The 46,932-nt window shown below is 35.8% G+C and carries 37 protein-coding genes and 1 tRNA gene; 23 read left to right on the forward strand and 15 right to left on the reverse strand.

Going from position 1 to position 46,932, the window contains the following annotated elements; all coding sequences use genetic code 11:
• Positions 1 to 174: 174 nt before the first annotated feature.
• The gene (locus PWP26_RS04550; protein ID WP_301399047.1) at positions 175 to 1,413 is read right to left on the reverse strand and encodes a putative DNA modification/repair radical SAM protein; all 1,239 of its coding nucleotides are present in this window, start codon (positions 1,411 to 1,413) and stop codon (positions 175 to 177) included.
• A 170-nt stretch (positions 1,414 to 1,583) separates the two neighbouring features.
• Here PWP26_RS04550 and phoU point away from each other — a divergent pair, with 170 nt between their 5' ends.
• Positions 1,584 to 2,927, forward strand: a complete 1,344-nt coding sequence (gene phoU, locus PWP26_RS04555) for a phosphate signaling complex protein PhoU (RefSeq protein ID WP_028841754.1) — start codon at positions 1,584 to 1,586, stop codon at positions 2,925 to 2,927.
• 15 nt (positions 2,928 to 2,942) lie between these two features.
• Here phoU and lepB read toward each other — a convergent pair whose 3' ends face one another.
• The 5 genes from lepB to PWP26_RS04580 form a co-directional block, all read right to left on the reverse strand.
• Complete coding sequence (lepB, locus tag PWP26_RS04560; RefSeq protein ID WP_273012159.1) at positions 2,943 to 3,554, reverse strand: signal peptidase I; 612 nt, start codon at positions 3,552 to 3,554, stop codon at positions 2,943 to 2,945.
• A gap of 26 nt (positions 3,555 to 3,580) precedes the next feature.
• Entirely contained in the window at positions 3,581 to 5,371 is a 1,791-nt protein-coding gene (gene lepA, locus PWP26_RS04565) for a translation elongation factor 4 (protein ID WP_353735827.1), read from the reverse strand.
• Positions 5,372 to 5,434: 63 nt separating this feature from the next.
• Complete coding sequence (locus tag PWP26_RS04570) at positions 5,435 to 6,238, reverse strand: ABC transporter permease (protein WP_273012162.1); 804 nt, start codon at positions 6,236 to 6,238, stop codon at positions 5,435 to 5,437.
• Complete coding sequence (locus PWP26_RS04575; RefSeq protein ID WP_273012165.1) at positions 6,222 to 6,953, reverse strand: ABC transporter ATP-binding protein; 732 nt, start codon at positions 6,951 to 6,953, stop codon at positions 6,222 to 6,224. The genes PWP26_RS04570 and PWP26_RS04575 overlap by 17 nt, the downstream gene beginning before the upstream one ends.
• A gap of 81 nt (positions 6,954 to 7,034) precedes the next feature.
• Entirely contained in the window at positions 7,035 to 7,247 is a 213-nt protein-coding gene (locus PWP26_RS04580) for a hypothetical protein (protein WP_273012168.1), read from the reverse strand.
• Between the two features lie 508 nt (positions 7,248 to 7,755).
• On the opposite strand from PWP26_RS04580, the gene PWP26_RS04585 reads away from it, so the two are divergent.
• From PWP26_RS04585 to PWP26_RS04610, 6 genes are all read left to right on the forward strand, one after another.
• On the forward strand, positions 7,756 to 8,082 hold the full coding sequence (locus PWP26_RS04585) for a hypothetical protein (protein ID WP_273012171.1): 327 nt from the start codon (positions 7,756 to 7,758) through the stop codon (positions 8,080 to 8,082).
• A gap of 258 nt (positions 8,083 to 8,340) precedes the next feature.
• A complete protein-coding gene (locus PWP26_RS04590; RefSeq protein ID WP_287568468.1) occupies positions 8,341 to 9,633 on the forward strand; it encodes an adenylosuccinate synthase in 1,293 nt (430 codons plus the stop codon).
• 9 nt (positions 9,634 to 9,642) lie between these two features.
• Complete coding sequence (locus PWP26_RS04595; RefSeq protein WP_301399048.1) at positions 9,643 to 11,034, forward strand: biotin carboxylase N-terminal domain-containing protein; 1,392 nt, start codon at positions 9,643 to 9,645, stop codon at positions 11,032 to 11,034.
• Between the two features lie 5 nt (positions 11,035 to 11,039).
• On the forward strand, positions 11,040 to 13,259 hold the full coding sequence (locus PWP26_RS04600) for an acetyl-CoA carboxylase carboxyl transferase subunit alpha/beta (protein WP_301399049.1): 2,220 nt from the start codon (positions 11,040 to 11,042) through the stop codon (positions 13,257 to 13,259).
• A gap of 10 nt (positions 13,260 to 13,269) precedes the next feature.
• Positions 13,270 to 13,929, forward strand: a complete 660-nt coding sequence (locus PWP26_RS04605) for a hypothetical protein (protein WP_301399050.1) — start codon at positions 13,270 to 13,272, stop codon at positions 13,927 to 13,929.
• The gene (locus tag PWP26_RS04610; RefSeq protein ID WP_301399051.1) at positions 13,917 to 14,717 is read left to right on the forward strand and encodes a biotin--[acetyl-CoA-carboxylase] ligase; all 801 of its coding nucleotides are present in this window, start codon (positions 13,917 to 13,919) and stop codon (positions 14,715 to 14,717) included. The genes PWP26_RS04605 and PWP26_RS04610 overlap by 13 nt, the downstream gene beginning before the upstream one ends.
• On the opposite strand, the gene carB is transcribed toward PWP26_RS04610, so the two are convergent.
• From carB to rpsT, 4 genes are all read right to left on the reverse strand, one after another.
• Complete coding sequence (gene carB / locus PWP26_RS04615) at positions 14,705 to 17,959, reverse strand: carbamoyl-phosphate synthase large subunit (RefSeq protein WP_301399053.1); 3,255 nt, start codon at positions 17,957 to 17,959, stop codon at positions 14,705 to 14,707. The genes PWP26_RS04610 and carB overlap by 13 nt on opposite strands.
• A 48-nt stretch (positions 17,960 to 18,007) precedes the next feature.
• On the reverse strand, positions 18,008 to 19,816 hold the full coding sequence (locus PWP26_RS04620) for a SurA N-terminal domain-containing protein (RefSeq protein ID WP_287568479.1): 1,809 nt from the start codon (positions 19,814 to 19,816) through the stop codon (positions 18,008 to 18,010).
• Positions 19,817 to 19,999: 183 nt separating this feature from the next.
• A tRNA-Ala gene (locus tag PWP26_RS04625) sits at positions 20,000 to 20,073 on the reverse strand.
• A 7-nt stretch (positions 20,074 to 20,080) separates the two neighbouring features.
• A complete protein-coding gene (gene rpsT, locus PWP26_RS04630; protein ID WP_038061873.1) occupies positions 20,081 to 20,362 on the reverse strand; it encodes a 30S ribosomal protein S20 in 282 nt (93 codons plus the stop codon).
• A 100-nt stretch (positions 20,363 to 20,462) separates the two neighbouring features.
• Between rpsT and PWP26_RS04635 the strand changes: the two genes are divergently transcribed.
• The gene (locus PWP26_RS04635) at positions 20,463 to 21,587 is read left to right on the forward strand and encodes a DUF3108 domain-containing protein (RefSeq protein ID WP_301399055.1); all 1,125 of its coding nucleotides are present in this window, start codon (positions 20,463 to 20,465) and stop codon (positions 21,585 to 21,587) included.
• 1 nt (position 21,588) lies between these two features.
• Here the strand turns inward: PWP26_RS04635 and gltX are convergent, their stop codons facing one another.
• The 3 genes from gltX to kdsB are packed head-to-tail and all read right to left on the reverse strand — an operon-like array spanning position 21,589 to position 24,569.
• Positions 21,589 to 22,995, reverse strand: coding sequence for a glutamate--tRNA ligase (gltX, locus tag PWP26_RS04640; RefSeq protein WP_301399056.1), 1,407 nt, complete (start codon positions 22,993 to 22,995; stop codon positions 21,589 to 21,591).
• Between the two features lie 27 nt (positions 22,996 to 23,022).
• The gene (amrB, locus tag PWP26_RS04645; RefSeq protein ID WP_038061864.1) at positions 23,023 to 23,829 is read right to left on the reverse strand and encodes an AmmeMemoRadiSam system protein B; all 807 of its coding nucleotides are present in this window, start codon (positions 23,827 to 23,829) and stop codon (positions 23,023 to 23,025) included.
• Entirely contained in the window at positions 23,826 to 24,569 is a 744-nt protein-coding gene (gene kdsB / locus PWP26_RS04650; protein ID WP_273010459.1) for a 3-deoxy-manno-octulosonate cytidylyltransferase, read from the reverse strand. Before kdsB ends, amrB begins: the two co-directional genes overlap by 4 nt.
• Positions 24,570 to 24,721: 152 nt before the next feature.
• Between kdsB and infB the strand changes: the two genes are divergently transcribed.
• The 15 genes from infB (at position 24,722) to PWP26_RS04725 (ending at position 41,682) form a co-directional block, all read left to right on the forward strand.
• The gene (infB, locus tag PWP26_RS04655) at positions 24,722 to 27,388 is read left to right on the forward strand and encodes a translation initiation factor IF-2 (protein WP_287568483.1); all 2,667 of its coding nucleotides are present in this window, start codon (positions 24,722 to 24,724) and stop codon (positions 27,386 to 27,388) included.
• Positions 27,389 to 27,421: 33 nt separating this feature from the next.
• Positions 27,422 to 27,712, forward strand: coding sequence for a DUF503 domain-containing protein (locus PWP26_RS04660; RefSeq protein WP_022855820.1), 291 nt, complete (start codon positions 27,422 to 27,424; stop codon positions 27,710 to 27,712).
• 11 nt (positions 27,713 to 27,723) lie between these two features.
• Complete coding sequence (gene rbfA, locus PWP26_RS04665; RefSeq protein ID WP_051754462.1) at positions 27,724 to 28,077, forward strand: 30S ribosome-binding factor RbfA; 354 nt, start codon at positions 27,724 to 27,726, stop codon at positions 28,075 to 28,077.
• Entirely contained in the window at positions 28,070 to 29,050 is a 981-nt protein-coding gene (locus tag PWP26_RS04670; protein ID WP_038061854.1) for a bifunctional oligoribonuclease/PAP phosphatase NrnA, read from the forward strand. The genes rbfA and PWP26_RS04670 overlap by 8 nt, the downstream gene beginning before the upstream one ends.
• Positions 29,037 to 29,987, forward strand: a complete 951-nt coding sequence (truB, locus tag PWP26_RS04675) for a tRNA pseudouridine(55) synthase TruB (RefSeq protein WP_051754463.1) — start codon at positions 29,037 to 29,039, stop codon at positions 29,985 to 29,987. Before PWP26_RS04670 ends, truB begins: the two co-directional genes overlap by 14 nt.
• Positions 29,988 to 29,992: 5 nt before the next feature.
• On the forward strand, positions 29,993 to 30,880 hold the full coding sequence (locus tag PWP26_RS04680; RefSeq protein WP_287568486.1) for a lysylphosphatidylglycerol synthase transmembrane domain-containing protein: 888 nt from the start codon (positions 29,993 to 29,995) through the stop codon (positions 30,878 to 30,880).
• Positions 30,871 to 31,485 (forward strand): MarC family protein, encoded by a 615-nt coding sequence (locus PWP26_RS04685; RefSeq protein ID WP_038061848.1) that lies wholly within the window; start codon positions 30,871 to 30,873, stop codon positions 31,483 to 31,485. The genes PWP26_RS04680 and PWP26_RS04685 overlap by 10 nt, the downstream gene beginning before the upstream one ends.
• 59 nt (positions 31,486 to 31,544) lie before the next feature.
• The gene (locus PWP26_RS04690) at positions 31,545 to 32,930 is read left to right on the forward strand and encodes an amino acid permease (protein WP_038061845.1); all 1,386 of its coding nucleotides are present in this window, start codon (positions 31,545 to 31,547) and stop codon (positions 32,928 to 32,930) included.
• A gap of 130 nt (positions 32,931 to 33,060) precedes the next feature.
• Positions 33,061 to 34,344 (forward strand): TolC family protein, encoded by a 1,284-nt coding sequence (locus tag PWP26_RS04695; RefSeq protein ID WP_301399060.1) that lies wholly within the window; start codon positions 33,061 to 33,063, stop codon positions 34,342 to 34,344.
• Positions 34,341 to 35,540, forward strand: coding sequence for an efflux RND transporter periplasmic adaptor subunit (locus tag PWP26_RS04700; protein ID WP_022855828.1), 1,200 nt, complete (start codon positions 34,341 to 34,343; stop codon positions 35,538 to 35,540). The genes PWP26_RS04695 and PWP26_RS04700 overlap by 4 nt, the downstream gene beginning before the upstream one ends.
• On the forward strand, positions 35,525 to 36,214 hold the full coding sequence (locus tag PWP26_RS04705; RefSeq protein WP_235181310.1) for an ABC transporter ATP-binding protein: 690 nt from the start codon (positions 35,525 to 35,527) through the stop codon (positions 36,212 to 36,214). Before PWP26_RS04700 ends, PWP26_RS04705 begins: the two co-directional genes overlap by 16 nt.
• Positions 36,198 to 37,415: an ABC transporter permease gene (locus PWP26_RS04710; protein WP_038061839.1), complete on the forward strand. Its 1,218-nt coding sequence runs from the start codon at positions 36,198 to 36,200 to the stop codon at positions 37,413 to 37,415. The genes PWP26_RS04705 and PWP26_RS04710 overlap by 17 nt, the downstream gene beginning before the upstream one ends.
• Positions 37,415 to 38,620: an ABC transporter permease gene (locus PWP26_RS04715; RefSeq protein ID WP_287568491.1), complete on the forward strand. Its 1,206-nt coding sequence runs from the start codon at positions 37,415 to 37,417 to the stop codon at positions 38,618 to 38,620. The genes PWP26_RS04710 and PWP26_RS04715 overlap by 1 nt, the downstream gene beginning before the upstream one ends.
• 41 nt (positions 38,621 to 38,661) lie before the next feature.
• Positions 38,662 to 40,824, forward strand: a complete 2,163-nt coding sequence (locus PWP26_RS04720; protein WP_038061833.1) for an ATP-dependent helicase — start codon at positions 38,662 to 38,664, stop codon at positions 40,822 to 40,824.
• A gap of 6 nt (positions 40,825 to 40,830) precedes the next feature.
• Positions 40,831 to 41,682, forward strand: coding sequence for a PilZ domain-containing protein (locus tag PWP26_RS04725; RefSeq protein WP_038061831.1), 852 nt, complete (start codon positions 40,831 to 40,833; stop codon positions 41,680 to 41,682).
• Here the strand turns inward: PWP26_RS04725 and mfd are convergent.
• Together mfd and PWP26_RS04735 are read right to left on the reverse strand one after the other, a co-directional pair.
• Positions 41,659 to 45,078, reverse strand: a complete 3,420-nt coding sequence (gene mfd, locus PWP26_RS04730) for a transcription-repair coupling factor (RefSeq protein ID WP_301399063.1) — start codon at positions 45,076 to 45,078, stop codon at positions 41,659 to 41,661. The two genes, PWP26_RS04725 and mfd, sit on opposite strands and share 24 nt — an antisense overlap.
• Positions 45,079 to 45,150: 72 nt before the next feature.
• Positions 45,151 to 46,932: EAL domain-containing protein (locus PWP26_RS04735; RefSeq protein WP_301399065.1), on the reverse strand; the 1,782-nt coding region annotated here is incomplete at its 5' end.

Consider the following 46,932-nt stretch of genomic DNA (forward strand, 5'->3'; position numbering starts at 1 on the left):
TCTAAAAGTCATGATTTTACCTCCAGTGGTAGTTTTACTTTATGATACCACTGGAGGTTTTTTATTTCATCTTTTTTTCGAATTGGAAATTAGGGTTGTTTTTTTAGGTTTTGGTCAACCCTATATACAAGCTCTTTTATCCAAACTTGGTTCTCTTTTCTCAAGCTAAAAACCTCAAAAGAAAAGTTCAAGCTGAGTCATCTTAGGTTGAGGTTTAAAGACAAAACTCTGAAGAGAATCTACCTTAGCCTTTTGGTCTATCATTTTACCGTTAATTGTTATAAAATATTTAGCCCTTTTTATTACCACGCCAAGTTTTTTTAAACTTTCTGGACTAAGGGAGGTATGTTTACGGTAATTAAGGATCCTTTTGGCAGAGGTTGGTCCTATACCTGGGACTCGAAGGAGTTCGTGGTAAGAGGCCTTCATGATATCTACCGGGAAGTAGTGTAAGTTTCTTAAAGCCCAGGCTAATTTCGGGTCATAACCTTCTTCAAGGTTGGGACTGTCAGGTGAAAGAAGCTCGTCAACAGTAAAACCATAAAACCTTATCAACCAGTCAGCCTGATAGAGCCTGTGCTCTCTAAGAAGTGGAGGGTTTGAGATCACTGGAAGACGACTATCTTGATTAACTGGAACATAGGCAGAATAGTAAACCCTTTTCAACTTGTATTTTTTATACAGCTGTTGACTTAAGGTGAGGATGATAAGGTCTGGTTCTGGGGAGGCACCGACAATAAGTTGAGTGCTTTGACCTCCCTTTGCATTATAACCAAAAGGCTCCTCTCTAAACTCATCAATTTTTTTAGATATTAATTCGATAGTCGATAATAACTCTTTCATGTTTTTTTCAGGGGCAAGCTTAACTAAAGACTTAGGGGTAGGTAGCTCTAAGTTAACACTAACTCTATCTGCCCATCTTATAGCTTCTAAAATCGTTGCCTCTGAAGCTCCTGGTAAAATCTTAAGGTGAATATACCCATCAAAACCATATTTACGGCGCAATATTTTAACGGTGTCTATCATTTTTTCTAAAGTATAGTCTGCACTTCTTATGATGCCAGAGCTTAAAAATAGACCTTCGATGTAGTTTCGACGATAGAATTGATAGGTGATATAAGCAAGTTCCTCAGGCGATAAAAACGTCCTTGGGTGATCATTGGACCTTCTGTTAACACAATAGGCACAATCGTTATGGCAATGGTTGGTTAGAAGTACTTTAAGTAAACTTATACAACGTCCGTCTGAGGTAAAGGTATGACAGATGCCAAACCTTGAGGCATTCCCTAAGAATGAAGCTTTGTTGTTTCTTGTAACTCCACTTGAGGCACAAGATACATCAAACTTTGCTCCTTGAGCAAGAAGTTCAAGACGCTCCCATACTTCCTTTTTTTTCTTAACCAAAGGTCCCATCATTTAATTATTTTGTCCTAATTTTTATTCTTGACAAGACCCAGTGTTGAAACATTAAATTTTTGGGGAATTTGATTGTATGATTTAAGCTCAGTTTTTTTTTGACTGATTTTAAAAGTTATATTATAATAAATAATAATTAAAGACTATTTTATGCTGAAGGGGGATTCATGACAAGGATAGCTCTTGGCAAAGAGTTGCAAATTTTAAAAAATTTAATAACTGATATGGCAAAAAACGTAGACGAAATGGTAAATGGCACAATTTTAGCTTTAAATAAATTAGACCCTACGTTAGCTGAAAGGGTAATTAAGGCAGATGACCAGATAGATTATTATGAACATATGGTATGTCAAACAGCTCTTGAGATTATAGCCTTACAACAGCCGGTAGCAAAAGACCTAAGGTTTGTTATCACTGCCATAGACATAGCTAAAAACTTAGAAAGGACTGCAGATCAATCGGTTAACATAGCCTACAGCGCCCAAAGTTTAGCCAAACAAGAAAATAAATCTTTCCCTGAGTGTAAAGTAGCTATAGAGGAAATGGCCAATGAAGCCTTAACGATGCTCCATTCAGCGATCAATGCCTTTGTCACTGAAAACACCCACAAAGCAAGGTCTGTAATAGAGTATGATGCTATAATAGACCGTTTACAACAAGATTTGATAGAGGATGTTAAAAACTGCATGAAGAAAAATCCTCAAAACATAGACCAAGGTGTGGAGTACATCAAGATAATAGAAAACATAGAAAGAATAGCTGATTTAGCAACTAACATAGCAGAAGGAGTAATCTTTGTTGTCGAAGGGAGGATAGTAAAACTTGAAAAAGAAAGTGTTTCTCTAATAACTCTTAAAAAAGAGATTTTAAAAGAGCTTCCGGTGTTTGAGCTCTTAAGAAAACATGCTCGGTTAGTTATAGAATGCGTTGAAAGACTTTCTCTTTCCTTAGAGGCTTATTTTCACCGTAATCAGCAAAGGCTTGAAGAAACAGCTCAGCATATCTTTGAAATAGAAAAAGAAGCTGATAAGCTTAAAATGAACATCAGAGGACATCTACCAAAAGGAATTATACTACCTGTAGAGAGATTTGAGCTTTTTCTATATCTAAAGGAACAGGACGCTATTGCTGATGTAGCTGAGGAGATATTAAACTGGCTTTCTTTTAAACATATTCCCTTATCTTTTGAGCTTTTTAAGCAAATAGAAGAATTACTTAACCAAAGTATTAAGCCTCTTGAGTTTTTAGAAGATATGATTTTATATTCCGCAGACTTTATTTTAACCAGAAATGAAGAAAGTAGAAATAGAGCAAAGGAGTTAATCAGAGAAATCAGATATGCTCAATATTTATCTGAAGAATATGGAAATAAGGTTAAAAAAGCTATTTTTAATCAAATAGAGGACCCTCTACATCTTTTCTATTTCTTAAAGCTCATAGATCTGATTTTAGGAATTTCGCATCATGCTGAAAACACCGCAGACCTTATGAGGGCAATGATAGCCAAATAGACCCACAAATAACCCTTATTTTATCAACCTTCCTATCCTGTCTAACCTTATTTTAAAATGCTCCGAATCCCAAGAAAAGTATATGATTAAAGCTCTACCCTTTAGATATTCTATCGGAACAAACCCCCAGAAACGACTATCATAACTTTGATCCCTGTTATCTCCTAATACAAAAATTTTCCCTGGCGGAACTTTTATTGGTCCTAAGTTGTCCCGAGGGCTAACCTCCCGAGGATAGACCTCAGGGTCGGTAAACTGAACATAAGGTTCATAAAGCAATTGCCCGTTAACATAAACTTTTTTATTTACTATCTGCACTGTATCCCCAGGAAGCCCTATAACTCTCTTTATAAAATCTAACTTTTTATCAAGAGGATAGGTAAAAACTACTACCTCTTGTCTTTTGGGTAACTCTCTAAAATACAAAAACCCATCTTTAATAGGATGTTTTATTCCAAAAGAAAGTTTGTTTACCAAAAGGTAATCTCCTATTAAAAGGGTTGGGATCATCGACCCTGAAGGGATTTTGTAAGCCTGAACCACAAAAGTTCTGATAAAGAGAGCTAAGATCAAAGCTATAACTAAACTTTTTATCCAGTCTAAAACCTTATTTTTGTTAGGTTCCATTATTTGACCCCTATGAAAATTTACATTTAGATTTTAAGTATAGCCAAAAATGCCTCTTGAGGAATTTCTACCTGACCTATAGATTTAAGTCTTTTTTTACCTTCTTTCTGTTTTTCTAAAAGTTTTTTCTTTCTGGTTACGTCTCCTCCATAACATTTAGCAAGCACATCTTTTCTAAGAGGTGGAATCCTTTCTCTGGCTATGATTTTACTGCCAATAGCAGCTTGAATTATTACCTCGAAAAGCTGTCTCGGGATGACCTCTTTTAACTTAGCAGCCAGTTCTCTTCCTCGATAATAAGCTTTATCCTTGTGGACTATCAAAGATAGGGCATCTACCGGTTGTTTGTTGATCAGAATATCCATCTTGACCAGATCTCCTGGTTTATAACCGATAAACTGGTAGTCTAAAGAGGCATAACCCTTAGAATAACTCTTAAGTTTATCATAAAAATCAAGTACTACCTCACTAAAAGGAATTTCGTAAACAAGTACACACCTTTCTGGTGTAATAAACTTAAGCTCTTTTTGAATACCTCTTTTTTCCTCACAAAGCTTTATCAGTTGCCCCAAAAATTCTTTGGGAGTATAGATTTCTGCCCTAATGTAAGGTTCAAGTACCTCCTCTATCAACACTGGATCAGGCCATTTAGCAGGGTTTTCAACTTCAACTTCTGTACCGTTTTTAAGTTTAATTTTATATTTAACTGAAGGAGAGGTAGAGATAAGGTTTAAGTTATATTCTCTTTCTAAACGTTCTTGGACGATTTCCATGTGTAAAAGACCCTGAAAACCACACCTAAAACCAAATCCTAAAGCTGCAGAGGTCTCCATCTCATAAGAAAAAGCTGGGTCGTTTAACCATAGTTTTTCTATAGCTTCTTTGAGGTCTTCAAAATCATCGCTATCAACCGGGAAAATACCTGCAAAAACCACAGGCTTTTGTTCTTTAAACCCTGGGAGGGGTTCGACCTGAGCCTGAGCCTCGGTAATGGTATCACCGATCTTAGCCTCTCTTACCTCTTTTATAGAGGCAGCAATAAACCCAACCTCTCCGGCTACCAGCATGTCTATTGACGTTGCCTCTGGAGCAAAAACCCCTACTTTGGTAACTTCATACACCTTACCAGTAGAGTAAAACCTTATTTTTTGCCCTGGATAGATTTTACCATCGACTACTTTGATTAAAACTACCACCCCAAGATATGGATCATACCAAGAATCAAAAACTAAAGCCCTAAGAGGTTTTTCTCTAAATCCCTTAGGAGGTGGTATTTTTTTAACTATTGCCTCTAGGACTTCCTTAATCCCTATTCCAAGTTTCGCACTAACTAGGATGGCCTCCTCTGCTGAAAGCCCTATCACCTCTTCTATTTCTTTTTTAGTTTTTTCTACGTCTGCTTGAGGAAGGTCTATTTTATTGATAACCGGTATAATTTCTAAATTATTTTCTAATGCTAAGTAAACATTAGCTAAAGTTTGAGCTTCTACTCCTTGAGAAGCATCTACCACAAGTAATGCTCCTTCACAAGCAGCAAGAGCTCTTGAAACCTCATAAGTAAAGTCTACATGCCCTGGGGTATCTATCAAGTTAAACTGGTAAACCTCTCCGTCTTCAGCCTGGTAGTATAGACGCACTGCTTGAGCTTTAATAGTAATTCCTCTTTCTCGTTCTAACTCCAGACGGTCTAAATACTGATCTCTCATTTCTCTAGATGAAACTGCACCTGTAAGTTCTAAGATCCTGTCAGCAAGCGTAGATTTACCGTGGTCGATATGAGCAATAATACTAAAATTCCTAATTTTTTCTTGGGGAATAATCTTTTGTTCTCTTTTCATAGCATTAAAAAAATAACAAAATTGTTAGAAAAAACAAGGTACCTATTCTCCTATTTTAGGAAGTTTACCTGCCTTTTTTGCAAGTTTAAAGGCATAATCAAAAATCCCTAAACTAAAACCTAAGTATCCCAAGTTAAGAAGATAAGATTTAACCACCCAGTCTACCCTCCACTTTCCTGCAATTAAAATTTCTCTCATGGTTTCAAATATATAAGAGGCAGGAACCAATTTAGCTAAATTTTGTAAAGGCCCTGGTAAAACTTCTACTGGATAAAATACCGCAGAAAACGGGAGAAACAATAAAGCTAAAGCCCAAGCAAGAATCTCTGCCTCTTGGCCAAAAAATAAAATAAAAGACATCGTAAGTAACCCTATACTCCAGGCAAACAGTAACAAGCCATACACCAAAAGAAAAAATTGTACCCCTGTTAACCAAAACTTAAAATGAAAAACCATCCCTGCTATAGCTACCATAAGAAAAGAAGCAATAGCTGCCTTAAAGATGCTGTAAACAATAAGCCCGGCTAAATATTCATAAACCTTTAAAGGAGAAACAAAAATGTATACTAAATTTCTCGACCATATGTCCTCTAAAAAACCTACAGCTAGTCCCTGCTGGGCCCGTATTAAAATATTCCAAAAAATCAAAGCCCCTATAAACTGAAAAGTCCAAAAATTATGAGAATAAGTCTCTTTTTGGAGATAGAGGGTGATGAAACCCCAAAGTAACAAATCTACTGTTGGCCAATATAAAAGATCTATCCATCGGCTTGGACTATGTTTTAAAAGAAAAAAATGTCTTAAAATTACTCCGTAAACCCTACGAACGTTAAAAACTTGTTTCATCGAACACCTTAAAATATAGCTCCTCCAAAGATTTAACCTGAAAAGATTCAAATAAAGATTTTAACTCACCAAAACCAATTACCTTTCCCTGTTTTAGAAGAAGAATTTTGTTAGCTATCCTTTCTAACTCCCCTAACTGATGAGAAGTAAGAACGATGGTAGTTTTTCTTGAATTTACCTCTTCTTTTAATATGTTAGAAACATATTTTACATACTCAGGATCAAGACCAGCAGTAGGTTCATCTAAAAACACTATCTCTGGGCGATGCAGAAAAGCCCTAACCAAGTTTAAACGCATCATTTCTCCTGAGGATAGATAACGAGTTAATACTTTCTTTTTATGATAAAGTTGAAATAATTCCAACAATTCATCTATTCTCTGATTCAAAGAAGGGACTTCATAGAAATGACCAAAAACTTTCAAATTTTCTTCTACGGTAAGAGAATAAGGCAAATTAAGATATTGGGAAGCAAAACCAAGCTTACTAAGTATTTCTGTTTTGTACTTTCTAAAATCTTTACCAAAATAAAACACCTGACCAGAAGTAGGAAGGACTATATCTAACAAAAGATAAAGCAATGTAGTTTTACCCGCTCCGTTAGGACCTATTATCCCTAAAATATCTCCCCTTTCAAGTTCAAAAGATACATCTTCAAGCACCTTTTTAGAACCATAAACCTTAGAAAGAGAGATTGTCTTGATAACTTGAATCATAATAAAAAAATCCCCTAATCACAAGGTTGATTAGGGGTTATTTGAATATCTTAAAGATTTTAAGATGGTTTAATTGGGAGGTTAAGATATTTTAGCCTTTTCTAGTCTTGCTAAGGCTTCATCTAAAGTCATAATACCCTTAGCCACAGCATAAGCTACGTAAGAATAAACTCTAGGATCATATCCCTCTGGACGAGGAAAAAGACCTTTTGCACGAAGTTTAGCTAACTTTTCTCTTCTCCTTCTCCTTCTTTCGATTTCTCTCTGTCTTTCTATTTTTTTATGTCTTGCCATTAGCCCCTCCAATCAACGTATTAAAGGTTTGTAAAAATATATAATTTTTTATCTTTTTGTCAAGTCTGATATTTAAATGTAAGTTCAAAATTAAAATGTCACATATTATTCTAGCTAGAGTTTAAATCAGTCAGAAAGAGGAGAAGTTGTAAACAAAAACACTACCCTTAAGGATGCTGCCAAAATACTCGGCATCTCATCCTGTCAGGCTATTCGTCTAAAGAAAAATTTCTCTACCCAAGGCTTAAAAGGTCTCTTGAGAAAAAAAACTCTACCCATCCTCCTAACCTCAAACTCTCCCCAGACCTGAAACAAAAAAATCATTCATCTAAGAACTACTATCTGCTCTGAACTTAACATCTTTCATTTTTAAGACTTCCTTGTCAGAAATCCACCTAAGCCATGAAACCATCAGACAACTACTCATCAAAGAAGGCCTTCACATCTCCCAAAAACAAAAAACACTATCTACAAAGAAAGAATATCTAAAGCAGGATTGCTTGTTCAGGTGGATTTTTCTATCCTTCGATGGATAGAAAATATCGAACAACCCTGGTGTTTAATAGCTATGATAGATGATGGGAATGGTAAAATCTATGCAGAGTTTCATCCCAGAGACACCACTAAGTCTAATATGAAGGTTATAAAGAGTAAAAAGGTCTCTTTTTTGCCCTTTATACAGACAAAGCGTCCCACTTTAAGACCGTCCGACATGGAGGGGTTTCATTATGATGTTAGATTAGAACACAGAGAGACACAGATTCAGATGGCATTAAAAGAGCTTAATATAGAAATTATTCATGCTAACAGTCCTAAAGCAAAGAGGAGGATTTAGAGGCTTTTTAGGTTTTGTTAGGATAGGTTGATAAAAAGGAAAAAGAAGTGGAAACCTGCTTCAGATCACTCTCAGCGTTGGTATCCAAAAATAAAAAGTGAGATGGCATTTGAAACTTGAAATAATATGTGACATCCTTCCTTGGAGCAACAGTCTGATATTTAAAATTCATAGAAAAAATGAGGGGTTGAATAGATTTGCTTTAAAAGTTTTTATGGTATAATTCAATTTTTGGGAGACTTTTTTAGGAGGGAAAGTATGCCCACCTTGGTTGTGGTTGGCACACAATGGGGAGATGAAGGTAAAGGAAAGGTAGTTGATGTCCTTACTGAGCAAGCAGATTTTGTGGTTAGGTTTCAGGGAGGAAATAACGCGGGACATACTTTAGTTATCAATAAAAAAAAACATATACTTCATCTTATCCCTTCTGGAATTTTCAGACCTAATACGGTTTGTGTTATCGGAAATGGAGTGGTTGTGGACCCAGAGGTTTTGATAAACGAGATAGAAAAGTTAAAAAAAGAAGGTTTAGACCTTTCTCCTAAGAAACTTATAATAAGTGAAAAAGCTCAAACTATCATGCCTTATCATAAAGCCTTAGATATAGCAAGAGAAGCAAAAGCTGGTGAAAATAAAATAGGGACTACCTGTAGGGGAATAGGCCCTTGTTATGAGGATAAAGTAGCGAGAAAAGGGTTCAGGTTAATAGACCTTACGTATCCTGAAACCTTTAAAGAAAAACTGAAAAAAATTTTAGAAGAAAAAAATTTTCTGTTAAGTTATTTAAACGCAGAACCTTTAAAGTTTGAAGAAATATATGAAAAATATTTAGCCTTTGGAGAATATTTAAAACCTTATCTTGCAGATGTTTCTCAACTGTTATGGAATGCTCAGAAAGCTGGTAAAAATATACTTTTTGAGGGAGCTCAAGGAACTTTTCTAGACATAGACCATGGCACCTACCCTTATGTGACCTCTTCCAATACCGTAGCAGGAAACGCCTGTTGTGGAAGTGGTTTAGGACCTACAGAGATCAACTCAGTTTTAGGAATAGTCAAAGCTTACACTACTCGAGTAGGAGAAGGGCCTTTTCCTACTGAACTCCACGATGAAATAGGAGAACTTTTAAGAGAAAGAGGTGGAGAATACGGGGCCACCACCGGTAGACCAAGAAGGTGTGGATGGTTAGATTTGGTGATGGTAAAAACCGCAGTACGACTAAACGGTCTTACTTACTTAGCTATTACCAAGCTTGACGTGTTGTCTGGACTTAAAACTTTAAAACTCTGTGTAGGATATAAATATGAAGGTCAAATTATAGATTTCTTTCCTTCAGAGCTCGAAAAACTCAAAAAAGTGGAACCTATCTACCAAGAACTTCCTGGATGGGAAGAAGACATTAGCCAGATAAAAAATTTCGATGCGCTTCCGGAAGCGACTAAAAACTACATTAAATTTATAGAACAGTATCTTGAGGTTCCTATAGCCTTTTTATCCCTTGGTCCTGAGAGAGAGAGTTGTTTTTTATTAAAAAATCCCTTTAATAAATAGGTCTGATTTATGAAAGATAAAATATTGATTGCTAATAGAGGAGAGATTGCTTTACGTATAATGGAAGCTTGTAAAGATTTAGGTATTGATTATGTAGTGGTTTACACCAAGGAAGATGAAGAGTCTCTACATGTAAGATATGCCAAAGAAAAATACCGTATCTGTGATTATCGTGACATGAACGACCTTTTGGCTGTAGCAGACGAGTCTGGGTGTACGGCTATACATCCAGGATATGGGTTTCTTTCAGAAAACTTTCGTTTTGCAAGAAGGGTGGTCAAAAGGTCAAGACCTTTGATTTTTGTAGGACCTTCCTGGGAGGCAATCAGGGATTTGGGAAATAAACTTTTTATGAAGAAACTTGCGAAAGACCTTGGTATTCCTGTTATTCCAGGGACCACAGAGCCTGTATATAACGAAATTGAAGCTGAGCTTAAAGCTGAAGAGCTTTTGGAAGAACTTGCTTCCTTAGGGATTCAAAAACCTTCCCTTCTGGTAAAGGCTGTAGCTGGTGGCGGAGGAATGGGGATCGAAGAGGTTAAAAGTTTGGAAGAACTTAGACCTACTTTTAGAAAAATCAGAGCTTATGCCAAGAGACTTTTTGGGGACGAAGGAGTTATCATAGAAGGGAAAATACCTGTTTTTCAACATTTAGAGGTACAGCTTTTAGGAAGTAAACATGGAGAATATGTACACTTTGGAACCAGAAACTGTACCATTCAAAGTCCTCATAAACAAAAAAGGATCGAAATAGCCCCAGGTTTTTCCTTTCAAGAACCCTACAGTTTTGACCCTAAAAAGGTAGAAGAAGCAATCATTAATTACTCCATAAAACTTGCTAAAGCCTTTAATTATGATAGCGTAGGAACCTGGGAATGGCTGATTACTCCCGATGGTAAGTACTACCTGATGGAGGTTAATACCAGGATTCAGGTGGAAAATGAAATTTCTGCCAAGATATCCTTTATTAGGAATAAACAGGTAAACCTTATAAAGGAACAGATAAGGGTAGCTTTTGGAGAAAAATTAGGATATTCACAAAAAGACATCGAGTTTAAAGGAACAAGTATAGAATACCGTTTGATTGCAGAAGATACTAAAAGAGGTTTTATTCCTCTAAGTGGAACTATAACCAAGTTTAGCTGGCCGGAAGTGCCTTGGCTTACGATGAGAACCCATGTACCTCAAGATAAACCTTACACCATTCCTACTCAGTTTGACCCAAACCTTGCTTTAGCTATCGTTTACGGAGAAAACTTTGAAGAAGCCAAAAAAAGAGGTTTAACCCTTTTAGACCAAGTTATCATAGAAGGGGTTACCCCTGATGGAAAAAAGTTAAAAACCAACATTTCTTTTTTAAAGGAAAAAACAGAATTTCTTTATAAATTTCTCGAGGCTTAAGGCCTATGAAGATAGAACTCTATAAAACTTTAAAAAATCTTTTAGAAACAGCTACTTACATAAGGGACATCAAAGGAGAAGACTTTTTTGAGATAACCTCTCTGATAAATAAAATTTCTGAGGTTTATGATAATTTTTATCAATACGAGCCTTCTTATTTAGAAGATTTTGTTAAAAAAACTAAAGAACAGCTTGATATTCTTTTAGAGCAAGGAGAAAAAACTCTTACTCCTTATGAGATAGTAAAAATCACCAGACATCATCAAAGGTTTACCTTGCAGGACATTCTAGAAAACGTTTATGACTCCTATATGGAACTTGGAGGGGAAGGAGAAATCAACATAGATCCTGCGGTAGTATGTGCTAAGGCTATGCTTGTTAGAAAAGTAGAAGACGAGATTTTCTTCCATCAGGTAATGGTAATCGGGCATGAAAAAGGACATGGAGAGGAGTTTAGAGAAGGAGGTAGTGCTAAACCCTGGGGTAATGAAAAAGCCTTACGTTATATGAAAATGGCGGAAACAGAAGGGATCCCTATTCATTTCTTTATTTTTACTCCTGGTGCTTATCCCATCGAGGATTATCCAGGTGCTGCTCAGCAGATTGCCAAAAACCTTTATTATATGGCAAAACTAAGAGTGCCAACCATAGCTTTTATTTCAGAAGGAGGTTCGGGAGGAGCCGAAGCTATAGGTCTTGCAGATATGAGATTGATGGCTGAAAAAGGATACTATTCGGTCATAAGTCCAGAAGGTGCCGCTGCGATAGAAGCAAAAATAAAAGATGGACGTCCTCCTAGGGAGTTGGTAGAAAAATGTGCAAGATCTCTCAAACTTACTGCAAAAGATAATCTTAGGTTTGGAACTATTGATAAAATTATACCAGAACCCCCTCTTGGAGCTAGAAGAAAGGATTATGAGTTTTTTAAAAGATTAAAGATTGAACTGATAAGAGCTACAGATGAGGTTATCCTTCAAACAAGAAGTATTAAATTTTTAAGAAAATATGTGGTTTCTAAACAAGAAACAGAAAATTTTAAATATTACGTAAACTGGGATCTAGACGAAGATGAAATTGAAATCTTAATAGAAAATCGATATAAAAAATATAGAAAAATGACCCAATGGGCTGTACATGAAAACAAAACCCTATTCAAATCTTTCTTTGATTTAGGACATACCATAAGCATAAAACTTAAAAATGAAATAAATTATAAAATTTTAAAACAAGGACAAAAAACATTCAAAAAGTTTCTAAACGAATTAACCAGTGAATCGACCTTGCTTCTAAAACCTGTTTCCGATCCTATAAAAACAGTGTATAACCTAATCGTAGGAAAAAAAACTGGGCCTAAACTTATCACCCCTTCTTTACAAGATGATGACATCCCAACCTACATAAGTCCTTTGGCTTTAGAAGACAAAACGATTACTTGCCCTCAAGCTGAAAAATATGGTTGTCCTGACCTCTGGGTCCCAGATCTTTACGGAGAGTTTTGTGGGGTTTGTCCTAACTGTGGGTATCATTTTCCTTTAGAGTATAAATGGTATCTTAACAACATTTTTGATAAAAACAGTATCCGTACCTTTAATGATGAGATTGCTTCAACCAATCCATTAGAGTTTGAAGGGTATGCGGAAAAACTAAAAGCTGCAAGAGAAAAAACAGGGCTAAATTCTAGTCTTATATCTTTTGAGGCCAAAATTGGTGGTATCTCTTTGATAGCGGTAATGTTGATAGCTGAGTTTAGACAGGGTACTGTAGGGGTAGCAGAAGGTGAAAAGTTTATCAGGGCGATAGAATTAGCTAAACTTACCAGACGTCCATTTTTAGCTTTGGTGCATACTACCGGAGGTATAAGGATACATGAAGGGACCCTTGGTGTGGTACAAATGCCCAGATGTACCATGGCAGTAAGGGATTACGTAGATGAAGGAGGGCTTTACATCGTTGTTTATGATAACAACTCCTATGCTGGGCCTGTAGCGAGCTTCTTAGGATCAGCACCTTATCAGTTCGCTTTAAAATCTACTCGTTTAGGATTTGCAGGCCCACGAGTTATCAAGGAAACCACAGGGCAAGATGTGCCTCCAGATTATCATAGTGCAGAAAATGCATTAAAAAGAGGGCATATCCAGGGTATTTGGGACAGAAGAGAACTAAGGAAAAAGCTTTTTACCGCTTTACTTACGATGGGAGGCAAAAACCTATACTACAGATGGTAGGTAATAAACCATGAAGATCGAGTACGAACACCTTAACGTTATTCTCCAAAAGTTTAAAGCCAACCCCTATAAAATTTTTAAAGTGAATACCATACACACCGGTTATATAAGAGAATTTTTGGTAAAAGAAGGAGATGAGGTAAAAGGTCCTTCTGGTAAGTGGTTAGAAAAACCGGGTACCCCTCTTTTTGTTTTAGAAAGGGAAAAAAATTTAAAAACTATAAGAGCTCATATAAATGGATGGGTACAAAACTTAAGGACAGACCTTTTAAATAGGTTTGTTGAGGCTGAGGAAACGATACTTGAGATTAAACATCCACTTTCTCAACAGGAAATAATTTCTGAAATTTTACTTTCTGCGCTTTACCTTGTAAAAGCTCCTGAAACGGCAAAGTATGTGTTAAGTCCTGGGTTAGCGGCCAAAATAGAAAAAGAAGGACTCCATAAAGTGAAAATAAAAAAGGGAGATGAACTTTTAATCATGACCTTTATGAAGCGTGAGACTCCTATTTTTTTTGAAGAAGACGGTGTGTTTTTAATCTATAATATCTATTTCAAACCCTTTCAACTTGTTGAGAGAGGGCAACCCCTAATTGGACTTTGCCCTGAAGAGCAACTTCCTTATTTAGAAAAGATAGTTTCCCGTATAAGGGAAGAGTGGCCCTTATAAATCATCCTTTTGACTTTGATTTTTCTAAACTTTTTCCAGAGATAGGTCAAGAAATCTGGCATTTCCCTACTCTTCCTCGAGCTATGGAAGCAGCTAAAAAGTTCATAAACTTATATCCCCGAACAGCCAATGGAAGGATTATACGAGCAGATATGCTTCTTGAGGCTAAAGGTAGGTTTGACAGAAAATGGTTTGCTGAAAAAGGGGGACTCTGGTTATCCTTAAGCTTGTACGATGAGTTTTTCGAAGAACATGCCTCTTTGATATCTCTCATACCTGGTCTTGCCATGGTAAGATGTGCTAAACATTTGGGGATTACTAAAGCTAAGGTTAAATGGATAAACGACCTTCATATAAACGGAAAAAAACTGGGTGGAGTTTTAATAGAAAGGTATAATGAATGGTATATTATAGGATTAGGTATAAACGTTAACAACCCTCTTCCTAAAGGTATACCCTCGGAAAGTTTTGGCAATTTACTAAAGAAAGAAGTCTCCATCTTGGAATTGCTAGAAATTTTGGTCTATTGGTTAAGATATTATTTTGGATTTTTAAGATGGTTTGAACAAAAAATCAGGGATGAAGAGTCGGTAACTAATCTGGTAATAGAAGATTTCAAACAATTTACAGATACCTTAGGAAGGTGTGTAGGCTACGGATATAACATAGACCTGGATGATTACCTCATAGCTCAAGTAACTGAAATTACTCCCTATGGGAGTTTAATCCTAAATTCTGAGGAAGGTGTTATCGAGGTTTCAACTGGAGAAATCCTTTATCTTTTATAAAAACTATAATCAAGGTAGCTATAATATTTTTGTAGAGAAGAAAAAGAGAAAGATTTCATCGTTAACCGTTTAATACTTTCAACCATAGCCCTAGCACAAGATAAGGTGGTAGCATAGGGAATGTCTAATTCCATCGTATACCTTCTGATAAGGTAGGCATCTTCTTTGCTTTCCTTACCTTTGGCTGTATTAATCGCAAGCACTATCTCTTTATTCTTGATAAGGTCTAAAATATTAGGTCTTCTTAGGTCTGAGATCTTGGGTACTTCTTTTATTTTTATTCCGAAAGAGGAGAGAAATTTACAGGTCCCCTCTGTACCTATCAAGTTAAATCCTAACTCTTGTAAGGTTTTAGCTATAGGTATGGTCAGAGGTTTATCTTCGTCTTTCACTGAAATAAAAACCGTACCAGAAGAGGGAAGCTTCATACCTGCAGCAAGTTGTGCTTTAGCATAAGCTAAAGCTGGATCCCAATCTATTCCCATAACTTCCCCTGTAGACTTCATTTCAGGACCAAGGATTACGTCTACCTTAGGAAATCTTTTAAAAGGAAAGACCACTTCTTTTACACAGTAATAAGGAGGCACCACTTCTTTCGTAAACCCTATTTCCTTTAGTGAATAGCCTAACATAATCCAGGTAGCAAGTTTAGCCAAAGGTACTCCGATAGCCTTAGACACAAAAGGTACAGTTCTTGAAGCCCTTGGATTCACCTCTAACACATAGAGTTCGTTGTCTTTGACAGCAAATTGAATATTTATTAAACCTTTTACCTCCAATTCTTTAGCAAGCAATTTTGTAGCTTCTTTGATTTCGTTTAAAAGTTTAGGTGGGATATGAAGAGGAGGTAAGATACAAGCAGAATCTCCAGAGTGAATACCTGCTTCTTCTATGTGCTCCATAATACCTGCTACTACCACCGTTTCTCCGTCGGAGATAGCATCTACGTCGATTTCTATGGCATCCTCTAAAAACTTGTCGATTAAAATCGGATGTTCTGGGTTTACCTTAACAGCTGTAGCTATAAACTCTTTCAACTCTTTTTCTGAATAGACTATTCTCATCGCCCTTCCACCTAACACATAAGAAGGACGGACAAGCAAGGGATAACCGATTTGATTAGCCACTTTGATAGCTTCTTCTTCGCTATAAGCAGTACTTGCTTTAGGTCTTCTAAGATTTAACTTTTCAAGAAGTTGTTCAAACTTTTCTCTGTTTTCTGCCCTGTCTATGTTTTCAGGAGATGTACCCAATATCTTTACTCCTGCTTTGTAAAGCGGTAACGCAAGGTTAAGAGGGGTTTGCCCTCCAAACTGAACTATTACCCCGTCTGGGTTTTCTTCTTCATAGATGTTCAGGATATGCTCTAAGGTTAAAGGTTCAAAATACAGCCTGGTTGAAATGTCATAATCGGTAGAGACTGTTTCAGGGTTTGAGTTAACCATGATAGCTTCGATACCTTTTTCCCTTAAAGCTAAAGAAGCATGAACACAACAATAGTCAAATTCTATACCTTGCCCTATCCTGTTAGGCCCTCCACCTATGATAAGAACTTTTCGATTTTTTGTAGCCCGGCTTTCATTTTCAACTTCATATGTAGAATAAAAATAAGGGGTATAGGCTTCAAACTCAGCTGCACAGGTATCTATAAGTTTAAAGGTAGGTTTTACCCCTAAAGATTTTCTGTATTCTCTTACTTTTTGAGGATCGGTATTGGTAAGAAATCCGATTTGGTAATCAGTAAATCCCATCTGTTTGAGTTCCCTTAGCTCCTCTGCGGTTAAACTTTCTAAAGATCTCCCTTTTATTTCTTCGCTTTTATCAAAAATTTCTTTTAGATGGTATAAAAACCAAGGATCGATGTAAGTAAGATTGTAGATTTCCTCTATGCTAAATCCTGACTTAAAGGCCTCTCTTATGTAAAACAATCTTTGACTGTTAGGTTTGACTAACTTTTCCTTGATGATCTCTTTAGGAAGTATTACATCGTTGTCTGAAGGAGATTTTCCATCAGCCCCAAATCCAAACCTTCCTATCTCAAGCCCTGCTATAGCCTTTTGTAAAGCCTCTTTAAAAGTCCTGCCTATAGCCAGCGTCTCCCCAACAGAACGCATAGAGGTAGTAAGCTCGTCTGGGGATTCTGGAAATTTTTCAAAGGTAAACCTGGGTATCTTTACCACCACGTAGTCGATCGTAGGTTCAAAGGCGGCTTTTGTCTCTTTAGTGATGTCGTTAGGTAACTCATCTAAGGTATAACCTACAGCCAGTTTGGCAGCAATTTTGGCTATAGGATATCCTGTAGCTTTACTTGCCAAAGCCGAAGACCTGGAAACCCTGGGATTCATCTCTATTACAACCATTTCCCCGTTTTTAGGATTAACCGCAAACTGAATGTTTGACCCTCCAGTTTCTACCCCTATCTCTCTGATGATAGCCTGTGCAGCTGATCTCATCCTCTGATATTCTACATCGGATAAGGTCTGCGCCGGGGCTACAGTAATAGAATCTCCGGTATGAACTCCCATAGGGTCAAAGTTTTCTATAGAACAAATGATGACCACATTATCTTTAAAATCTCTCATCACCTCAAGCTCAAACTCTTTCCATCCAAGAACTGACTCCTCTAACATTACTTGATGGATAAGAGACATCTCTAAACCTTTTTCTGTAATTTCTCTTAACTCTTCTATGTTATAGGCTACCCCTCCTCCTGTTCCGCCTAACGTAAAACTTGGTCTGACTATAATAGGAAAACCCAGTTCTTTGGCTGCCTTTTCTATTTCGTTTAAAGAAGTAATTATAAAACTCTTTGGTATTTTTAATCCTATGTTTTCCATCGCTTTTCTAAAAAGCTCTCTACTTTCAGCCTTTTCTATAGCTTTAGCGTTTGCTCCTATCAGTTCAACGTTATACTTTTCAAGAACTCCTTTTTTAGCTAAAGCAAAAGCTATGTTTAAACCTGTTTGACCTCCTAAGGTAGGAAGTAAAGCATCAGGTCGTTCTTCCTTTATAATGTATTCTACTACCTCAGGAGTCAGAGGTTCTATGTATGTGTGATCTGCCATCTCAGGATCGGTCATGATGGTAGCTGGATTAGAATTAACCAACACTATTTCATAACCCTCTTCTTTTAAAGCCTTGCAAGCCTGACTTCCAGAATAATCAAACTCACAAGCCTGCCCTATAACAATAGGCCCTGAACCTATGATTAAAATCTTTTTTATGTCTGTCCTTTTAGGCATAAAAACCCCTTTTTATCTATTTTTAAAATTTTTCATAAAAAGTATCAGCTAAAACTTTTCAAATAAAGTATAAGTTTTTATCTTAGATTTTTTAAATAGATTTTGATACCATTCCTTAAACCACTTATCTCTTTTTTGATTTAGAAGAACCGAAGATGCCTGTTGAATTTCTGCATCTTCAATCGTGCCGTTAAACTCTTTAATGCTTTTTATGACAAAAATTTTAAGATCCCCTCTGTCCCACACGATATTGTCTATTACTTTAGAAGAACCTGTGTTAGCAATCAACTGGGCTATGTTAGAAGAAAATTTTTGAGGAATCTCCATCCTGGTTAAACGATATTCTTTGGTCTGAAATCCTTCTTTTTCAAAAACTTCTTTGATTAGATCTGTTTTTGATTTTAATTTTTCTAAAAGGGCTTTAGCTTTTTGCTCACACAACTCTTTTCCTTTGCTATTAAGATAGTCCTGTTTAACCTTTTCTTTTGCTTCAGCAAACTCTAAAGACCTTGCGGGTTTTTTATCAATAATTTCTAAGATCACAAACCCTTTAGAGGTTTCAAAAGGAGCAAAAAATTCTTTTTTGGGGGATTCAAAAACCTTTTTGGCAAGTTGAGGGTTTTGAAACTGGTCTAAAAAATCTTTCTTAGTTAGCCAATTGGTTTCTAAAAGTTTGATTTTATTTTTTTCTGCCCATATTTTTAAATCGTTTTCTTTCATAATTTCAGAATAAATCTTGTTAGCCTTTTCCTGGGTAACCTTTCTTGTTTTTTCTGTTTTTAAAAATTTATAAATATCCTCTCTTACTTCCTCAAAGGAAGCTATTCCTTCTGGCTTAATAGCCTCAACTCCTATAATTAAATATCCCGAAAAAACCTTAAAAGGTCCTAAAACCTGCCCTTCCTTGCTTTGTTTAAGTGCAGTTTTTATTTCTTCTGACAATACCCCTTCTTCTACCCATTTAGCAGGAACCTTAAGGTCCTTGGCATGTTTGGTTTCTTCTTTGATTTTTTGAGCTTTTTTTAGGGAAGTATCATCTGTGCCTTCGATCAACAGAGTTTTAATCTTAGCCCTAAAAGGCCTCTTAAAACGATCTAAATTTTGTTCATAAAACCTTTTAAGTTCAGCCTCTGTTACTTCCAAAGAAGTTTCATAAGGAATAATTATATAAGCAAGTTTAACCTTTTCTTCTTCTTTATAGATATCTCTATGGGCAAGATAATAATTTTCCAAGTCTTTTTCTGTATAATTAATCTTTTCTATGCAAGCTTTAAGGGGTAAAATACCTTCTAACAACTCAATTTCCTGCTTTGCAAACCTCAAATAATCTTTAACTTCTTCGTCTGAAACCACAATAGGAGTTGTCAAAAGAAGTTTTAATCGTTGTTGCAAAATGTCATAATAAACAAGTTTTTCAAAAAACTTTGGGGTAGTACCTAACTCTCTCAATACCATCTGATATTTTTGGGGACTAAACCTTCCATTTTCTTGGAAAGATGGAATTTGAGCTATGCTAAAACTTACCTCTTCTGGTAAAACCTTAACACCTATTTTATTGGCATAATCTTCTAAAAGTTTTAGTTTTATAAGTTCATCGAGGACTTCTTTTTTGAGATTAAGTTTTTTAAGGTCTTCCTCGCTAATTTCGCCAAAGGTTTGCTTTAAACGCAACAACTGAAAGTTGTAAAACTCTTGAAATTCTTTGGCTGTGATAGAGATCCCGTTTACCTTAGCAACGAGGTCTTTTTCTGAAGTAACAAAGCTTCCGATACCCCAAAAGATAAAAACTATAATAATTACCGCTAAAAAGATCTTAGCAAAGACTGAAGTTGCACCTTTTCTTAAAAAATCAAACATAAAAACACCTTATAAAGTTTTCATAAATATACCCAATTTTTTTGAATTGTCAAAAAAATTTTGAATCAAAACCACAAACTAAAAAGAATAAAAATCGATAGAAAATTCAAAATGCCTATCATAAAGATAGGCAACGATTGAGAAATTGATAAAAAAGAAAAACAAAAGAGAATCTCAACCCAATGGAGATGAGGGGATTCGAACCCCCGACCTCCGGAGTGCGATTCCGGCGCTCTCCCAGGCTGAGCTACATCCCCTTAATTTTTAATGGGTGGTAGCTTTGTTTTTGGCTGATTCGAACTTTTTAAAAAGTTTAGAGATTTTATTAGCAGCCTTTTTCCAATGGAAAATACCCTTTGAAACCCCTTTATGAAGCAAACTTTGGACGATTCTTAATTGAGCTTCAGCTTTTTCTAAGTCATGCGCGTTTAAATAATTTAAAAACTTTTTAATCTCTGTTTTCACCCTGCTTTTAAAGGCTCGATTTCTTAACCTTCTTTTTTCGCTCTGTCTTAACGCTTTCTTGGCAGACTTGTGATGTGGCACTTTGCTACCCTCCCTTTCCTTTGTTTAGTTTTGGATTAAAATTTATAGTAAGTTATAGTTTTGTCAAGGTTTAACTAAAAACTTTTGCTAAAATTATATCATGAAAACCGATGTTAAAGATAAAATTCATCCTTTTCTTTCTTCTCTCATTTTTTCTTTAATTATACATATTTCTCTATTCCTCGGTATGTTTGCTCTACCGACCTTCAAACATTTCTTAATATCTTACACAGAAGATTTTTTAGACTTAAACTTAAAAAAAATAGAAACTATATCTCAACCCTCAAAAATCATCTCAAAAAAAGAAACCTCTCAAGAATCTGAAACGAAAAACCTTAAAGAAGAGGTTCCATCTTCTGGACCTCAACCTTTTAATAAAGACAACTCCCAACCTTCAGAACAGCCTTCTACTCAACCTGATACCAATACACCTAAGACGGTTTCAGAAGCAGAGAACATTCCTAAAGAAAAAAAAGATACCTCAAATAAAGAAAAAAAAGATACCTTAACCGAAAAAGCAGAGCTTTGGAAAGCTTCTGAAAAAACAAAAGCTTCTGAACCGACATTGTCTAAGGATATCGTAAGTTTACCTAAAAAACTTGTATATGAAATTTTTTACGGACCTTTTAAGCTGGGTGAAACGATAATATTGATAGAAAATTCAAAATATTCAGCCATAGTTTACACCACAGGCTTGGGTAATGTAGTTTATCCCTATTATGCTAAATGGGAAACCTGGTTAGATAACCAAGGAAATCCTTTTAAAACAAACATCTATTCAAAGGACAGAGAAAAAGAAAGGAAGAAATCCATATTTTTTGATAAAGAAAGACAAGTAGTAAATATAAAAAAAGGCGATATAGAAAAAAATTTAGGAAAAACTTTTAATGTAACCTACCCTATCTACGATGAACTTACTTCTTTTATAAATTCGTGGTTGGTTGACTATCTAAACCAACCTAAAGTAGAATTTCCTGTCTATGTAAAAGAAAACAGAAGGTTTGTCAAAATAGCCTTAAGTAAAGAAACCTCGTGCATGTATGAAGGTAAAGAGGAACCCTGTTTAGAGCTTAACATAACACTTCCAGAAACCAGTGAACTTTTAAGCAGAAACAGAAAGGTTACCGTGTATCTACTCAAAAAAGAAAAATATCCTATAGAAATAAGGGGGAAACTCCCCCTTATAGGTAGCTTAACCGGAAAACTTAAAGAAGTGGTAAAATAATCTAAAAACTATTTTCAAAAATATAAGCTAACGCCTTCTTAATACGATAAATAGTTTTTTCTCTACCTAAAACCCTTATAATTTCAAAAAGTCCGGGGCTAACGGTTTTTCCGGTAAGGGCTATTCTTATGGCCTGGGCTATGTCTTTTAGTTTAAAACCGTGGGTTTCAGCCAAATTTCGAAAATAATCCTCTAAAACCTTATCTTCTAAAGTTAACGTTTTTAAATCTTCGCAGACCTTTTCTAATACCGGAGCTATCTGAGGTGTGAGAAACTTCTTTGCACCATTTGGATCATAAATAACCTCTTCTATGAGATAAAAATCCATCATTTCTGCAAGTTCTACTAAAGTTTTACCCCTTGTTTTTACGGTCTCGATAGCTTTTAATAAATATTCTTCAGAAAATTGATCAAGATTATATTTCTTAGATAGAAAAGGTTTAAGATGGTCAAGTAAAAAACGGTTATCGCTATTTTTTATCCAGTAGGCATTAACCGCTAAAAGCTTATCTGGGTCAAAACGCGCAGGAGATAGGTTTACGTCTTTTATGTCAAATTTCTCTATAAGTTCTTCTACAGTAAAATATTCCTGATCTCCAAAACCCCAACCAAGTCTTGCCAAATAGTTTATTAAAGCATTAGGTAAGAAACCTGCCTCTTTGTATTCAAGGATGGATTTAGCCCCATGTCTTTTTGAAAGTTTAGTCCCATCAGGGCCAAGGACCATAGGAATATGGGCAAATTTAGGAGGTTCAACTCCAAGGGCTTCATAGATAATCAACTGCTTTGGGGTATTAGAAATATGATCATCTCCTCTTATTACATGGGTTATCCCCATGGTTATGTCATCAATCACCACCGCAAACTGATAAGTAGGGGTCCCATCTGAGCGTAAAATCACAAAGTCATCCACCTCTTCAGCAGGAAACACAACTTTACCTCTTAAAAGGTCTTCAAAGACGATTTCACCAAATTCTGGGGCCTTAATCCTTAAAGCTCTCCCTTCCCCTGGACCTAAATTTTTATTTCGGCAGGTTTTGTCATACTTTGGTTTTTGGCCGTTTTCAAGCATTTTTTTCTTTTTTTCTTCTAAAACCTCTTTGGGGCATTCACAGTAATACGCCTTCCCTTCTTCAAAAAGCCTTTGAGCATATTGTTTATAAAGACCAATCCTTTGACTCTGAAAATAAGGACCTTCATCCCAGTCAAGACCTAACCATTTTAAGGCCTCTAAGATAGAAACAACATATTCTTCTTTAGACCTTTCTCTATCTGTATCTTCTAATCTTAGTACAAACTTCCCTTGGTGATGCCTTGCATAAAGCCAGTTAAAAAGTGCAGTCCTTGCTCCCCCTAAATGTAGATGTCCTGTTGGACTCGGTGGGAAACGTGTAACTATTTCAGCCATTAACAGTCCCCCTTTAGAAAAATTTGATTAATATAAAATTATCCCTCCGTAACCTACTACTGAGGAATAATCTCTGATTATATCTCCAGAGGTGGCATAAGCAATAAGTTCTCCATGAGTGGCTCCGAGCTCTTTACAAGCAACTATGGCTATTGCTACCGGGATGACTCCACACATAGATATGTTGTTTTCTTTTACCGTCCTTATAAGAGCTTCTTCAGATAACGATAAGATTTCGTTTATAGCCAAAGAATCTTTATGTTTGGCTGTGCCATGGGGCACATAATGACTAAAATCTGAGCTTGCTACGATCAAAATTTTCTTTTCTGGAAAAAGCTGTATGGTTTTAGCCAACGCCTCTCCAACTTCTCTTATTTCCTTAAGTGAAATCCATCTTAAACAAATCGCTACGATTTCTATCCCAGGGTTTAGATACTGTAAAAAAGGTACCTGAACTTCTATAGAATGTTCATGGGCATGGGCTAGAAGGTCTTCTGAGACCAAAGGACAAAGCTCTAACAAACGAGAAACAAAGGTTTTATTTACTTTAGCCTCTCCTAAAGGGGTGATAAAGGAGGTTCCGTTAAAGATAGCGATTGGTTTCCCCATACCTGTATGATTAGGACCAAGGATAACAGCAATATCAGGAGGGATTATCTTACCATAAACAGCCCCTGCAACCGCACCTGAGTAAAAATATCCTGCATGAGGAACCACTATCCCTTTAGCAGATATCTTGGGTTCTGAAAACTTTATCAGTTCGGCAAGATGTGCTTTTAATTCTTTAGGGTTATTACTATAAAAATATCCTGCTACTGCGGGTTCTCTTTTCATAACGATATCCCTCTTAGTTTTGTAAGTTTTGTAAGTTTTTCTAAATCTTCTGGAGTGTCTACTTCAGGTACATCTTCGGGCACTATGTTTACAGCTATTTTATACCCGTGTTCAAGGGCTCTTAATTGCTCTAACTTTTCTGTGAGTTCGAGGCTTCCTGGATGAAGTTTAACAAAAAGGTCCAAAAATTCCTTTGTATAGGCATAAACACCAATATGTTTTAGGTATAAAGGAGGTTCTCCTGGAGGTCTAAAGTAAGGAATAAGGCTTCTTGAAAAATAGAGAGCATAGCCTTTACGATCTAAAACCACTTTAACTTTATTAGGGTTATAGAGATCTTCTTCAGTTTTTATAGGAGTAGCGAGGGTAGCCATTTTAGCCTTTCCAGAGAGCAAAGGCTCTATCAAAAGTTGAAAATATTCTGAAGGAAAAAAAGGCTGGTCTCCTTGAAGATTGACTACTATATCTTCTGGAGATAGTCCGAGAAGTTCAGTAGCTTCAGCTACTCGATCTGTACCACAGATATGAGTCTTAGCGGTCATCAAAGCCTTGCCTCCAAACCTTAAAACCTCCTTAAAAATCCTTTCGTCATCAGTAGCTACCCATATTTCTTTTATTTTTGAACTTAAAGCCCTTTCATAAACATGTTGTATCATTGGTTTTCCATTTATTAGGATCAAAGGTTTTCCTGGAAACCGTGTAGAACCATAGCGTGCCGGGATGATGATAACCTGTCTCATGTCTTATAATATTAATCTAAATTTATAAAAATAAAAGAAGGACTTGAATTTTCGTGCTTTGATATTAAACTTAAGTCATCTTTTATAATATAATTAAATTGGTTAACTTTAACCTTAGCCAAAAGTATCTTTAAACTTAAACAGGGGTTATTATGACAAAAAGGATTAAACTTACCGAACTAGCAGAAGAGCTTCATATAGAACCTAAAGAGTTAGTTAAAAAACTTAAAGCCGAAGGTTTTCCGGTTAAAACTACTCTTTCCTCTTTGTCGGAGGAAGACGCCGAAAAGGTAAGAAATCTTTATGGTAAAAAACACGAAATAATCGTGTTTAGAAAAGAGGAGATTGAAGAAAAAAACAAAGAAGAAATTACACCAGAAGAACCTAAAATAGAAAGTGTAGAGCTACCTCTGGAACAACCCAAAAAGAAAAAGCTTGTCTTAAAAAAGAAAAAAATATCAGAAGAGCTTAAAGTCGAAGAGAAACTTAAACTAGAAGAAACCATATCAGAAACCAAAGAGGAGAAACCTTCTTTTATAGAAGAGCCTTCTACAGAAAAAGGTGATAAGGTTTCCTTAGAGGTTGAAGCTTTAAAAGAGGAAAAAGTAGAAAGTTTTGAAACATCTATTCAAGAAGTTTCTCGGTTTGAACTTTCTCAAACTGAAACGCCCCTTACAGAGCCTTCTCAACCAAAAACTGCTCAACCCTCTTATGAGAAAAGGGTTGTTACTGAGTTTAAGCCAAGAAAAGAAAGAGGTTTTAAAGGTAAAGAACAACCAGTGGTTTCTCCTCCCAAAGAAGAAATTGTCTTACCTGAAGAACCAAAGATAGGAGAAAAAGAAGATTTTAAAAAGAAGAAAAAGGAAAAAGATTTTAGAGAAGAAAAGAAAAAAGCAAAGAAAAAAAGCGCTTTTGGTAAAAGAGAAAAAGAGAGGATTGACGAGTTCTTTATAGAAGAGGAGCCAACAACCCTTTTTGAGGAAAAACTTGAAGTAGAATTAGTAAAACCTAAGGAAAAAGACAAAAAAGAAAGAGTTTCTGACAGACCACCTACTTTACCTCCTAAAGAAAGAAAAATAAAAATTTTTGAAACGATTCAAGTTAGCGAACTTGCTAAAATGATGGGGGTTAAAGTTAGCGAGCTCATCAAGAAGGCTTTACAGATGGGCATGCCTGTTACCGCTAATCAGTCTATAGATGCAGATATAGCGGCCATACTGGCTGATGAATTTGGATATCAGATAGAAAGGGCTCCTATCGAGGAAGAAATTCTTTTACAGTATATTCCACCTTCACCAGAAGAGCTAAAACCTCGTCCTCCGGTTATCACGGTTATGGGGCATGTAGACCATGGAAAAACTACTCTTTTAGACGCTATCAGAAAGACTGATGTGGCCAGCAAAGAAGCCGGAGGAATTACTCAGCATATTGGTGCTTATACGGTAAAATTAGAGGATGGAAGAACTCTCACCTTTATAGACACACCGGGACATGAGGCCTTTACCTCGATGAGAGCAAGGGGAGCTCAGGTTACAGATATAGTAATTTTGGTAGTAGCTGCGGATGATGGAGTGATGGAGCAAACCAAAGAAGCTATAGAACATGCTAAAGCAGCCAAAGTTCCTATAGTGGTAGCTATCAATAAAATAGATAAACCCGAAGCTAACCCTGAAAGAGTTAAATCTCAGTTAGCTGAATTAGGGTTGATTCCCGAAGAATGGGGTGGCGATACTTTAATGGCTAACATTTCAGCAAGAAACAAGATAGGTATCAACGAGTTGTTAGAGCTGGTGCTTCTCCAAGCTGAAATGTTAGAGCTCAAGGCTGCCTATGATAGACCTGCAAGAGGAAGGATTATAGAAAGTAAATTAGATAAAGGAAGAGGACCGGTAGCTACGGTGCTTGTTCAAGAGGGAACCCTCAAAGAAGGGGATATTTTTGTAGCCGGGCTTACCTATGGAAGAGTAAGAGCAATGTTTGATAGCTATGGGAAAAGGGTTAAAGAAGTTACTCCTTCTATGCCTGTAGAGGTCTTAGGTTTTGAAGAGTTACCTCAGGCTGGGGATGACTTTATAGTTCTAGACAGTGAAGAAAAAGCAAAAAAGATAGCAGAATATAGACAAAGAAAGGCAAGAGAAGCTGAAACAGCTAAAGAAGCCAAAATTTCTCTTGAAAAGCTTTTTGAAAAACTAAAAGAAGGTGAGCTTAAAGAATTAAACATAGTTTTAAAAGCCGACACCCAAGGTACTTTAGAAGCCTTACAAGCCTCTTTACTTAAACTCTCTACTGATAAAGTAAAGGTTAACATCATCCGTGCAGGCATAGGGGCTATTTCTGAAAGTGATGTAATGTTAGCCTCAGCCTCAAATGCTATTGTCATCGGTTTTAACGTAAAACCCAGCTCTCAAGCACGAGATTTAGCTAAAAAAGAACGAGTAGATATTAAGTTTTATGATGTGATATATCAGCTTACTGATGATGTAAAGAAAGCAATGGCTGGATTACTTGAACCTGAAATCGTAGAAGAAATAAAGGGTTTAGCAGAAGTAAGAGCTATCTTTAAGATACCTAAGGTAGGGGTTGTTGCTGGTTGTTATGTCAAAGAAGGAGTTATCAACAGGAACCACAATGTAAGGGTAATAAGAGACGGGGTTGTGGTTTATACAGGTAAAATAGCCTCTCTTAGAAGATTCAAGGAAGATGTCAAAGAGGTAGCTGCTGGTTATGAGTGCGGGGTTAGAATAGAAGGTTTTAATGATATAAAGGAAGGAGATCTTCTGGAAACCTTTGAGTTGAAAAAGGTTTCTCAGGAGCTTTAACTAGTAACTAGTTAAATTAAAAGGGTTTTCTAAATGGTAGTTGGAATAGCAAAAATAGAACTTTTTATTCCTGAACCTAATTCTTTAAAAGCCAAGAGGCAAGTATTAAAGGCCTTAACTCAAAAGATAGAATCTAGGTTCAGAAAGGTGTCTTTGGCCGAGGTAGACGAGCATGACCTCTGGCAAAAAGCTGTTTTAGGGTTAAGTGTAGTAGGAAAAGACCAAAAATTAGTTGATAGTAAAATAAATGACATCCTTACTTTTATTCAAAAAGATGGTAGGTTAGAAATTATAAAAGCTGAGATAGATTTCATTAACTATTAAGGTTTAAACCAATGTCATACAGACCAGAAAAAGTAGGTAGTCTTTTACAACAGGTTATAACAGAAATTTTGATGTATGAACTAAACGATCCAATTTTCAAACAATTCATTACGATCACTGAGGTTAAAATAGGTGGAGACTTAAGAAAAGCGGTAGTCTTTTTTAGGGTATATGGAGATACTGCTCCTAACGAGGTTCAAAAGGCCCTCAATCGTGCCAAAGGTTATATCAAAAAACTAATAGGAGAAAAAATTACTATAAAATACATGCCGGACCTTGAATTTAGATTAGACGACAGAGAGGAAAAAGAAAAACAACTTAATATGCTGTTTGATAAAATCTCCAGAATCAAAAAGGATGTTTAATCTAACAGCCCTTCTTCAAAAAATTGAAGAAAACCAACATTTTATCTTAGTAACCCATATAAACCCAGACATAGATGGCCTTTCTTCTATGTTATCCTTTGGGTTTTTTTTAAAACAAAAAGGGAAAAACTTTTATCCTGTGGTAGAACATATACCCCAAAATAGCAAATTTTTAAAGGGTTATCAATGGTTTATCCTACCAGAAAATTTGCCTCAAATTGATAAAGCTTTGGTCATATTGTTTGATGCTTCCTCTCCGAAAAGGATTGCTTCTAACATAGCAGAAAGATTAAAACTTTTTAAGGAATATGTAATCATAGACCATCATCAAAAAGAAGAAAATACCTTTGAAGGAGAAACTTTATTTATCGTAGACCCTAACTCACCTTCTACCTCAGCCATTATTTTCGAAATTCTAAAAAAATTAAAAGCTGAGATTACTTCAGAGATAGCTGAAAATCTTTTAGCTGGACTTTATTTTGACACAGGTGGGTTTAAATATGAAAATACAAAAGCCTATACCTTTGAAGTGGCCAAAGAACTGTGCGAAAAGGGGGCCAACCCTTCGTATATAGCCAAACAACTTTTTGAACAAGTTTCTTTACAGGAAGCCAACCTTCTAAAAATAGCCCTTGATCGTTTAGAAATAATATCAAATAAACCCTCTTTTGGTATTTCTTACCTTACCGTTGAAGAATTAGAAAACAGTCCTGTAGAAGATCTTAGTTACATAGCCAATTTTTTAAAAAGTTTAAAAGAAATTGATATAGTAGCTTTCGTAAAAGAATTTGAGAAAGGAAGCATAGCTGTAAGTTTAAGAGGTAAAGAACCTTTTGAGGTTTTGGAGATTGCTAAACATTTTGGTGGTGGAGGACATAAATACGCTAGTGGGTTTAAACTTAAGATAGAGGACCTTCAAACGTTTTTGATAGAATTTAAAGAGTTTTTGAGGAGTTTTTATGAAAAAAAATGAAGAATTAAACGGAATTCTTGTAGTGGATAAACCTGAGGGATTAACCTCTACCCAAACCTTAGAAAAGGTTAAAAAAATTTTAAAGGTTAAAAAGGCCGGACATGGGGGAACCCTTGACCCCATAGCTACAGGAGTTTTACCTATATTAATTGGCAAGGCCACCAAAGTAGCCCAAATCTTCTTAGAAGGTGATAAAATTTACCAGGGGGAGATGCAATTAGGAATTAGCACCCTTACTTTTGATATTACCGGAGAGGTGGTTGCTAAAAAACCTGTCCCTGAGTTTTCTTTAGAAGATCTTACAAAGGTTGCTCAGACCTTCTTAGGAGAATTAGACCAGACTCCCCCTCCTTTTTCTGCTGCCAAGTTTAGAGGAAAACCGCTTTATAAATATGCAAGAGATGGTCTTCTTATCCCTAAAGAACCTAAAAAAATTAAAATTTTTCGGTTTGACATTTTAGAAGTCAACCTACCCTATGTGAGGTTTGAGGTCCACTGTTCTAAAGGAACCTATATCAGGTCTATAATAAACAGTTTCGGAGAAAAGCTTGAATGTGGTGCAACTTTGACTAAACTTAGAAGAATACAGAAAAGTGTGTTTAAAATAGAAGAAGCTTTAACCTTAGAAGAAATATCGCGACTTGTTGAAGAAAACTACGGAGAGTTATTAAAAAAAATAATCTCTGTAGAAAAGGCCCTTGAATTTTTACCCAAGATACTTGTAAGTGAAGATTTTTCTAAACGTATACAAGAAGGAAGAACTATGTATACCTCTTCTTTTATCTCTTTTATAAAATTTCAAAAACTTACTTTATCTCCCAGTCATGACTGGATAAGGATTTTAAACCCAAAGGGAAAGTTGATTGCTATTATTGAAAATCCGTTAAAAAACCTTTCCAGTGAGTATATAAAATATTTTCGAGTCTTTAAAGACTAACCATAATGAAAAGAATAAACCATTTCTTAAGTCTGGCTTTAAGATTTATCATTACCTTTGGCATTTTGTTTTTTCTTTTTAAAAAAACCGATTTTGTTAAGCTAAAAGAGATTTTTAAAAATCTGTCGCTTCCTTTTTATCTAACTGCCCTTCTTTGTTTTAACAGTTTTCAGCTTATGGTAGCTTTAAGATGGCAGAAAATCTGTGAAACTTGGGGTTTTAAACAAAGCTATCTTTTCTTTTTAAAAAGCTATCTGATGGGATTTTCATTAAATACGGTTATGCCAGGGATAGTGGGAGGAGACCTTTTAAGGACTTTTCTTTTAACCAGACAGGGCCTTCCCTTTAAAAAAGCCACCTTTAGCGTTATGATCGATAGATTTTATGGTCTTTTAGGTATTTTTTTTATCCTCTCTATTTCTCTTCCTTTATATGGACAATTTTTACCTAAAAAACTTTACTATTTTTCTACCATTCTTACCTATTCTACAATTTTAAGTTTTTTCTTAATCTCGGTATTTTTTACTAAAATCTATTCTACGGACTATTTTAGGCCTGTTTCCTTACCTTATAATCTATTTCCGATACTTCTTGGGGTATTAATCCAGGTTTTTTTTGTTCTTCAGTTTGTTCTTTTGGGTAAAGCCTTACATTTAAACATAAGTTATGTATATTATTTTGTGATGATCCCTATCATTAGTTTTCTTGCTGCCTTGCCTATTAGTATTTCAGGTTTAGGTGTAAGGGAGGGAGGTTTAAGTTATTTTGTTTCTTTGTTAGGGTTTTCCATAGAACATGGTGTTTTATTAGGGATGTTAGGGTATAGTTTAATCCTTATTTCTGCCCTTCCTGGGTTATATTTTTATCTAAAGGAAAAGGTTTCATGGAAATAAGCCTTTTGTTTAAAAGTTTTATCGCTCTTTTTACGATCATAGACCCGATAGCTGGGGCACCTTTCTTTTTAAGTATAACCAGCGGTTATTCTGAAAAAGAAAGGCAAAGGATAGCCTTAAAAGCCTGTGTTACAGCTTTGATTACCCTTTTACTATTTTTTTGGTTAGGTAAATACATTCTTATTTTATTTCAAATTTCTCTTTCTTCTTTTAGGATAGCAGGAGGGACTCTACTTTTCATAACCGCCTTAGAGATGCTTTTTGGCAAAACCACTCAGGTAAAAACTTCAGAACAGGAAACCACCCAGGTAAGAGAGTTAGAAGACCCTTCTGTAGTTCCTTTAGGTATTCCTTACTTAGCAGGTCCTGGGGCAATTACCACTACCATCATCTTAGGGGAAACCCCTGATTTAACCACTAAATTAGCCCTTTCAGGGGTGATCTTTCTGGTGATAGTCATCACCTATCTTATTCTTAAGGCCTCAACCCAGATTTTCAAACATCTGGGAGAACTTGGTACTAAGGCTGTGGTGAGAATTTTAGGTCTTATTCTGGCAAGTATTGCTATAGAATACATCCTAAAGGGATTAAAAGAGGTTTTTTAACAAGTTTTTAGCAAGGAAAGTATTTAAAATCTAAAAAATTTTTTTATAATTATAAAACTATGGATATCTTTAGGAAAAAACCGTTTAATGCTGTTCAGCAAACCTCTAAACTTAAGCGCGCTCTTTCGTTAAAAGACATCGTTTTAATAGGGATAGGGGCGGTAGTTGGAGCAGGTATTTTTGTGGTAACCGGACAGGCTGCAGCTTCTTATGCTGGGCCTGGGATTTTGCTTTCTTTTATCCTTGCAGGAATAGGTATAGGATTAACTGCTTTGGTATACGCAGAGTTTTGTTCAGCTTTTCCTTTAGCTGGAGGAGCCTATAATTATGTATATTTTGCTTTGGGAGAATTTTGGGCTTGGTTGGTTGGTTGGAATGTACTTTTAGAATACGGGATTGCTACAGCAGCTGTTTCTACCGGTTGGTCTGGTTATTTAAGGGCTTTTTTAGAAAATAACTTGGGGTGGGTCTTACCTAAAGCCCTTTCAGGTCCTTTTAACCCTAACCAAGGTACCTTTGTGGACCTTTTTGCCCTTGTAGGGGTCTTAGTAATCTTCATCTTGGTAACCATAGGGATTAGAAAAAGTGCTTTTTTTAATAACTTGGTGGTGGTGTTAAAGATAATAACCTTGTTAGTTTTTGTATTATTTGGGTTAAAACATGTTAAATGGGAAAACTTTCAACCCTTCTTGCCTTTTGGATGGGAAGGGGTCTGGAGAGGAGCTGCTCTTATTGTTTTTGCTTACTTAGGTTTTGATGCCTTAGCAACGTTAGCAGAAGAAACTAAAGACGTTAAAAAAACCTTACCTAAAGGTATAATCCTTTCTCTTATAGTTATCACGTTACTATATATCTCGGTAGCCTTTGTTTTGGTAGGGATCCTGCCTTACTGGGAATATGAAGGGAAACCGGATGCTTTAGCCTACGCCATGTACAAGATAAACGAAAAACCGGTAGCAGACTTTATTTCTTTAAGTGCGGTAATTACGATCACCTCGGTTATGTTGGTTATGGCCATAGGGTTCACTAGGATTCTTTACGCTTTAGCAAGAGATGGTCTTATCTTTAAGCCTTTTGCCGAAATACATAAAAAATTTTATACTCCATATAAAGCATCTATAACCGGTGGATTAATACTTTGTATTTTTGCCGGCTTTATCCCTTTAAAGATATTGGCAGAGCTTATAAACATCGGGACTCTCTTTGCCTATTTTGTAGTAGGTGTAGCTATCTATTTAGTCAGATACCGCCCTGATTATCAACCTGCTTTTAGGATTCCCTATGCCCACATACTAATCCCGATTAACCTTCTGTTTTTGCTTTTTATCATGAGTGGGTTACCTATGGATACCTGGATAAGATTCATTCTTTGGAGTTTCTTAGGGATTTTAGTCTACTTTTTGTATGGCTATAAAAATAGCTCTATGAACCTTAAAACGAAATAAGTTGTCTTGGTTAAGTTAAAAAAATTTCAACTCTAAAATGACCTTAAAATCAGATTGACAAAATCGATTTTAAGGATAAATATTTAAGTGATTACTTACACATTTTTGAGCCGAAAAATAAGAGGATTTTATGAAGAAAATACTCGGTCTTTTTTTGCTTTTCTTTTTTTGGCTGTTAAGCTCTCAAAACAATGTTTTTGCTAAAGAAGTATTATCTCTAAAAGAGCTTATTGTTATAGGGCTAAAAAACAACCCTCAGATACAGGTTGCGATAAAAAGTAAGGAAGGTTCTGTTTTTTATAAAGACTATGTTAGGGCAGGCTTTTTCCCGTTTTTATATTTAAAGTACGAGTTTGACAGAAAAGATCCAGGTAAGGGGCTGCCTAATCAGGAGGTGCATTCTTTTGGTCCTTATTTAAACTGGAACGTTTTTTCAAGCTTTTCTACCTGGTACTCCTATCAAGAGGCCTTAAAATTGATATCAGCTCAGGATTTTATGGTAAAAAAAACCATGTTAGACGTGTCTTTAAACATTATCCAGGCTTATTTAGAATACTTTAAACAAAAGGCCTTGTATGAAGCTGCGTTGGTTGACCTGGAAGACGCTAAAACCCTTTTAAGGTTAGCCAAAAAGAAATACGAGGTTGGTCTTTCTCCTTATGCAGATGTGCTTGATGCTGAAGCCAAGGTTAAACAGGCAGAGTTTAACGTGACTAACTATAAGTATACCGCAGACATAGCCAAAGCTAAGGTTCTTACCTTAATAAACTATGATGTCCTTAAGGTAGAAGAAATAGAATTTTTACCTTTGGACGAAAAAAACATAGAGATAAAAGATTTAAATTTTTATCTTAAAACCGCTCTCGAAAAAAGGCCAGAGGTTAAAGCCAAAGAAAATGAGGTTTTAGCTCAAGAAGATCGGGTCAAAAGCATAAAAGGAAAGTTTGGCCCTACCGTAGACCTGTTTAGTAGTTATTATCAGGTAGACGATAAATTTTTTCCTGATAAACAAAACGAATTTACGGCAGGTTTTCGGATAACCCTACCTATTTTTACAGGTTTCCAACGAATAGCAGAATTAAATAAAGAAAAAACAGGGTTAGAGCAAAAAAAATTAGAAAAGTTAAATACCGAACTTCAGATAAAACAGGAAGTTTTTACCAGTTATAAAAACTATCAAACAGCTAAAGAAAACTTTGAAAGCGCCCTTGCCTGGTTAAAAAGTATGGAAGAAGACTATCGGATAGTTCAAAAGAAATACGAAACCGGATTAGCAAGCATCGTAGATGTAACCACCCTTTTAGCCCGGCTTTCAGAAGCAAGGTCGAAGGTAGCAGTGTCTAAGTATAACTTGATATATTCCTTCTACGAACTTTATAGAATGACTGGTGTTATTCCGGAGTTAGATTTATGAAAAAATGGGTGTTTTTATGGTTGATCGTTTGTTTGTTTTTTTTGGGGTGTCAGAAAAAATCAGAAAAAAAGGCTAACCTTTTACCTTCTTCTTCTACCAAGGTAGAAAGGGGAACAATTTATTTAGAGGTAACAGCTACCGGAGCGGTAAAACCTCAGGTCGGAGCTCAAGTAAAAGTAGGCTCAAGGATTTCAGGAAGGGTAGAAAAACTTTTTGTTACCACAGGAGATAAGGTTAAAGCAGGTCAACTTATAGCCATCATAGAACATCAAGACCTTCAGGAAGAGGTTAACAGAGCTTTTAACGAATATAAAGAAGCCTTAGCCAATTTAGAAAAGATAAAACAGGTTTATCCTCATCAGATCTCAGCACAAACTAAAAAAGTTAAATCATCTATGGCAGAACTCCTTCAAATAGAAAGAGAACTTCAAAGAAACAAGATGCTTTTCCAGGAAGGTCTTATTTCAAAAAATGATCTCGAACGGTTAGAAAGAGATTATGAGGTAAAAAAATCTACTTTAGAATATGAAAAAGCTAATCTTGAGGCTTTAAAATCTGAGTATGAAAAGCAGTTATCCATCGCCAGAGCCAGTGTAGAGGCTGCTAAAAATGTTTGGAATGCAGCTAAGATTAAACTTAATTATGCCTTTATTTACTCCCCTATTTCTGGGGTGGTTTCAGAGGTTACAACCCAACAAGGAGAAACTGTGGTAGCAGGGTTAAACGCCCCTACTTTTATTACGGTGGTTGACCTCTCAAGACTTCAAGTAGAATGTTATGTAGATGAAACAGACATAGGAAAAATTTCAGTAGGTCAAGAGGCTACTTTTACCGTAGACAGCTATCCCAACAAGGTCTTTAGGGCTAAAGTAAAAAAGATATACCCTGGTGCTATCATCAAAAATAACGTGGTTTTTTATGATGTGGTGCTTGAAATTTTAGACCCCTATGAAAATCTACTGCGTCCTGAGATGACAGCCCAGGTTAACATCATAGCCGGGAAAAAAGAAAACGTACTTCTGGTGCCTTCCAAAGCAGTAAAGATAGACCCCCAAGGAAATTATTTTGTGATGGTAAAAAAAGGGGATAAATGGGAAAAAAGATTAATTAAAATAGGCTGGGAATCCAAAGGAAAAATCGAAGTAGTAGAAGGGCTGAAAGAAGGTGAGGAAGTAGGTTTGTGGGAGACAAAATAGTAATCCTGGAAGATATTCAAAAAACCTATCAAATTGGGAAGGTTTCCTATCAAGTTCTAAAAGGAATAGACTTAGAGGTAGAACAAGGAGAATTTTTAGTAATCATGGGAACTTCTGGGAGTGGGAAAACGACCCTTTTAAACATCATAGGTCTTCTTGATAAACCTACCTCAGGCAGGTATTTTTTAGAAGGAGAAGAGGTGAGTAAGTTTGACAGTAAAAAATTGGCTTATATAAGGAATAGGAAACTGGGGTTTATCTTTCAGGCCTTTCATTTAGTCCCATGGGCAACCGCTTTAGAAAACGTGTTGTTACCTTTACTTTATAGACCGGAAGGATTTTCTAAAGATGATGAAAAAAGAGCTATTTCTTTGCTTGAAAGATTGGGGTTAGGAGAAAGAATTCATGCTAAACCTAAAGAACTTTCAGGAGGACAACAACAAAGAGTGGCAATAGCCCGAGCCTTGATCACCAATCCTAAACTGCTTTTGGCAGATGAACCTACAGGCAATCTTGACAGTGCAAGCAGTAAAGAAGTGATGAACATATTTAAAGAATTAAACGCCGAAGGACTTACTATTATAATGGTTACTCACGACCCAGAAATTGCCAAAAACGGAAAAAGAATAAAAATCATAGCAGACGGAATTTTTGTAGATGAAAAACAGGTTTAAACAGGCCTTTTTAAAGGATACATTAAAAGAACTTCTTTCAAACAAGATAAACCTGGTTTTTATGCTTTTAGCTTTGATCATAAGTTTAACGGCTTTAAACACCATCTATTCCCTAGGAGCCTCTGCGAAAAAACAGGTCTTAGATGTATTAGCTAACCTTCAGTTTGGTAAAGATGCCATGCTGGTTATTGCTGGAGGAGGAAAAATCATAGGGGTTACTACCACAAGAACAGATACCATGAAAATGAAGGATGTAGAAAACATAGAAAGACTTGAGTTTGTCAAGCTTGTCTCTCCTTGGGTAAGAGGTATTCTTGAGGTTTCCTATGAAGGTTTTTCTGAAAAAATGAGGATAGAAGGGGTGACTCCGTCTTATAGTTTAGCTAACAACTGGTATACCAAAGAAGGAAGGTTCTTTAGTGAACAAGATTTAAAGAACATGGCTAAGGTATGCGTTTTGGGAGCAGAAGTACCCCAAAAAATTAAAGCTAAACAGGTTATAGGTAAAAAAATAAAAATTGGTGGGGAATATTTTGAGGTTATAGGAATCTTAGAACCAAAGCCTTCGTTTGGACATTTTAGACATGATGAAAGGATTTTAATCCCTTTAACCACAGCGATGAGAAGGGTGTTTAACAAGGACTATTTGGATGCGATGAAAATTCTTTTTAAAGAAAACACAGACATAGAGCTGGCTAAAGAAACTATCCGTGGCATACTAAGACAAAACCATAACCTTTATGGTATTCAGCCTGATGATTTTAGACTTATCACCCCAGATATGGCCATAGAAAGATTTACAGCAACCACTAGGATACTTACCGTGTTTTTATTAGCTATTTCAGTAATCAGTTTGGTGATAAGTGGGGTGATCATCATGAACTTGATGTATGCTAACATAGAAGAGCGTGCCCCGGTAATAGCGTTAAGATTAGCCTTAGGGGCAACCCCTTCTAACATAATTCAACATTATCTTACCATGGCCTTAATAGTAGCTTTAATAAGTGGTTTTATCGGATGGTGGTTAAGTTTAGGGCTGATGCAACTTATCTCCTTTTTTAGCCCTTTAAAACCTCTTTTTTCCTGGGCTACCTTTTTTATAAGCCTTGGTTTTTCTATGTTGACCACCATCATTTTTAGCCTTATCCCAGCTTATAAAGCCACCCAAATAGAACCTTCTATCTTATTAAAAAGCCTATGATGTTAAAATACAAACTACTTTGGGGTGGATTGTTTTATAAGAAGTTAAGGCTTGTTTTGTCTATTATCGGTATCATCATCGGGGTCTCTTCTTTGCTTTTGATGAACGCCTTTGGAGAGGCAGCTAAAATCAGGACTTTAAAAGAAATAGAAACCTTTGGGCCAGAGGTTTTGATGGTAGTGGCTGGAAACGTAAGGGTTTCTGCAGGAAGAGCCATTCAAACAGAGATAACTACCACCCTTAAACCTGAAGATGCAGAGGCTTTACGAAAGATAGGTGGTATCCGCTTTATTTCTCCCTATTTTACCGGAGATGCTATCGTAAGATATGCGGGAAACACGGTAAGTACCGTTTTAAACGGGGTTAACGAAGAATATCTAAGACTAAGAAAGTTTTCTTTAGAAGAAGGTAGAAACTTTCTGAAAGACGAGATTTTAAGCTATAAAAAAGTGGTAATCTTGGGAAATAAGGTCAAAGCACAACTTTTTGGAAAAGAAAATCCTGTAGGACAGACCATTCTTATAAACAAACTCCCTTTTAAGGTTATCGGGGTTTTAAGTCCTATAGGGATAGATGCTAGCAATGCAGACCAGGATGATCAGGTACTTATACCTTATACCATAGCTATTTCTGCGATTTACAACGTTGATTACATAAGAGGTATTTTTATCTCAGTAGAAGACCTTTCAAACCTTTCCTTTATCGAAAAACAAATCGATTCCATCCTGTCTAAAAGGCATAAGGTTACTGAAAAAAACAAAGATTTTACCATAGTTAAGGCTGAAGATATTCTTCAAGCTAAAACCCAAACAACCAATCTTTTTTCTTCTCTAGTAAAAAGTATTTCCGTTCTTTGTTTAGTGGTTGGTGCTTTAGGAGTAACAGCCATCATGACCCTTGCGGTTAATGAACGTAAAAAAGAAATAGGAATAAGAAAGGCTTTAGGTGCTAAAGAACAAGACATTTTGTTACAGTTTTTGATAGAAAGTGTAATCGTTACCCTATTAGGAGGTATTATAGGGATAGTTTTAGGAGTGGTTTTAACCCTTATCCTGTTGCCTCTTTTTAACTATCCTTTGATATTTCCTGTTATTCCTATCCTTACCTCTACAGGGTTAACGATAATTTTTGGGATTTTTGCAGGGGTTTATCCATCTTATAAAGCCTCTAAGGTGGATCCTATAGTACTCTTAAGATCCTTTTAGACTTCTTGTAAAAACCTCTTTAAGGCGTTATAATAACACCCATGAAAGTGTTAAAAACCACCCGGTTAGAATTTTTAAAAGACCTAAATTCTGCCCAGCTTGAGGCAGTACAAACAATTTTTGGTCCCCTTTTGGTAATAGCTGGGGCAGGTTCAGGAAAAACTAAAACTCTTACCTCAAGGATGGCCTATTTAGTAGCACAAGGAGTTCCTCCAGAAAAAATATTGCTATTAACCTTTACAAAAAGAGCTTCGAAAGAGATGATTCAAAGAGCTGGACTTCTTTTAAAAATAGACTGTGATAAGATCATGGGAGGAACTTTTCATTCTATAGCTCAATACATGCTTAGGTTTTACGGCTATCTTCTGGGTTATCCTTCTAACTTTACCATTATTGATAGAGGAGATTCTGAAGATTTGATAAATCTTTTGCGGAATAGCTTAGGACTTGCTGAGGCCAAAAAAAGGTTTCCTAAAAAAGAGACGTTAGCAAACATTTACAGTAAAATGATAAACCAACAAAAAACCTTAGAAGAACTTTTAAAAAACCATTATCCCCAGTTTTTAGATTTTTATTACGAGATAGAAAGGCTTTTGATAGAATATCAAAATTACAAAAAAGAACATCATCTAATGGATTACGATGACCTTTTAGTAAACTGGCTTACCATACTTAAAAACTTTCCTCAAGTAAGAGAGGAAGTAGGGAAACGTTTTGAGTTTATCATGGTAGATGAATACCAAGACACCAATACTCTTCAAGGGGAGATCATCAGATATATGGGAGAAAGGCATCAAAACGTAATGGTAGTGGGGGATGATTCTCAAAGTATTTATGGATTTAGAGGAGCTAATTATAGAAATATTTTTGATTTTCCTAAACTTTTCCCTAACACTAGAATCATTAAACTGGAACAAAACTACCGAAGCACACAACCTATCTTAGACTTAGCCAACCATATCATCGCTAAATCTAAACTAAAGTATACGAAAAATTTATTTACCCTAAGAAAAAACGGGGAAAAACCTATTTTATTCTTTGCCGAAGATGAGGCAGATTCAAGCAGGTTTATCGCAGAAAAAGTTTTAGAACTAAGAGAAAAAGGGATAAAACTTTCACAGATGGCGGTGCTTTTTAGGTCTGCTTCTCATTCTTTTGATTTAGAGATGGAACTTGCTAAAAGAGGAATACCTTTTATAAAATACGGAGGGTTAAAACTTTTAGAAGCAGCTCATATAAAAGATTTCATTTCTATCTTAAGAATAATGGTTAATCCTAAAGACTTTTTGTCCTGGAACAGGGTGCTTTTACTGCTTGAGGGTATTGGACCAAGAACAGCAGAAAAGATATTGGAAGCTATCAAACAAACCTCTAACGACCTATTCTTTTCTTTAGAACGACTCCCTTATAAATTTTCTTTTTTAGAGTTCAAAAATCTAATCTCTCTCCTAACCGGAGTTAATAGTTTTAAAGATAAACCTTCTCAGTGTTTACTAAAAGTTTGGGAGTTTTATCAGCCTGTGTTTCAAAGATTATATTATGAAGATTATCACCGAAGAGAAAGAGATATAGAAGCCCTTATAGACCTTTCCGAAAAATACACTACTTTAGAAGAATTTCTTACAGACTTAATGTTAGAACCTATAGAGATAACAGAAAAAGATCCTGATAGCCTTACCGACCATTTAATCCTTTCTACCGTACATTCCGCCAAAGGATTAGAATGGCATACTGTTTTTATTATCTCACTTATAGAAGGTAGGTTTCCTTCGGTTTACAGTTTAGAAAACGAAGAAGAATTAGAGGAAGAAAGAAGACTTTTTTATGTAGCGGTAACCAGAGCAAGAGAAAATCTATTTCTTATATCTCCTTTAACGACCTACGTAAGAGGAGAAGGGAAAACCTTAGCACGAATCTCTCAGTTTGTGAAAGATTTACCTCCCAATTTGGTAAGAATTTATTCCAGAAAAGAGGAACCAAAAAAGGGTACTAACGAATCAGATAACGGTAAAAAAATAGGTGAAATCAGCTTTACAGAAAATTTCATTCGTTTTAGGGTAGGAGATATGGTAAAACATCCCCACTTTGGTTTAGGAGAGGTAATGGAGGTCCTTAGTGAAGAAAAGGTTAGGGTAAATTTTACGCAAAAAGGTCCTACCCTTCTCAATCTAAAATATACAAAGTTAGAAAAAGTTATAAACTAAGGACTTATGCTTGAACGGGTTGAACTTTCCAAAAAAATTACTTTAAGTGTACTACAAAGAAACATTTCTTTAGGATCTTTAGAATACCTTCCCACACATATTAAACAAAATCTTGATTTTCATTTAAAAAAGGCTATTCTTCTTTATTCTCAACACAAAGTAGAGTATCTTACCATAAAACCTATAACAGGTAACAGCCTCGAAATACAAGTCTTTGATAGTTCAAAGTTTGAGATAGGAAAAATAATACTGATAATCCTCCAAGAAGGGCAAATAAGATATATTTTCCAATGTCTTGTCAAAAAAATAGAAAACAATCGGTTAGAGGTCGAAATTTTACCTCCAAGATATGACGAAAGGATAAAAATATCCGGGAACATTCCAGTTTTTATGTCTATAATGCAAAAAAATATAGGTAATCAATTTTTGCAATCAGATTATTACCTGATAAGAGAAAGTAACTTTGATATTAAATTTTTTGAGGAAACACAAGAAATCTACTTTTATGACCTGGTTATAGATAATCAAAATAACGTTGACCCTGTATTTAAAAATTATATTTCTAAAAATAACTTGATGGGAGTTTTGGTAGACATAAGTAGTGGAGGGGCTTGTGTTAAGGTCCCCAGTTTATTATTATCCTTTTCTGAAGAAGATTTAAACCAACTTTTTATGTTTTATTTAAAATTTGAAATACCTTCAAAAGAAAAAAAAATCAAGTTTGGATTGCTTTCTTCTCTTAGAAATCTTAGATACGAACAAAATTCAACCTATTTCCATTTTATGTTTCTACTTTCTTTTAAAAACGAAATTTGGAAAAAGATAAAATCTTTACTAACTTTTTCCACCTTCGTTTAAACTTTCTAAAACTTCAACCGCAAGGTCTATCGGGTTTTTACCTTGAAGTTTAAAACTAATTTTTGTCCCTTTTTTATCCTGTTTGGTATAAAAAGAAAGTCCTTTTTTATTAAGGACTCTAAATCGAGGTAATATTTCCTTCTTTTTTATCAGAAAAATGAGTTCGTTTCCTCTTAACTCTACTAACGGTATCTTTAAATCTTTCATGTATATTTTTAAAAGATAGATTTTAACTAAATTTTTTACAGGTTCAGGCATCTCTCCGTATTTATCTCTTAAAAGCTCTATAAACTCTAACAAATCCTCTTTGGTTTTATTTACCACCAACTCTCTGTATAAACTCAATCTTTCTTCAGTCTCAGGAACATACTCCTTAGGAATAAAGGCAGGCACCTTTAGGTTAACCTCTGGCTCCCAGTCTTCTATATCTTCCCCTTTTAAAGCTTTTATGGTATTTTCAAGGAGCTCTAAATATAGTTCATATCCTACCGTATTGATATGTCCTGCTTGTTTTATTCCCAAAAGCTCCCCTGCCCCTCTAATCTTCAAATCACTCAAAGCTAATTTAAAACCTGCGCCTAAATCAGTAAACTTCATCAAAGCTTTAAGTCTTTTTTGTGCGTCTTCGGAAAGATTCTTTAACGATGGTACAAGCAAATAAGCATAGGCTGTTTCTTGAGAACGTCCAACTCTGCCTCTTAACTGATAAATGTCAGCCACCCCTAACATGTCAGCCCGGTTAATGATGATAGTATTAGCCGAAGGTATGTCTATTCCACTTCCTATAATAGGGGTACAAACCAACATATCTATCTCTTTATTTAAAAATTTATAAAGGTTTTTCTCTATAAGTTCTGACGGCATCTGTCCATGAATGATTTCTACTTTGACTCCTGGACATAATTTTTTAACGTAGTTGGCCAAAGAACTTAGACCATGTATCCTTGGATTTACAAAAAAAATCTGTCCCCCTCTTTCCAGTTCTTTTTCTATCGCATATTTTATCACCTCTGGGTCAAATTTTGCTAGAACGGTTTTAATAGGTTTTCTCCCTTCAGGAGGAGATTCGATCACCGAAAGATCAAAAACCCCAAGTAAACTTAACTGCAAACTTCTTGGTATGGGTGTAGCTGAAAGAGAGAGAACTTTTACGTTTTTTTTCAATCGTTTTAATTTTTCTTTTTGTCTTACCCCAAACTTATGCTCTTCATCTATAACTATAAGCCCTAAATCTTTAAACTCTACATCATGGGAAAGTAGTCTATGGGTACCTATAACTACCTTGATTTCACCTTCAGCCAGAGCTTTTAAAGTTTGTTTTTGTTCTTTTTCGCTTCTTAGCCTTGATAAAACCCCAACCTTTATCCCAAAAGGTTCAAGCCTTGGTTTAAAATTACGATAATGTTGCTCTGCTAAAATGGTAGTAGGAACAAGAAAAGCTACCTGTTTTCCTGAATAAGCCACAACAAAAATAGCCCTCAAGGCTACCTCTGTCTTTCCAAAACCCACATCCCCTACCAAAAGCCTCTCCATCGGTTTATCACTACAAAGATCCTGCAAAATCTCTTCTATAGCCATCTTCTGGTCAGAAGTTTCTTCATAAGGAAAGGTGGCCCTAAACTCTTCATAAGCTAAAGCAGGAAAAGGAATAGAATAGCTTTTTAAAGCCTTCCTTTCTGCATAGAGAGATAACAGCTCTTGTACTACTTCGCTAAGCTCTTTTTCTATCTTTTTCCTTTTTATTAGAAAGGCTTTCTTCCCTAAAGCGTCTAACTTAGGAGGTTTTTCGGTTAAACTGACATAAGGATAGAGTTCGTCTAACCTAAATACCGGTAAATAAAGTTTATCTCCTCCCTCATATTCGATCTCTAAAAACTCACCTTCTACACCCTCAACGTTTAATATTTTTAGCCCTAAGTATTTTCCTATACCATAGACCCTATGAACCACTAAGTCTCCTGGTTTTAAATCTTCAAACTTCCTAAAATAACCTTTGGCTCTTTTAAGACCTTGCTTAGAACTTTTTTCTCTAAAATAGCTTCTTCCAAAAAGTTCAACTTCTGAAGTGACCCAAAACTTTTGGTCTTTTAGATAAAACCCTCGTTTTAAATAACCCTGTTTAAACTCTAACCCTTTGGTATCCTCTACCCCTCTTAACTTTAATCCCTCTAAAATGGTTTGAGAGATCTGAGAATCACCTACAACCAACCAAACCCTATCTCCCTCTTCTAAAGAAACCTTTAAAAGGTTAAACCCTGCCTCAATTCTTTCGTTAGGAGCTACTATCCCTATTTCCTTTTGCCCTACCTCAAGGTTTAAAGTCTCTTCATTGACAGAAGAAACCCAAAAAAGTTTGCCAGCCTTGATTAAACTACCTTTTTCCAGGTAATTAAAAAATTCTTGAGTAGTTAAATAAACATCCTCTGGTTCAAAAAAAAATTTCCCCTTTTCCTTAGCTTTAAGGGCATTTATACGAATCTTTTCCCAAAAACTTTCTATCTTATTTTCTATTAACTCCGGTTCATATACCAAAAAACAGGGTGTTTTTTTTAAATAATCAAAAGAAGAAGATGGTTGAGCATAAAAAATAGGCAACAAAAACTCGGGATTTTCGGTAAAACTTTTTTGCTCTATTTGGGTTAGCAACTTAGACAGATAGTCCTCTGGTATCTTTCCTTTCAAACTAAAAATTCTCTGATAAAGTGATTTTAAGTCTTCTGGCAAAAAAACCTCTTTACAAGGAACGATACTTATCTCTTCTAAGTTTAAAAAGCTTTTTTGGTTCTCTGGGTTAAAATGTTTTAACCCTATTATCTGGTCTCCAAAAAACTCAAGTCTTACTGGATATTCATAATTAGGAGACCAGATATCAACTACACCTCCTTTAACCGTAAAGGTTCCTTTTTCCCTAACAACCCCTACCCTTTCGTATCCAAGGTCTAAAAGCCGTAAAAGAAGATCTTCTCTATCTACCTTTTCTCCTAAGATAAGATAGACATACTCTTTTTTAAGCACTTCCTTAGGAACCAATTTTTTTAGAAAACTACAAACATCTCCTGCTATCACTTTATATTGATTTAGGTTCCAGAGAATCCCCAATCTTTCGGTTTCTTCCTGAGAGTAAGACAAGGTGTCTTTAAACGGAAGTAAATCTATCTCCGGGTATAATCCGATCTTTTCTTCAGAAAAAATTTTAAAGGCTTGAAAAAACTCTTCTGCTTGACTAAATTCTGGAAAAATAGCCCAAACAACCTGGTCCTTAGGGAAAGGACCTCTTATAGCCTCAGCTACAAAACAAGCCAAAAAACCAATGTTATCAGAATTTAAAGACAGTTTAAATTGATTTTTATTAAAAATTTTTTCTAAATTTTTAAATAAAAACACTTTAGAGTTCATCTTAGTCTTTAAACATATTAAAGACTGGCTAAAAATTTAATTAAAAAAACCGAAAAATCAAGGTCAATGGTATTATGTTTTCTGACTATCCTTAGATAATATTTCTGGATACTTTGAAAGAAGTTCTTCCTCTGGCAACGGTTTTTCTAACAAAAATCCTTGGACATAATTAAAACCTAATTTTTTAACTATATCAAGCTGTTCCTCTGTTTCAACCCCCTCTGCTAAACTCTCTATCCCTAACCTTCTTGCCAGTAACACAATCACCTCTACCAAATCTCTATCCCTCTTTTTTTCAACCACACCTTGGATAAAACTCCTGTCCACCTTTATCACATCAACAGCCAATTCCCTTAAATAACTTAACGCACAATATCCTGTCCCAAAATCATCTATAAAAACCCTTATCCCCCTTCCCCTTAACCTCTTTATCACATCACTTGCATACCCCACATCCTCTATAAACACTCTTTCTGTTATCTCTAAACTCAAATCCTCACCACTAAACTTATTCAAAAACCTCTCAACAAACCCCCTCCTACTAAACGACCTCCCTGATACATTAACTGAAATCGGAACCCTAAACCTCCTTGCCTTTTCCTCTATCTCCTCAAACATCCACTCCTCAAACTTAGGTAAAAACCGGCTCCTCTCCAAATAGTCTATAAACTCCGAAGGATTATAAATCTTACCATCCACCTTTATTCTAACCAATGCCTCCAACCCTGCCAGCCTCAAATCCTCTGCCCTAAAATATGGCTGATAAAAAAACACAAACCACCTATTTTCTAAAGCCTTCTCTAACAATTGGTCTAAAGAAATAATCTCCTGGGCCTTTAACTCCATATGTGAAGCAAAAAATCTAAACTCACCTGCCCCTCCCCTCTTTGCCTCACTTAGCGCCAATGAAGCCTTCTCCAATAGCTCCCTTACACTTTTTCCGTCTCCTGGATAATAACCAATACCTACGTTAGTAGCAACCACTATCTCCTGCCCATCTACCTCTACCCTTATCTCCTTAACCAAACCAAGCCTATCTATCAACCCCCTTACATCTCCATAATCTTCCTTCCTCAGAAAACATCCAAACTCATCTGCCCCAAGTCGAGCTATCAAATCCTTACTTCCTGGGAAAATACCCTGTAAAACCTTACCAATCTCCTTTAAAACCCTATTTCCTACCTCAAAACTATAAGTCCGGTTGATGTAGGTAAAATTAGATATATCTATAACTACCAAAAATCCCTCAACCACTTCACCTAAAAGCTTGTTAACCCTCCTCTCAAAACCTTCAACATTCAAAAGACCTATCAAAGGATCCTCTAACATAACCTTCTCTAACTTGGCTATCAACTCCCTTTCCTTACTAACATCCCTGCCTAAAAAAATAAACCTTCTTACCCCTCCTCCAATCTCTATGGGATAAATCTTCATCTCCATATATATTTTTTTTATAGAACAAAACAATACATCCTCAAATTTATCTCCTTCTTGAGATACAAACTTCAAAAATACAGGATAAAAATCAGAACCATCCGATAACTTAAAACCAAACATCTCTATAGATTGACCAACAATCTCATTAAAAGACCTACCACATCCCCTCAACACTGTCTCGTTGCAAAAAACTATCTTGCCTTCTTCGTCTAAAATAAATACAGCTGCCGGAGATTTAAGAAGAGCTTGAGAGATGATAACATTGTTTCTAATCTCCTCTATCCTCTTTAACGCAAACTCTATGTCTCCTTTAAGCTCCTCTAAAAGCCCTAAAGTCTCATCGGTAAAAAAATTGGGCTCCTTGGCATAAAGCCCTAACACACAATAAGGATTACCATCTTTATAGATAGGTATCCC

Origin of the sequence: Thermodesulfobacterium sp. (assembly GCF_030445475.1) — a bacterium.
Lineage (GTDB): Bacteria > Desulfobacterota > Thermodesulfobacteria > Thermodesulfobacteriales > Thermodesulfobacteriaceae > Thermodesulfobacterium > Thermodesulfobacterium commune.

Coding starts and splice junctions, on each gene's coding strand:
- PWP26_RS04580 (WP_273012168.1), bottom strand. CDS start 7,247: ATGGCAAGACATAAAAAAATAGAAAGACAGAGAGAAATCGAAAGAAGG.
- PWP26_RS04605 (WP_301399050.1), top strand. CDS start 13,270: ATGAAGATCGAGTACGAACACCTTAACGTTATTCTCCAAAAGTTTAAA.
- PWP26_RS04700 (WP_022855828.1), top strand. CDS start 34,341: ATGAAAAAATGGGTGTTTTTATGGTTGATCGTTTGTTTGTTTTTTTTG.
- gltX (WP_301399056.1), bottom strand. CDS start 22,995: ATGGCTGAAATAGTTACACGTTTCCCACCGAGTCCAACAGGACATCTA.
- PWP26_RS04570 (WP_273012162.1), bottom strand. CDS start 6,238: ATGAAACAAGTTTTTAACGTTCGTAGGGTTTACGGAGTAATTTTAAGA.
- PWP26_RS04590 (WP_287568468.1), top strand. CDS start 8,341: ATGCCCACCTTGGTTGTGGTTGGCACACAATGGGGAGATGAAGGTAAA.
- PWP26_RS04725 (WP_038061831.1), top strand. CDS start 40,831: ATGCTTGAACGGGTTGAACTTTCCAAAAAAATTACTTTAAGTGTACTA.
- truB (WP_051754463.1), top strand. CDS start 29,037: ATGAAAAAAAATGAAGAATTAAACGGAATTCTTGTAGTGGATAAACCT.
- PWP26_RS04550 (WP_301399047.1), bottom strand. CDS start 1,413: ATGGGACCTTTGGTTAAGAAAAAAAAGGAAGTATGGGAGCGTCTTGAA.
- infB (WP_287568483.1), top strand. CDS start 24,722: ATGACAAAAAGGATTAAACTTACCGAACTAGCAGAAGAGCTTCATATA.
- PWP26_RS04575 (WP_273012165.1), bottom strand. CDS start 6,953: ATGATTCAAGTTATCAAGACAATCTCTCTTTCTAAGGTTTATGGTTCT.
- PWP26_RS04720 (WP_038061833.1), top strand. CDS start 38,662: ATGAAAGTGTTAAAAACCACCCGGTTAGAATTTTTAAAAGACCTAAAT.
- PWP26_RS04670 (WP_038061854.1), top strand. CDS start 28,070: ATGTTTAATCTAACAGCCCTTCTTCAAAAAATTGAAGAAAACCAACAT.
- carB (WP_301399053.1), bottom strand. CDS start 17,959: ATGCCTAAAAGGACAGACATAAAAAAGATTTTAATCATAGGTTCAGGG.
- PWP26_RS04635 (WP_301399055.1), top strand. CDS start 20,463: ATGAAAACCGATGTTAAAGATAAAATTCATCCTTTTCTTTCTTCTCTC.
- PWP26_RS04620 (WP_287568479.1), bottom strand. CDS start 19,816: ATGTTTGATTTTTTAAGAAAAGGTGCAACTTCAGTCTTTGCTAAGATC.
- PWP26_RS04695 (WP_301399060.1), top strand. CDS start 33,061: ATGAAGAAAATACTCGGTCTTTTTTTGCTTTTCTTTTTTTGGCTGTTA.
- PWP26_RS04690 (WP_038061845.1), top strand. CDS start 31,545: ATGGATATCTTTAGGAAAAAACCGTTTAATGCTGTTCAGCAAACCTCT.
- mfd (WP_301399063.1), bottom strand. CDS start 45,078: ATGAACTCTAAAGTGTTTTTATTTAAAAATTTAGAAAAAATTTTTAAT.
- PWP26_RS04685 (WP_038061848.1), top strand. CDS start 30,871: ATGGAAATAAGCCTTTTGTTTAAAAGTTTTATCGCTCTTTTTACGATC.
- phoU (WP_028841754.1), top strand. CDS start 1,584: ATGACAAGGATAGCTCTTGGCAAAGAGTTGCAAATTTTAAAAAATTTA.
- PWP26_RS04595 (WP_301399048.1), top strand. CDS start 9,643: ATGAAAGATAAAATATTGATTGCTAATAGAGGAGAGATTGCTTTACGT.
- PWP26_RS04600 (WP_301399049.1), top strand. CDS start 11,040: ATGAAGATAGAACTCTATAAAACTTTAAAAAATCTTTTAGAAACAGCT.
- amrB (WP_038061864.1), bottom strand. CDS start 23,829: ATGAAAAGAGAACCCGCAGTAGCAGGATATTTTTATAGTAATAACCCT.
- PWP26_RS04715 (WP_287568491.1), top strand. CDS start 37,415: ATGTTAAAATACAAACTACTTTGGGGTGGATTGTTTTATAAGAAGTTA.
- PWP26_RS04680 (WP_287568486.1), top strand. CDS start 29,993: ATGAAAAGAATAAACCATTTCTTAAGTCTGGCTTTAAGATTTATCATT.
- PWP26_RS04710 (WP_038061839.1), top strand. CDS start 36,198: ATGAAAAACAGGTTTAAACAGGCCTTTTTAAAGGATACATTAAAAGAA.
- kdsB (WP_273010459.1), bottom strand. CDS start 24,569: ATGAGACAGGTTATCATCATCCCGGCACGCTATGGTTCTACACGGTTT.
- PWP26_RS04660 (WP_022855820.1), top strand. CDS start 27,422: ATGGTAGTTGGAATAGCAAAAATAGAACTTTTTATTCCTGAACCTAAT.
- rbfA (WP_051754462.1), top strand. CDS start 27,724: ATGTCATACAGACCAGAAAAAGTAGGTAGTCTTTTACAACAGGTTATA.
- lepB (WP_273012159.1), bottom strand. CDS start 3,554: ATGGAACCTAACAAAAATAAGGTTTTAGACTGGATAAAAAGTTTAGTT.